Raw genomic sequence first — 56980 nt, 5'->3', positions numbered from 1 at the left:
ATGGACGAGTTCCACTTCTACTCGGACCCGCAGCGTGGCTGGGCGTGGCAGGTGCCGCTGCTTGAACTGCCCCAGGCGCAGTTCCTGCTGATGTCGGCGACACTCGGCGATGTCAGCCGGTTCGAGGACGGCCTCAGTGAACTGACCGGACGCACGACGACGACCGTCAGTTCCGCGGAACGCCCCATTCCGCTGCACTACTACTACGAACAGACCCCGGTCCACGAGACCCTCGAGGAGCTGCTCGCCACCAGGCAGGTCCCGGTGTACGTGGTCCACTTCAGCCAGGTCGAGGCGATCGACCGGGCCCAGAACCTGATGAGCATCAACGTCTGCACCCGCGAGGAAAAGGACAAGATTGCCGAGCTCATTGCCGGGTTCCGTTTCGCCGCAGGCTTCGGCAAGACCCTCAACCGGCTGGTCCGGCACGGGATCGGCGTCCACCACGCCGGCATGCTGCCGAAGTACCGCCGGCTGGTCGAACAGCTGGCCCAGGCCGGCCTGCTGAAGGTCATCTGCGGCACGGATACGCTCGGGGTAGGCATCAACGTGCCCATCCGCACCGTGCTGCTCACCGCCCTGAGCAAGTACGACGGCGTCCGCACCCGGCTGCTGAACTCCCGCGAGTTCCACCAGATCGCCGGGCGCGCCGGCCGCGCCGGCTATGACACGGCCGGAACCGTGGTGGTCCAGGCCCCGGAGCACGTGACGGAAAACGTGAAGGCGATGGCCAAGGCCACGGCCAAGTTCGGCGACGACCAGAAGAAGCTGCGCCAGGTGGTGAAGAAGAAGCCCCCGGAAGGCTTCGTGTCCTGGGGTGAACCGACGTACAAGCGGCTGGTCGAGTCTGTTCCGGATCCGCTGACGTCGAGTTTCACCGTGACGCACGCGATGCTGATGAACCTGATGGAACGCCCCGGCGACCCGTTCCAGGCGGCCCGCCGCCTGCTCACCGAAAACCACGAGACCCGTCCGGCCCAGCTGCGGCTCATGAAGAAGGCCCTGGGAATTTACCGCGAGCTGCTCGCTGCCGGCGTCGTGGAGCGGATCCCGGCCGGGGAGCAGGGTGCTGACGGCCGCACGGTCCGGCTCACGGTCCACCTGCAGGCAAACTTTGCCCTCAACCAGCCGCTGTCTCCGTTCGCGCTGGCCGCGTTGGAGCTGCTGGACCCGGAGTCGCCGTCGTACGCCCTGGACGTGGTGTCGGTGATCGAGGCCACCCTGGAGAAGCCGCGCCAGATCCTCTCGGCACAGCAGAAGAAGGCGCGCGGCGAGGCCATCGCGGCGATGAAGGCCGACGGCATCGAGTATGACCAGCGGATGGCAATGCTCGAAGAGGTCACCTACCCGCAGCCGCTCGCGGAGATCCTCGGCGAGGCCTTCGATGTCTACCGCAAGGCCGCGCCGTGGGTCGGCGACTTCGAGCTCGCGCCCAAGTCCGTGGTCCGGGACATGTACGAGCGCGCCATGAACTTCGGCGAGTTCGTCCAGTTCTACGGCCTCGCCCGCTCGGAAGGGATCGTGCTGCGCTACCTTGCCGACGGTTTCAAGGCGCTCCGCCAGACTGTCCCGCAGGATGCCCTCCGTGAGGACCTCGAGGACCTCATCGCCTGGCTGGGAGAACTGGTCCGTCAGGTGGACTCCAGCCTGCTGGACGAATGGGAAGAGCTCACATCCGGCGCCGCGCCCACACCGCACGACGCTCCCCCGGCCCCGCCGCCGTCGCTGACCTCCAACATCCGGGCTTTCCGGGTGATGGTGCGCAACGAGATGTTCCGCCGCGTGGAGCTGTTCGCCGATGAGGCCGCCACGGCCCTGGGCGAGCTCGACGCCGGCTCCGGCTGGGACGCGGAGCGCTGGGAAGATGCCCTCGATGACTACTTTGATGAGCACAACGACATCGGCACCGGCCCGGATGCCCGCGGTCCCGGGCTGCTGATCATCACCGAGGAGCCCGGGGTGTGGAAGGTGCGGCAGATCTTCGATGACCCCGCCGGCAACCACGACTGGGGCATCTCCGCCGAAGTGGATCTGGCGGCCTCGGACGAGTCCGGGACCGCCGTCGTCCGCGTCACCGACGTCAACCGGCTCTAAGCGGGACGGCACGGGGACGGGCGCAGGGCTGAAAGCACGGCGGGCTTGAACGCAGGGCCGGAGCTTTCGCGCCGCGGGTAAACTCGAACAATGAGTGTAATCCGGCCTGCCACAGCGCATGACGTCCCTGCCATCCTGCAGATGATTCACGACCTCGCCCTCTACGAGAAGGAACCGGACGCCGTCCGGAACACCCCCGAGATGCTCACCGAGGTCCTTTTCGGCGACAATCCCAGGGTCTTCGCCACGATGGCGGAGAACGCGGCGGGCGAGGTCCGCGGCTTTGCCCTCTGGTTCCTGAATTACTCCACGTGGGAGGGCGTCCACGGGATCTACCTGGAGGATCTCTACGTCAGGCCGGAGGCACGCGGCGAGGGCCACGGCAAGGCACTCCTGCAGCACCTGGCAGCGACCGCCGTCGAGCGCGGCTACGCGCGCGTCGAATGGAGTGTCCTGGACTGGAACGAGCCCTCCATCAACTTTTACAGGAAGCTCGGCGCCTTGCCGATGGAGGAATGGTCCACGTTCCGCCTCACCGGAGCGGCGCTGACGGCTTTCGGCGGCCGCCGCGCAGTTGCCGGCGCAGACTCCCCGGCCGGCTCCCGCTCCGGTTCCATCGAGGCGGCAACCCGTGGCTGATCTTCCAATGACGGGGCTCATGGGAGCCTCCCTTCTGGAGACTGCATCCAGCGTCCGGCGCAAAGTTCCGCACAGCGTCCGGGCACGCCACACCTACCGGGGCATGCGGACCGCGGAACACTACTTCAAGGTCCCCCTGGACCACTTCAGCGAGGCGGGGCGCCGCGGCGAAACCATCACCGTGTTCGCCCGCGAGTACGTGTCCACCGAACACAGCGAGGAAGCGGCCGCCGGGCTTCCCTGGCTGCTTTTCCTGCAGGGCGGTCCTGGCGGCCGCGGAAACCGGTTCCCGTCGCTGGGCGGCTGGAGCAAGGCCGCCGCGAAGGACTTCCGGATCCTCATGCTGGACCAGCGCGGCACCGGACTGTCCTCGCCCGTGGACCGCAACACGCTGCCGTTGCGCGGGACCGCCGCGGAGCAGGCTGACTACCTCGCGCACTTCCGCGCCGACTCGATCGTCGCCGACGCCGAGGCCATCAGGGCGGCCCTCGACTCCGCCCCCTGGACCATCTACGGCCAGAGCTACGGCGGATTCTGCGCGCTCAGCTACCTCTCGTTCGCCCCCGAGGGGCTGCGCGAGGCACTCGTGACGGGCGGGCTGGCCCCGCTGGGCGGCTCCGCGGACCGTGTGTACCGGGCCACGTTCCAGCGGGTCGCGGCACGGAACGCCGAATACTTTGACTGGTACCCCGAGGACCGGGCCGCCATCACCCGGATCGCCGCGCACCTGCGGGAAACAGAGGAGGTCCTGGCCGACGGCGGCCGGCTCACGGTGGAACGGTTCCAGATGGTGGGCTCGTTCCTGGGCGGCAATACCCGGGTGGACGCGCTGCACCACCTGCTCGAGGACGCCTTCGTGGCCACACCCGGCGGCGACCGCCTCTCGGACGCCTTCCTGGAACAGGTCCGTGGCCTCGTGTCCCGGGCCGCGAACCCGCTGTACGCGTTGATGCACGAGTCCATCTACGCCCAGGACGGTGCCACCAACTGGGCCGCCTGGCGCGTGCTGGAGGAATTCCCCGCGTTCCAACCCGACGCCGGCGAGCCGCTTCTGACCGGGGAAATGGTGTACCCCTGGTACTTCGAGCAGGACCCGGCCCTGCGCCCGCTGCAGGAGGTGGCCCGGCTCCTGGCCGAAAAAGACGACTGGGCGCCGCTCTACGATCCGGAGAGACTGGCACTGAACACCGTGCCCGTCGCCGCGGCCGTCTACACCGACGACATCTACGTGGACCGGGAGCTGTCCCTGGAGACAGCGGCCGCGGTCCGGGGCCTGCAGGTCTGGGAGTCCGGCGAGTTCCACCACGACGGCATCGCGGACGACGGCGAGGCGATCTTTGGGGGACCCGTGAAGGTCCAGCGCCGTACTGCTGTGCGCTGCTAGGCATGCGCTGCCGGGTGCCCCCGGCGGTGCGGAACTAGTCGACGTCGCTCAGGCTCTTGCGGGAGTCCTCTTCCAGCCGGGCGTCCAGCTTCGACTTGGACGCCTTGGAGCTCACCAGGCTGGCGACCACCGCGATAACGATGGTGCCGATGATCACCCCGAGCGAGACGTAGGTGGGGATCTCGGGGGCCCATTCGATGTGCTGGCCGCCGTTGATGAACGGCAGCTCGTTGACGTGCATGGCGTGCAGGACCAGCTTGACACCGATGAACGCCAGGATCACGGACAGGGCGTGCTTGAGGTAAATGAGCCGGTTCATGAGGCCGCCGAGCAGGAAGTACAGCTGGCGCAGCCCCATGAGGGCGAAGATGTTGGCGGTGAAGACGATGAAGGCGCTCTGGGTGAGGCCGAAGATGGCCGGAATGGAGTCGACCGCGAAGAGCAGGTCCGTCATGCCGATGGTCACGAAGACGATCAGCATCGGGGTGAACACCTTCTTGCCGTCGACCACGGTGCGGAGCTTGCCGCCGTCGAACTTCTCGGACATCGGCAGCACCCGGCGGATCCGGGCGATCAGCGGGTTTTCCTTGTCTTCCTCGTCCTCGCCCTCGTCCTGGGCCTGCTTCCAGGCGGTCCAGAGGAGGAAGGCGCCGAAGATGTAGAAGACCCAGCTGAACTGCTCGATCACGATCGCGCCGAGCATGATGAATATGCCTCGGAGGATCAGGGCGATGATGATGCCCACCATGAGCACTTCCTGCTGGTACTTTCTCGGTACCGAGAAGCGGGCCATGATGATGATGAAGACGAACAGGTTGTCGATGCTCAGGCTGTATTCGGTCACCCAGCCGGCGATGAACTGGCCGCCGAATTCCGGGCCGGTGAAGGCGAACATGGCGCCGGCGAAGACCAGGGCCAGGGCCACGTAGAACGCGACCCACAGTCCGGCTTCTTTCATGGAGGGCTCATGCGGGCGTTTGAGGACCATCAGGAGGTCGATGGCCAGAATGACGCCGAGGACGACAAACGAGCCGATCTCGAACCACAGGGGAAGCTCGGGCACGGGGGAAATACCTTTCGTAGGGTACAGCTCAGCGGTGTAAGTCTCTCCGACCGCCGGCGCATGACGCTGCCTGGCTGCCCGCTACGCCCGGCACGGCATCGTAGCCGTGCGTGTTGACGATCGTAGCGTTTCGGATACTCCCCTACGTTTGACCGAGTTTACCCTAGGCGTGCCCCGCGGATTGCATTTGCCGCAGTTCCTTCTTCAATTCGCCCACCTCATCGCGCAGCCGGGCGGCCAGTTCGAACTGCAGCTCCCCGGCTGCGGCGTGCATCTGTTCGGTCAGCTGTTCGATCAGGCCGACGAGATCCTCTGCCGGCGCGGCGGCGAGACCGTCCGCACGGATGAGCGAGGTGCCCTTGCCCTTGCCGCGGTTCTTCCCGGCCGCGGCCAGCAGCTCGCGGGTGTCCGCGTCTTCCTTGGCCAGCTGGTCGGTGATGTCTGCGATCTTTTTCCGGAGCGGCTGGGGATCGATCCCGTTCTCCGTGTTGTAGGCCACCTGGATGGCGCGGCGGCGGTTCGTCTCGTCGATGGCGTGGGCCATCGAGTCGGTGATTCGGTCCGCGTACATGTGCACTTGGCCGGAGACGTTTCGGGCGGCGCGCCCGATGGTCTGGATCAGGGACGTCGAGGAGCGCAGGAAGCCTTCCTTGTCGGCGTCCAGGATGCTGACCAGCGACACCTCCGGGAGGTCAAGGCCTTCACGGAGCAGGTTGATGCCGACGAGGACGTCGAAGACACCCATCCGCAGTTCGCGCAGGAGTTCCACGCGGCGCAGCGTGTCGACGTCGGAGTGCAGGTATTCCACCTTCACGCCATGGCCCAGCAGGTAGTCCGTCAGGTCTTCGGCCATCCGCTTGGTCAAGGTGGTGACCAGGACCCGCTCGTTCTTCGCGGTGCGGGTCCGGATTTCGCCCAGCAGGTCATCGATCTGCCCCTTCGTGGGCTTGACGACGACCTCGGGGTCGATCAGGCCGGTGGGGCGGATGATCTGCTGGACGAAGCCGTCGGACTTGCCGAGCTCGTACTTCCCCGGCGTGGCGGAGAGGTAGACGGTCTGGCCCACGCGGTCCTGGAACTCGTCCCATTTGAGCGGGCGGTTGTCCATCGCCGAGGGCAGCCTGAAGCCGTGGTCCACGAGGTTCCGCTTGCGGGACATGTCGCCCTCGTACATGGCGCCGATCTGCGGCACGGTGACGTGGGATTCATCGATCACCAGGAGGAAGTCGTCCGGGAAGTAGTCGATCAGGCAGTGCGGCGCGGTCCCGCGGGCACGGCCGTCGATGTGCGAGGAATAGTTCTCGATGCCGTTGCAGAACCCCATCTGCTGCATCATTTCCAGGTCATAGGTGGTGCGCATGCGGAGCCGTTGGGCCTCGACCAGCTTGTTCTGGCTTTCCAGCACGGTGAGGCGTTCGGCCAGTTCGTCTTCGATCCGCTTGATCGCCCGGCCCATCCGTTCCGGACCGGCAACGTAGTGCGAGGCGGGGAAGACGTACATTTCGTTCTCGTCCCGGAGCACTTCGCCGGTCAGCGGGTGGAGGGTCTGGATATTTTCGATCTCGTCGCCGAAAAACTCGATCCGGATCGCCAGTTCCTCGTACATCGGGATGATTTCCACGGTGTCCCCGCGCACCCGGAACGTGCCGCGGTGGAAGTCCATGTCGTTGCGGGTGTACTGCATGGAGACGAACTTCCGGAGCAGGTCGTCACGGTTCATTTCCGCCCCCTTGCGGAGCGTCACCATGCCGGCGATGTATTCTTCCGGGGTGCCGAGGCCGTAGATGCAGGAGACGGTGGCGACTACGATCACGTCGCGGCGGGTCAGCAGCGCGTTGGTGGCGGAGTGGCGGAGCCGTTCGACTTCCTCGTTGACGGAGGAATCCTTCTCGATGAAGGTGTCCGTCTGGGCGACGTAGGCTTCCGGCTGGTAGTAGTCGTAGTAGGACACGAAGTATTCCACCGCGTTGTTCGGCAGCAGTTCGCGGAATTCGTTGGCCAGCTGCGCGGCGAGGGTCTTGTTCTGCACCATCACCAGGGTGGGACGCTGGACCTGCTCGATCAGCCAGGCCGTGGTCGCGCTCTTACCGGTACCGGTGGCGCCAAGCAGCACGACGTCTTTTTCGCCGTTCTTGATGCGCTCGGTCAGCTCTGCGATGGCGGCCGGTTGGTCACCCGCCGGCTGGAACTCACTGATGACCTCGAAGGGCGCCACGACGCGGTTGATTTCCTGGGCAAGACTCATGTACCTAATCTACCGCCGGGCTGTGACAGGATGCCCTGATTCAGCTTTGGGCAGTACCGGGGCCGACGGCAGGTGCCGTTGCGGCGGCGCCGCCAACGGCAGTGTCTGTGGCAGGGCCGGCGGCAGGTGCCGTTGCGGCGCCGCCGCCGACGGCGCCTGTACCGGCGTCGTCCGCTCCGCAGTTGTCCGCTCCGGCGTTGTTCGCGTACGACGGCGGCTGCCATCCTGTACGCTGCACCCACGCTTCCATCCGGGGCCAGGCATAGTCGGTGAACCAGCCCTCCTTGTCGGCCGCGTAGCCGGCGGTGGACTTGTCGACGTCGTGCAGCCCGGCGACCCGTTGCTTTTCGGCGACATAATCCGCCCGGGCTTCGGGATCGGCGCGCAGCCAGTCGCGGAAGCACAGCGCATACCGCCAGCCCGGCGAGCCGGCCGCACGGAGGTGGAGATTCACCGGCCGGCCGGGGTCGGCGTTGCCGTGCAGCCTCTTGCCCCAGTCGGCAGGGTCGGGGTGCGAGGGCTTGGGGTTGTCGGTGATGATGCCGGGCCAGCGCGGGAATCCTGCGTCGGCCAACCGCGGCGCGATCCGGTCCGCGGCGTCCAGGTCCCGGACGCTGAGCTGGAGGTCGATCACATCTTTGGCGTCGAGGCCAGGGACGGCCGTGGACCCGATGTGGTCCACGGCCAGGACATCCTGCGGAACGGCGGCCCGCAGCCGGGCAATCAGCCGGGCGGCCTGCGCGGCCCAGGACGGATCGGCCGGGGCGAGGACCGGCCCCGACGTCCGCGGGGCGATCCTCTGCCCCTTGAGATTCAGTGCAAACGGCCTCAGCCGCTCCTCCCACAGCGCGTCGACCGCCTGCCGGAGGTCCTCCGGGGTGCCCGAGTTATCCAGCACGACGTCCGCCGCGGCCAGTCGGTCCTCGCGGCCCGCCTGGGCTGCCATCCGGGCGCGCGCCTCGTCGGCGGTCATATTGCGGTGTTCGGCCATGCGGTGGACCCGGACGTGGTCGGGGGCATCCACCACGACCACCAGATGGAAGTTCTTCCCTTGTCCGGTTTCGACCAGGAGCGGGATGTCCTGGACCACGACGGCGCCGGCCGGGGCGGCGGCGACCATCGCCGCGGCGCGCTCCCGTACCAAGGGGTGGACGATCCCGTTGAGCGCGGCCAGGCGCTCCCGATCACCGAAGACTAGGGCGCCGAGCCGGGGCCGGTCCAGCCGGCCTTCCGGGGTCAGGACGGCAGCACCGAAGGCCTCCACCAGACTGGCCAGCCCGGGCGTACCCGGTTCCACGACCTCCCGGGCCAGCGCGTCGGCGTCGACAAGCACTGCTCCGAGGTCGCGCAGGCGCGCGGCAACCATGGACTTCCCCGAGGCGATTCCGCCGGTCAACCCGATCTTCAACACCTCACCAGACTAAACTGAACCGGTGGCAGATGCGGCGGAATCCCCCGAGAGCAGGACGGCCGTTTACACCACCCTTGCCGCGGGGCCCGAGTTTCGCCACGAAATCGAGGTCAAGCGGTCCCGTTTCATCACCGTGCTGGCCCGCACGGCGGACGAGGACGCCGCCCGGGCCGTCCTGGGCCGGTTGCGCCGGGAATTCCATGACGCACGGCATCACTGCTTCGCCTTCGTGCTCGGTCCCGACCGGGACGTCCAGCGGTCCAACGACGACGGCGAGCCGTCCGGCACCGCGGGCGTCCCCATGCTTGAGGCGCTGCTGAAGCGGGAGACCGCACCCGGCGTCACCGACCTCAGCGATGTCGCCGTCGTCGTCGTGCGCTATTTCGGCGGCATTCTCCTGGGTGCCGGCGGCCTGGTGCGGGCCTATTCCGAATCGGTGTCCGGTGCGCTGGAGCTCGCTCCCCTCGTGCGGCGCCGCCGACTGCGCATTTGCTCGGTTCCGGTGCAGCACGCCGTGGCCGGGCGGCTCGAGAACGATCTGCGTGCCGTGGGGTATGTCATGGCCGAAACCCGTTATGAGGCGCAGACTACTGTCCTGAGGCTGGCGCTGCCGGATGATCCGGAAGAACTGGCCCGGGCCGCGGACCGCGTGGCCGCCATGTCGGCCGGCAGCGCGTCGCTGCTGCCCGGAGAAACGGAGTGGATCGATGTCCCCATCAGCTGAGCCTGTGCCCGCGGTCGAGCTGCTTGACGTCAGCGAGGAGGTACTCGAACAGCTCCTGGAACTTGCGCTCCGGGACGCCGACGCCGATGAGGTCACCCCGCCGTTGGGCACGGCCGCCGGCTGGAACACCGACCGGATCAGCTGGTTCCGCGAATTCCACCGCGCCGCCGCAGCCGGCCTGGACGGGCCCGCGGGGCAAAAGACGTGGGCCATCAGCTGCGACGGGCAGCTGGCAGGGTCCATCCGGCTCAAGCGGATGGACCCGGAGCCGGCAGAAGCGGGTGAGGGCGGGGCTGGTGGTGCCGGGGCTGGTGCCGGGGCACTGGTGGGGGCTGGCGGCTGGGCGCTGGAAACCGGGATCTGGCTCGCCCGGAGCTTCCGCGGACGGGGCGTGGGCCGCGAGGCGCTGCGCCTCGTAAAGGCTCGCGCCGCGTCGGCCGGGGCAGCCGTCCTGGTGGCCGAGACGACCGCCGGCAACGTGGGAGCCCTCGCGTTGCTGAAGTATGCGGGCGCCGAACTCGTGACTGGTGCTGCCTCGGAAACGGAGACGGTGCCGGTCAAAGGGAAGATCCCGCTGCGCTGAAGGCATGGCATCCGGGTCCGGGTCCGGGTCCGGGCTCCCTTCCACCACTGGACATGCCCCACGGTTGGCCAACCCCCGGGCACGGAACGACCACTGGACATGCCCCACCGTCGTCGCGAGATCTGCGCCCGCTCCCCCTATGTCCATCCCACGCACCCAACAATGGACATGCCCTCCCGAGGCCAACCCCCGCGCACGGAGCGACCACTGGACATGCCCCGCCCTCCCAGCGCGAAATGCGCCGACTCCCCCCATGCCCACGCCACGCGCCCAACAATGGACATGCCCTCCCGAGGCCAACCCCCGGGCACGGAGCGACCACTGGACATGCCCCGCGCCCAGGGCCAGGACTGGAGACAATCCACAAATGCCCACGGGCCAGCCCCAAGAATGGGCATGTCCCCCGGGGACGGGTTCCAAGAATGGGCATGTCCGGCGGACGTTGAATGGTGCGGGCACCCAACACTGGACATGTCCCGCGCCCAGGGCCAGGACTGGACACAATCCACAAATGCCCACGGGCCAGCCCCAAAAATGGGCATGTCCGCCGGGGCACCACGAAGTACAACCGGGGCACAAAGAAAGGTGGCCGCCCCCGAGGGGACGGCCACCTTTACTGTGCATCCAAACTACCGCATCGTGACGGTGCGGCTTCCAGCTACAAACTGCCTGGCCTCAGGGAGCGGACTCCGTGAGGAACACGGGCAATTAGTTGCCGGTCAGCTTCTCGCGCAGAGCGGCAAGAGCCTCGTCCGAAGCAAGCGTGCCTGCACCGGTCTCGGTCGCAGCCGGCTCGGAGGAGTAGCTGGTGGTGCCGGAATCGCTCTCGCCGGACGTTGCAGCTGCAGCGTCGTCGGCAGCGTGCTGGGCAACCTGCTTCTTGTGTGCTTCCCAGCGGGTCTGGGCGTCAGCGTACTGCTGCTCCCAGGCTGCGCGCTGGTTCTCGTAGCCCTCAAGCCACTCGTTGGACTCCGGGTCGAAGCCCTCCGGGTACTTGTAGTTGCCCTCTTCGTCGTACTCTGCGGCCATGCCGTAGAGAGCCGGATCGAATTCGGTGCTGTCGGCGTCGACGCCCTCGTTGGCCTGCTTGAGGGAGAGCGAGATGCGGCGGCGCTCGAGGTCGATGTCGATGACCTTGACGAACAGCTCGTCACCAACGGAGACAACCTGCTCGGCCAGCTCAACGTGGCGCACGGCGAGCTCGGAGATGTGGACCAGGCCTTCGATGCCGTCTTCAACGCGAACGAACGCGCCGAACGGAACCAGCTTGGTGACCTTACCCGGAACAACCTGCCCGAGGGCGTGGGTGCGGGCGAAGGTCTGCCACGGATCTTCCTGCGTAGCCTTGAGCGACAGGGAGACGCGCTCGCGGTCCAGGTCGACCTCGAGAACCTCGACGGTGACTTCCTGGCCAACTTCGACAACCTCGGACGGGTGGTCGATGTGCTTCCAGGACAGCTCGGAAACGTGAACCAGGCCGTCTACGCCGCCCAGGTCCACGAAGGCACCGAAGTTGACGATGGAGGAAACGACGCCGGGACGGACCTGGCCCTTTTCCAGCTTGTTGAGGAACGTGGAACGGACCTCGGACTGGGTCTGCTCGAGCCATGCACGGCGGGAAAGCACAACGTTATTGCGGTTCTTGTCCAGCTCGATGATCTTGGCTTCGATCTGCTGACCGATGTACGGAGCGAGGTCGCGCACACGGCGCATCTCGACGAGGGATGCGGGCAGGAAGCCGCGCAGACCGATGTCGAGGATAAGACCACCCTTGACAACCTCGATGACGGTACCGGTGACAACACCGTCTTCTTCCTTGACCTTCTCGATGTCGCCCCAGGCACGCTCGTACTGAGCACGCTTCTTGGAGAGGATCAGGCGGCCTTCTTTGTCTTCCTTGGTGAGCACCAGGGCTTCGACCTGATCGCCAACGGAGACGACGTCTCCGGGGTCAACGTCGTGCTTGATGGAAAGCTCGCGGGAGGGAATGACACCTTCGGTCTTGTAACCGATGTCGAGCAGAACTTCGTCGCGGTCGACCTTGACGACGGTACCTTCGACGAGGTCTCCGTCGTTGAAGTACTTGATGGTGGCGTCGACAGCTGCGAGGAAGTCCTCAGCGGTACCGATGTCGTTAATGGCGACTACGGGGGTACCGGGCTTCTCGGTGGAGGTGATGGTCATGTAGTAGGGGCTCCGTTGTGGATAGTGAGTCGGTCAGGCAAACCGCTTCGCCGGCATTATGGAATGCAGGCCAAGAGCACGGCATCACAGCTAGCGATCCGCCGGGTCATCCTGATTTTGTGGATTGTAGATGCGCACACGTAGTACGCGCCCGTTTAGTCTAGTCGTTTACTCGAACGCCGGTCAAAGCGCACGGGAGTGTTCGCGTCGCCGGTGGCGCCGAAAGCGGGCGGGAGGCCTAGAAGTGCGTGAGGCAGTGCGGTGAACGTTCGACGGCGAACATGAGCCTCGCTGTCAGCGCCGCCCCGGCGGTGTGCTCGGTGATCCGGCCGGCAGCTTTCAGGGTCACGGGACAGACGGCGCCCAGGTAGATGGAGCCGAGGTCCGCGACGTCAAGGGACAGGTCCGGTTCAGTCTCCGGAGCCGGCGTCACCGTGGCCTCTCCCCCGCTGACCGTGAGAGCGAACGTACCGTCCGCGAAGCCGAGACTGTCCCTGATCGCGAGAACGACCGTCCCGTCGGCCGAGAAGCGCCGGGATCCCAGCACCCGGGCCGGGTCCAGGACCCGCAGCCACAGCATGTCACGGTGGTCCGAGGCCTCGACGCACCGCGGATCCTCAAGCGCCCAGGCCAGCGGGTCGTCCACCGGCGCATCCTGCCAGCTGATCCGGTCCACAAGGTCGATGCTGCCCAGGAACTGCCACAGTTCCAGATAGGCGGCGTCATTCGCGGCCACGAGGTCCACGATCTCCATGGTGTACGGCTTGGCGTCCCACCCGGAGAACTTATAGGACACGTACCCGTCCACGGTGCCGGCGGCGTCGTAGTGCAGGGCGCAGCGGATTGCCTCGTCCTCGCCGCCGTCGCGGCCGAGCATGCCCGAGGACCGCAGCCGGTACGCCTCCTGCCGCGAGATTGACCCGGGCATGGAAGCGTGGAGCCGCCCAAAGACCTGGGGGGCCAGATCCAGCAGGACTTTGCGGTCCGCAATCTCCACGGAGCCGGCGGGCGCATGGCGCAACCGGAAGCGCGGCCCGGTGTCGACCTTGATGCTGCGCTCGAAGGTGGCCACGCCGTAACCGAACCGGCCGTAGATCGAGGCCTCCGAGGCGGTCAGTGCCGCCAGCGCGACGCCGTCCGCCTTCGCCGCGGCGAGGTCCTCGGTCATCATCCGCCGCAGCAGTCCCTGCCGGCGGTGGGTCCCGCGCACCGTGACGGCCGTGACCAGCTGGGCCTCGAGCTGACGGCCGTAGCCGATGTTCAGGTCCTTGCGCAGGGTGGCGAAGGTCGCCACCGGGACGTCGGCCGCCAGCGAGTGCGCCGCGACGCCGTCGGCCTGGTAAACGCCGGTCATTTCACGGTTGTCCACGAGATACATGGCCATGATCTTGTCCACGAAGTCGTCTTTGCGCGGCTCGTCGTAGAAGCCGATCCCGACCCCGCGCAGCCACGCCGTGCCTTGCGCGTAGTCCGCCGAGTCCTTCGCGACCGCGCGGAACCGCCTGAGCTCGTACTTATCTGCCACGTACTTCTCCCCCTGAGAATCCTGCAAATCCTGAAGTCCCGGCGGCGCCGGAACCGGTAAGCGTTAGTGCCCCGCCTCGTACCAGCTGGAGCCGAGGCCGATCTGGACGTCCAGCGGAACGCTGAGGTCCGCGGCCGAGCCCATTTGCTCGGTCACCAGCTTCTCCACGGCCTCGCGCTCACCCGCGGCGACTTCGAGGACAAGTTCATCATGGACCTGCAGGAGCATGCGCGATTTCAGGCCCTGTGCCGCCAGTTCCGCGTGGACGCCCAGCATGGCGCGCTTGATGATGTCCGCCGCCGATCCCTGGATGGGAGAGTTCAGCGCGATGCGCTCCGCATTCTCGCGCAGCTGGCGGTCGGTGCTGGTCAGGTCCGGCAGGTAGCGCCGGCGTCCCTCGATGGTGGCGGTGTAGCCGTCGATCCGGGCCTGGTCCACCACGCCGCGGAGATAGTCGCGGACGGCCCCGAACCGGTCGAAGTAGTCCTTCATGAGGGTCCGCGCCTCGTCAACGGAGATCTCCAGCTGCTTGGACAACCCGAACGAGGTCAGACCGTATGCGAGGCCATAGGACATCGCCTTGACCTTGGACCGCATGGCGCTGGTCACCTGGTCGGTGGGCACATGGAAGATGTTCGAGCCCACGAACCGGTGGAGGTCTTCGCCGTCCTTGTAGGCCTGGATCAGGCCGGCGTCGCCCGAGAGGTGCGCCATGATGCGCATTTCGATCTGCGAGTAGTCCGCGGAGAGCAGGCACTCGTAGCCCTCGCTGACCACAAAGATGCCGCGGACGCGACGGCCTTCCTCGCTGCGGATCGGGATGTTCTGCAGGTTGGGGTTGTTGGAGGAGATCCGGCCCGTGGCTGCCACGTTCTGCGCGTAGGTGGTGTGGATCCGGCCGTCTTCCGTGACGGACTTCTTCAGCGACTCCAGCATCTGGCGCAGCTTCGACGACTCCCGGTGCGCCATGAGCTGGACCAGGAATTCGTGCCCGGTTTTCTCCAGCAGGTTTTTGAGCGAGGCGGCGTCGGTGGTGTAGCCGGACTTGATTTTCTTGGTCTTCGGCAGCTGGAGTTCGTCGAACAGCACGGTCTGGAGCTGCTTCGGCGAACCAAGGTTGACCTCATGGCCGATCGCGGCGAACGCCAGCTCCTGGGCGTTGTCGATCACCTTGGCGAGGTCCGACAGCTGCTCGTCCATGCGGGGCATGTCGATGGCGATTCCCGCGAGTTCCATATCGGCGAGCACGCGGCTGACGGGCAGTTCCAGCGTAGTGAGCAGGTCCTGGGCTTTGCGTTCCTTCAGTTCTGATTCGAAGAAGCGGCTCAAGGCCTGGACGACGGCGGCCACGTGGACCAGCGCGCCGGCACTGGCGGCGTCGTCGCCGTCGAACGCCAGCTCCAGCTGGCCCGCCTTGGCCGCCTCGGTCGAAACCGAGATGTTCAGGTGATGTTGCGCCAGCTCGGCGAGTTCATAGCTGCGGCGGTCAGGCTGGATGAGGTAGCCGGAGATGGAGGTGTCATCTACCACGCCCTCCAGTTCCAATCCGCGGGCGCTGAGGGCCTTCAGGGCAGCCTTGAACCCGTGCACCACCTTCGGTGCCTTGGCGTCACGCAGCCACGCTGCCAGGACGTTTTCGGCGGCAGCATCCTGGCTGGCCAGGTCGATGTAGACGGCGGAGTCGTCGCGGACGATCGCCACCGCGGCGGCGTCCTCGCCGATCCGGCCCGGCACGAGGTCGACCGCCACCGCGGAGCGCTTGCCGGCACCGGCCGCGAGGAACGCGCCGAGCTCGGCTGCGTCCGACGGGACCACGAAGTCGGGCGTTTCGAGGCTTTCCCGGTCGGATTCGGCAACTTCACTGCCGTAGAGGGCAAAGAGCCGGGTGCGGATGGTTTTGAATTCCAGGGCGTCGAACAGCTCCTCGAGGGCGGCCTGGTCCGGCCGAGGGTCCGCGAGCTCGTCCAGTGTCACCGGCAGGTCCAGGTCGGTGTGAAGCCTGTTGAGGCGCCGGTTGCGCTTGACGTCGTCAACGTATTCGCGCAGGGAGTCCCCCACTTTCCCGCCGATCGCGTCGAGGTTCTCCAGGACCCCCTCCAGGCCGCCGTAAAGGTTGATCCATTTTGCTGCCGTCTTGGGCCCGACGCCGGGAACGCCGGGGAGGTTGTCCGCGGACTCCCCCACCAGGGCGGCAAGGTCCGAGTACTGGGCCGGGCTGACGAAATACTTCTCCTGGATGGCGTCCGCGTCCATGCGGGGAATATCGCTGACACCCTTCCTGGGGTACAGGACAAAAACGTTGTCGGTGATGAGCTGGAAGGCGTCGCGGTCGCCTGAGACCAGCAGCACCTCGTAACCGGCTTTTTCCCCCATTGCGGCGAGAGTGGCCAGGATGTCGTCAGCTTCCCAACCGGGCATTTTGATGGTCTTGATGCCCCAGGCGCCCATGACCTTGTCGATGAGGTCGATCTGGCCGCTCATTTCCCGCGGGGTCTCGTTGCGTCCGCCCTTGTACTCGCTGTACTCGGCCTTGCGGTGCGTCGTGTCATCGGAGACGTCGAACGCGACCGCCACGTGGGTGGGCTTTTGCTCCTTGATCAGGTTGATCAGCATGGAGGTGAAGCCGTGGACGGCGTTCGTGTGCTGGCCCGTGGCGGTGGAGAACTTGTCCGCGGGCAGGGCGAAGAACGCCCGGAACGCCATGGAGTGTCCGTCGAGCACCAGTAGCCGCGGCTGGTCCGTGATCGGGATCACGGGGGCCTCGGTGGCGGAAACCGACGCCCCGGCCCGGCTGGATTTTCCGGCGGGCTTGGCCGCAACCACTGGATCCGGCTCAGTTGCCGGGAGGAGGTCTGCAGAAAGGGGGGCAGCAGGAAGAGGGGCGGTGGCCGGTTTGGTAGTTTCACTCACAGGTGCCAGCCTAGTTCCCATGATGGACAATTTCACGCCCGGCCCGTACGCAGCCGAGCTCGCGGCGGCCGGGGTTCCCGAGGAGATGCACGATTGGCTGGGCCGCTACGGCGTCGGAGCCCTCGTGGTGAAGATGGGCATCCGCTTCCTCGAGATGAGCCCGGAGCGCACCGTGGCCACCATGCCGGTGGAGGGCAATACCCAGGTGGCCGGCATTTTGCACGGCGGGGCCCACGTCGTCCTGGCCGAAACCCTGGGTTCGTTCGCCGCGGGCCTGCACGCCGGTCCCAACCGGCAGGCGCTGGGGATCGAGGTCGGGGCGACGCACCACCGGGCTATCTCCGAAGGCATCGTCACCGGCACCTGCACAGCCATCCACCTCGGCCGGACCCTCGCCACCCACGAGATCGTGATGACCGACGAGCACGGCCGGCGGCTCTCCACCGCCCGGATCACAAACCTTATCCGCGATATCGCGCGCTAGGGGAACGCACCGCCTGCGGTACCGGATCTGGCCGGATCCGGCTACGTCCGGCCCGGGAAGCGGTACCGCAACTCCACGATGCCCCGGCCCAAGGTGCGGGAAGACGTCAGCTCGAGCGGCGGCGTCGGGCCCGCCATGGGCAGCAACGGCTTGCCGCTGCCCAGGACCACGGGAATGACCGAGACAATGAGTTCGTCCAGCAGCCCGGCGTCCGCGAACTGCGCCGCGAGCACGCCTCCACCCACAACCCAGACGTTCCGGCCGCCGGCTGCGTCTTTGAGGTCGTCCACGAACTCGCCCACGGCCCCGCGAACGAACGTCACATCTGCGCCCTCCGGGGCGGAGTGTTCGTGGCGGGTGAAAACCCAGGAGGGTGTGCCCGGATACGGCCACGTGTCCGGTTCATGCTCCCGAAGCCACGCGTAGGTCTCGCCGCCCATGACAATGCAGCCGACGTCGGCCATGAACGCGTCATAGCTGTCCTGTCCGCCCTCAAAGCCGTCGAACTGCAGCAGCCAGGCCAGATTGTCGTCGGCCGTGGCGATAAACCCGTCGAGTGACGAGGCCACGAAGTACTGGAAGCTCACCATGGCCCCAGCCTAGCGAATCCGGTAACCGGTTTCCCATCCCCTTGACGCACCGGCTGCACGGCCGCGCGGACGCCCTACTTGTGGAAGTAAGGAATGATCAGGTAAAGCCCGTAGAGGATCGCACAGCCGCACACGGCGAAGCAGCCGTACGCGAGCGGCCGGGTCCACGACGGCGGCGAGTTCCGGATGTCGCCCGCGATGGCCGTAAGCCGGACACCCAGGGCGTAGAGGACGACGACCGTCACTGCGGAGACAAGCGTGGCACCTGCCACACTGAACAGTTCCAACCATTTCATCGCTGGACACCACCGTTCCTGATCGCCTTCGCGGCGGACTTCTTCTTACGGAATTGCACGGCCTGGCCGACTTCCTCGATCTGGACCGCGTTGTGGTGGCCGACATGGGATTTGCGCGAATGCACGAACATGTAGGCCACGGCGGCGGTGCCGGCGACGGCCGCGATGACCACTCCAACGACCCCGGTCTGCACGAGCATCGCTGTCAGTGCGCCCACGATTCCGGCTGCGGGGAGCGTGAACAGCCAGCCGATGGCAATCCGGCCGGCGGTTCCCCACCGCACGGTGGTGCCGCGGCGTCCCATTCCGGAGCCGATGACTGAGCCGGAGGCCACTTGTGTGGTGGACAGGGCGAAGCCCAGGTGCGAGGAGGCAAGGATAGCGGCGGCGGTGCTGGTCTCCGCGGAGAATCCCTGGGCGGGCTTCACTTCGGTGAGGCCTGAGCCCATGGTGCGGATGATCCGCCAGCCGCCGGCATAGGTGCCGATCGCGATGGCCAGGGCGCAGGCCGTGATGACCCACCACTGGGGGTCGGAACCCGCGGGTTGGGTGCCGGCCGAGATCAGGACCAGCGTGATGATGCCCATGGTCTTCTGGGCGTCGTTGGTGCCGTGCGCCAGCGCCACAAGGCTGGACGTGAAGACCTGCCCGGTCCGGAATCCGCCGCGCCTCTGCGTGAGTTTGTCACCCGTTTCCGGGTCGTGGCGGGAAGTCAGGGCGTAGGCCAGCCGCGTGCACAAGTAGGCGACGCCGCCGGCGATGATCGGGGCGAACACTGCGGGAAGAATGACCTTCTGCAGGAGCGACTCGAAGTTGATCGAGTGGATGCCGATGCCGGCGATCGCGGCGCCGATCAGGCCGCCGAAGAGGGCGTGGGAGGAACTGGACGGCAGGCCCTTGAGCCAGGTGATCATGTTCCAGAGGATGGCGCCCATCAGCCCGGCGAAGATGATGTCCGGGGTGATCTGGACACCGTCCGAGCCTTCCTTGATGATGCCGCCCGAGACGGTCTTGGCGACTTCAGTGGAGAGGAACGCTCCCACGAGGTTCAGCACCGCCGCGAGGGCAACTGCTGTTTTCGGTTTGATGGCGCCGGTCGCGATGGGGGTAGCCATGGCGTTCGCGGTGTCATGAAATCCGTTGGTGAAGTCGAAGAACAGCGCCAGCGATATCACTAGCGCCACCATTACGGTGATTTCCACCTGTTGCCCAATCTGCAGTGTCCATGGTCAGCCAGTTTCACGTCCCCGGTGCCGCATGGCCACCAGGTTCATCCGGGGTCGGTCCGATGAACTCACGATGGTCGCTTATGCAGCTTGAAACCTTATCGATGGTACGTGGGAATGCGGGCGGGGCAAAACGTGCCAGAAGACCCTAAATTCGGTCCGCGCGGGCGGCAGGGGCATTCGCCGTGGCGGTGCGATGCCGGTCACAGGGGGCACCGTGGGGCTCCGCCGGATGCGGCGCACCTTAGACGGCCCGGCGGGCGTCCGGCGCCGGACCGGCGTCGAGCATCGAAGCGATCCTGTCCTCCAGCGCCGCGAGCGTCGCCTCGGGCAGCACGATGAGCCCGTCGAGTTCCCGGCGGGCGCGCCGGTAGGCCGTCTGCCGCTCGGCGGGAGTCGCGGCCGCGTCCGATGCGATCCGCAGAAGTTTCCGTGCCGTCTCCAGCCGCTGGCGTTCGGGACCGGTGAACTTGCTGTCCCTGATCCGCTTGGCTTCCCGTTCGGCGACGTCGAATGCGAGTTCAAAGCTGGTCACGGCCGCCCGGTACTCCGCAAGCCGTGCGGCGGTCCTGACTTCTGCCGGGGCGGCGGGCCGCAGCCCGTCGGCCTCGCGCTTGGCCCGCAGGAAAGCCACGGTTAGCGGCTCCCGGACGTCAGTCATGACCGGATAGTCGATCAGCTTGCCCACGTCGAGTTCGTAGTCCAGCCAGCGCTTGTTGACGGTATCGTGCGCCTTCATGAGGGCCAGCACGTCGGCCTGGCTGGCCTGCTCTGCCTGCGCCGCCTGGTTCTTGAGCGTGTAAAGCTCCACCCGGCGGCGGTGCCGGCGTTCGGCGGCCTTGGACCAGGACCGCGCCCACCCGCCGGCCAGTCCGCTCAGGGGGAAGACGAGCCACCAAAAGTGAGTGACGAAATTGAAGAAGGGGTCCACGGCATCATCCTCCCATCCGTGGGCGACGCCGGAAAGCCCCCTCCAAAAGGGGGCCTTCCGGCCCGTTCCGGGTCCTGCCGGGCAACGGGTTGCCTGCCTGGCGGTCAGTCCCCGTGCTTGACCTTGTGCACCCGCGTGACGATGGTGGGGCACGGCACGTTTAGGAGCACTGCGTGTGCCGTGGAGCCGAGCACTGTCCGGGAGAACCCGCCACGTCCGCGGCTTCCGATCACCAACTCTCTGGCGCCGGCGGCGATATCCACGAGGGCCTTGGCCGGTTCGGTGTTCGTTTCCAGGCGCTGGTGGACCACCAGGTCGGGATATTTGTCGCCGAGCCCGGCGACCGACTCGGCGAGGACAATCCGGTCCTCTTCGACGATGCTCTCGGCGAGACCGCTGGTCGGCAGCTGCTTCTCGACCCACCGGGCAGGGCTCTTGAACGCGAGGACCACGGTGAGCTCGTCTCCACCCCGGTCAGCTTCTGCGGCCGCGAAAGCGACGGCCTGCAGCGACTCCTCGGAGCCGTCCACGCCGACCACAACGCCCTTTGCCCCGTCGGCAGGTTTCGCCGGCACGACCGCTACCGGGCATTCCGAGGCCGAGACAACCTGCAGGGCCCGGTCCGTCATGGGGCCGCCGCCCATCCAATGTTTGTCATGCCCGCCGACCACGATCATGGCGGCCTCCTTGGACACGTCCCGGAGCACCGAGCCGCCGCTGCCATGACGGAGCTGGATGTCCACCGTGACCTCCGGGGCCTGCTGCCGGGCGGCCGCCTCCGCGTCCCGAAGCAGTTCCATCCCCGATTCCCGGATGATCTCGTGGTACTGGAAATCCGGCGACATCCAGCGGTCGTCCACCGCGTGAACGACCGTGACCGGGAGCTTGTCCCGGGCGGCCCGTTCAAGGGCCCAGGCCAGGGCGGCATTGCTGCCCGCCGAGCCGTTGATGCCGACAATGATTGCTTTGCTCATGCTGGTTCCTGCTTTCCTGGAATGCACACCGGCCTAGTATCCGGTGGGCTCGGTCTCGAACTCCGGTTCTTGGGGCGGGCCTTCATGGTGAACCGGCCGCAGCGGTGCCGTTTGTTCCAGCCAGATGAGGGCATCGTAGCGCTCCCCCATTCGGGTCGGAACGTAGTTTCCGGCGTCCCTCTCCGGGTGGTAGACGACGCCGATCGCCCGGTGCCCGAGCCATGTCGAAAGCCATGGCCCGGTCCTGTCGTCGCCGAACTCCAGCACTGCGGGCACCCCCAGGGCCTGGTGCAGGAAGTCTTCGTGGCTGCCCGGGCGTGCTTCCGGCACCGCCAGGATGCGTTCGGGGCGGCCCCACCCGTCGGAGGCGATCACGGAGCCGCGATGGGCTGCGAAGCCGACCAGCAGCACCCCTTCGCCCGCGTGGCGTTCGCGCAGCAGCTGCCCGACGTTGACCAGGCCGTCCTGCGCCATGTCGGTGGCCCGGGCGTCGCCGATGTGCGTGTTGTGTTCCCAGATCAGGCCCTTCGACGCCGGCCCCAGGTGCCTGCTGACCCGGTCGATGGTGTCGGCCATATGGTGGTCGCGGACGTTCCAGGACTGCCGGTCGCCGCGGACCATGATGCGGTAGTAGTGTTCGGCGTTGGCCGCGACTTCAGCGTTCTGGACGGCGTCGAAGGCGTCCTCCTCATGGTGGCCGGGGCTGAAGGCCCGGTTCCTGACCTCGGTCAGGAGGGCCACGACGTCGGGCTCGCAGGACTGCGGAACAAGCCGCGTGCTCCAGGCATACTGGTGCGGGTCTTCGTGGTGGGGCAGGAAGCACTGCCAGGCGCGCTCGGCCGCGGGCACGGCGTCGGGAACGTTCTCCTGCAGCCAGCCAATGATTTCGCGCAGCGAATCCCAGAGCGAGTAGACATCCAGTCCGTAGAACCCGACACGCTTGTCCGGCGGCCTGGCCAGGTTCCAGCTGCGCAGCCAGTCCAGGAACGCCGCGACTTCCTCGTTGGCCCACATCCAGGTCGGCCAGCGTTCAAAGCCGGCCAGCAGCGCGTGGACGCCCTGGTCCTTCCCGTCCTGGCCGCGGACCCAGCGGTTGATGCGCCAGCAGTCGGGCCAGTCCCCTTCCACCCCAATCCAGTTGTAGCCTTCCTCCGCGATGAGCCTCCTGCTGAGCGTGTCACGCCAGGTGTAGAACTCGTGGGTGCCGTGGGAGGCCTCGCCGATGGCGACAAAACGGCAGTCGGCCGCGCGGCGCACGAGGCCGCTGAGGTCCCGATCGGTTTTCAGCGGCCGGGCGAGGTCGTGGATCTCCTTGAGCACGGTGGTGCGGGTGACGGCCCCGGGGATCATCGCGGATCCTCGATTTCGATCGTTTCCAGGTATTCGGGCACCCTGGCCCGCCACCCGAGTTCGCGTTTGATCCTGATACGCAGGGCGTCCGACGCGTCCGGGTCACCGTGCGTGATATAGGTCATGCGGGGCTCTATTTCTGCCGCCCTCATCCACGCGATGATGGCGTCGCCGTCGGCGTGCGCGGACAGGCTTTCCATCTGGATAACCTCGGCCCGCACCTTGACGTCCTCCCCGTAGATGCGCAGCTCGCGTTCACCGGCAGCCAGGGTGGCCCCCCGCGTGCCGCTGGCTTGGTAACCGCTGAGGATGATGGCGTTCTTCGGGTCGGGGCCGTATGCCGCGACGTGGTGCAGGATCCGTCCGCCAGTCAGCATGCCGCTGGCCGAGATGATGATCATGGGCCCGCCGCGCAGGTTCAGCAACTTGGATTCGTCCACTGTGCGGGTGAGTTTGGCCAGCTTGTACATGTCCACGTATTCCTCCCGCTTGAGCCGGTGTTCTTCGGGGTGGCGCTGGTACATTTCGGAGGCGTCGATGGCCATGGGGCTGTTCAGGTAGACCGGGATGCGGGGAATCGCGCCCTTGCGCAAGAGCCGGGACAGGTACAGCATGAGCGTTTCGGCCCGGCCGACGGCGAACGCGGCAAACATGATGACCCCACCGCGTTTCGCGACGCGGTTGATGATTTCTCCCAGTAGCTGCTCCGGATCCTCGGTGGAGTGTTTCCTGTTGCCGTAGGTTGATTCCGTCACCAGGATGCCGGTCTCGCCGAGCGGACGGGGTGGATACATGAACGGGTCATCGGCGCGGCCCAGGTCCCCGGTGAAGTGCACCGACTGAGAGCCAAGCCGGACGTGCACCTGGGCGGCCCCCAGGATGTGCCCGGCCGGCACAAACGTCAGCTCCATGCCACCGCCCAGATCGCGGGGAACGTCAAATTCGAGGATTTTGAATCTGTTAAGGGACGCAACGGCGTCCGCAGCCGTGTAGAGCGGCAGGGCGGGATCATGCGCGGATGACCCCCGATGCAAGGCGTACCGGGCCTCTTCCTCCTGCAGGTGGCCGCTGTCCGGCAGGATGAGTTTGCACAGGTCCGTGGTGCCGGCCGTGGCATACACGGGGCCGACGAACCCGTCCCTGACCAGAGCAGGGACATAACCGGTGTGGTCCAGGTGCGCGTGGGTCAGCACCACGGCGTCGATGGACCGCGGCGGCACCGGAAAGGGCGCCCGATTTCGCTCGCGGCTGCGCTTGTAGCCCTGGAAGAGTCCGCAGTCCACCAGCACGCGCCCGCCGCCGGCGTCGATCAGGTAGCGTGAACCGGTCACGGTGTCGGTGGCACCAAGGAAGTTCAGGCTCGGCTGCTGGTGCTTCATGGCGCTCCCGTGGACCTTTTACGTTGCGCAAACCCGTGAACTGCGCGAACCTGTGACCTGCACGAACCTGTGAACTGCGCAAACCTCTGAACTGCGCGGCCCAGAGAAATGCGCGGACCTGCGGCTCGCTGTGTACGCCCCAGCTTCCGCCCGGGCCTGCCAAGCGCCAAGGGCCAAAAGTCACCTCCGGGCCAGTGCCGCCCGCCGGAGCCCCTCCCCGCTGCGCGCGTCCGCACGGGGCCGCCCCGGTAGGATTTCCTGACGGGCCCGGCCGGGCCCGCGGCCGGGAGCCCGGCACAGCCCCGCACAGCGCAGCCCAGTGGCAAGGACACACCATGAGCACCACATCCGCAGGGGCCCGACGTCCCGACCGCCCCTGGACCCGCCACTACAGCCCCGGCGTTCCCGCCAGCCTCAAGCTCCCGGAAGGCTCCCTGGTCGACCTGATGGACTCGTCCGTCCGGCGCTACGGGAAGAAGACCGCGCTCGAATTCTTCGGGGCGCGTACCAGCTACCGCGACCTCGGCACCGCCATCAACAGGGCGGCCGCGGGCCTGAAGAAGCTCGGCGTCCAGGCCGGTGACCGGGTGGCACTCGTCCTGCCGAACTGCCCGCAACACATCGTCGCGTTCCACGCGGCACTGCGCCTGGGCGCCGTCGTCGTCGAACACAACCCCTTATATACGGACCGCGAGCTGCGCCACCAGTTCGAGGACCACGGCGCCACCGTCGCCATTGTCTGGGACAAGGCCGTGGACAAGGTCCGCCAACTGCCCGCCGACGTCGGGCTGCGAAGCATCGTCTCCGTCGAACTGATACCGTCGATGCCGCTGCTGCAACGGATCGCGCTGCGGCTCCCCGTACCGGCGGCCCGCGCGGCGCGCGCCGCCTTGGCCGCCGGCAAGCACCCGCCCCGGCCCGCGGCACAGCCGGCACCCCGGACCGTGCTGGCGTGGAAGGACCTTCTTGGCGCCGGCAACCTGAAGAAAAGGCATCCGCGCCCGGCCGCCGCCGACCTGGCCGTCATCCAATACACCAGCGGCACCACGGGCCGGCCCAAAGGCGCCATGCTGACCCATGCCAATCTGCAGGCCAACGCCGCGCAGGGCCGCGCCTGGGTGCCCGGGCTCAAGGACGGCCGGGAAACCGTGTACGCGGTGCTGCCCATGTTCCACGCCTATGGGCTGACGCTGTGCATGACGTTTGCCCTGAGCATCGGCGCGAAGCTGGTGCTGTTCCCCAAGTTCGACGTCGACCTTGTGCTGAAGGCGCACAAGAAATCGCCTGCCACGTTCCTGCCGGCGGTGCCGCCGATCTACGACCGCATCGCCGCAGCGGCCGCCGAGCGCGGTATTGCGCTGGACAGCATCCGCTTTTCCATCTCGGGGGCGATGAACCTGCCGACGGCGACGGTGGATACGTGGGAGAAGGCGACCGGGGGCTACCTGATCGAGGGCTACGGGCTGACGGAAACCTCGCCCATCGCCCTGGGCAACCCCTTCGGGCCCACACGGAAACCGGGAACCGTGGGGGTCCCGTTCCCCCTGACGGACATTCGTGTGGTTGACCCGCGGAACGTTCTCCTGGACCGTCCCCCGGGCGCCGAGGGCGAGCTCCTGATCCGGGGCCCGCAGGTTTTTGCCGGCTACTGGAACCGGCCGAAGGAGACGGAGGAAGCGCTGCTGGAAGGCGGCTGGTTCCGCACCGGTGACATTGTCTCGGTGGATAAGGATGATTTTGTGACCGTCCGGGACCGGATCAAGGAACTGATCATCACGGGGGGCTTCAACGTCTCCCCCACGGAAGTGGAAGACGTCCTCTCCGGATACGCCGGTGTCCGCGACGTGTGCGTGGTGGGACTGCCCCGCCCGGGCGGCGGCGAAGACGTGGTTGCCGCCGTCGTCCCGTGCGCGGGCACCGGCCTGGACCAGGAGGCGCTGCTGGCGTTTGCCCGGGAGAACCTGGCCGCCTACAAGGTGCCGCGCCGCGTTGCCGTGATGGACGAGCTGCCGCGTTCGCTGATCGGCAAGGTCCTGCGCCGCGAGATCCGGGACACCCTCGTGGCCGGCCGGTAGCGTTCCCCTTGCCCCCGGCCGGCCACTGGTGTGGTCAGTCCCCGGACTCCTCAGTGTCCTGAATCATCGGTGCCTGTGTCGTGACTGCCTGTGTCGTGACTGGCCGTGTCCTCAGGGGCGGCGGCTTCGTTGTGCCCTGGGTGATCCGCGCTGTCCTCGGCCGAGGGCTCCGGGGCCGGTTCCGGTTCGCGGGACAGGTCGACGCCCTCCCCGGTGGTCGAGCGGGGAGCCAGCGCCACGGTAGCCGGTTCCACCCCTGCGCCGCGGGCGATGCCGTTCCGCACGGATTCCACCAGCGCGTCGCTGAGCAGCGGTCCCGTGTAGCTGACTGTCAGGGTTCTGCCCTTCAGGGAGGTCGCGTAGTTGCCCAGCGCGTCCGAGAGAATGCCTTCCTCGGCTATGGCATGGGCCGAGGCTGCCGGATCGGCCGACTGTACCGTGAACTGGAGATCGTGGACCAGGACCGAGGCGGCATGGATGTGCTCCACGCCGGGGTTGCTCCCCTCCGGGCCGAAGGCCAGTTCGGCCAGCTTCTGCGCATCATCGCTGGTGCTTCCGGGCGGAAGCGCCAGGATGAGGTCCGGAGAAAGGTGCTCAAGGACCCCTGGTTCGAGCACATCCGGGGAGATGCCGGACAGGACGGTGCCCCCGGCGGTCGCGGCCCGCTCGAGCCGGGCGCGCAACGCGCCGAGGTCGGCGTCCGGGGCCGGGTGGACGGCGATGACGGCGCGGCGCCGCACCATCAGCCCGTCGTGGCTCACGGCCGGACGGCCGTTGCCGACGTCGGTCCCCGTCTCGAGTGAGACGGGCGCGGCGCTCGGCGCTGCCGTCGGCGAGGGTTGGGCCGGGGCCGGCGGCCCGCCCGTGCAGGCGCTCAGCGCCAGCACCAGCAGGGCCGCCGCGCCCACTTTCTCCACGCGGCCCATCTCAGGTCCCTGCGGGCAGTCCGGGCCGGTACACCGGCGGGAACGCGTCCAGAGCAGTGGTGTCCAGGGTCGGCGGGTCGGAAGTGATGGGGTCGTTGGTGCGGAGGTCGCCCACGGAGAACTGCACCATCATGTCGTGGTCCTCATGGACCAGGTTGTGGCAGTGGATCATGTACCGCCCTCCCCCGCCGGTACCTGTGTCGAACTGCATGAGGGCCGTGATGGACTCGTTCTCGCCGGCGTAGAAGACATCCTTGGGGCCCTTCTCCCAGGCAAACGGCAGGCCGCCGTTGGTGTTCCTCGCGATGATCTTGGCGTCAATGAGGTGGATGTGCACCGGATGGAACCAGCCCCCGGACGCGTTGATGATGGTCCATTGCTCGACGTCGAAGGGCTGGGGGTTGCCGAACAGCTTGGTGAACCCGGATTTCTCCACGTCGGCCCACGTGACGCCGTTGACGGTCCACTCTCCGTGGTCCCGGAAGAATCTCAGTTCGCGCTTCGCCTTCGCCATCGCCGGGGTGAGGCTCATGGTGGGGATGCCGCCCCTGGACGCGTTGACGGAGCCGCCGTCGTCCAGGGTTGCCGGGATGCTGGAAATGGAGCCGGCCCCGGACCCGGAGTCGGCCACGACCTGGAAGCGCATGATCTTGTTGGTGTTGGCGAAGTCGATGTTGTTCTTGTTGCTGAGGTTCCGCAGCTCGATCAGCTGGCCGGTCCGGTATTTCCGGAAGTCGATCAGCACCTCATAGCGTTCCGCTGTGCCCTGCCGCCAGGATTTCACGGCCTGCACCTTGGGCGTCATGCCGGCGTCGGTGCCCACCACGTAGATGGGATCTCCGGTGGACAGGGTGGGCCGGTAGGACCGCGAAATCGAGGCGTCTAGCACCCGGAAGCGGTAGATCCGGGGCTTGACCTTCATGGTGGGCCACGGCACGCCGTTGACCATGATGATGTCGCCCCAGAGGCCCTTCTGGTCGTTGTCGTTGTAGGCGAGCGAGCCGTCGGCGTTGAACATCGCGTCCGAGATCATGAGCGGTACGTCGAATTCGCCCTGCGGCAGTTGGGCACGCTCAAACTTGTCGGACAGTGGATAGAAGGCCGCGAGCCCCGAATACACATTCTGGGCGGTGATGTGGTGCTTATGGTCGTGGTACCAGAGGGTCCGAGCCGTCTGAAAGTTGGGGTACCGGTAGTTCTTGACGTTTCCCGGGACGGTGATGTCGTTGGCATAGCCGTCGTACTGAGGCAGCGACGCTGAGCCGTGCAGGTGGGTGACGGTATCAAAGCGGGCGGGCTGAACCAGCCCGGCGGCGGGCAGCGCGTTGCGGATCCGCACCTCGGTCCGGGTGCCCTGGGTGGCCCGGATGGTGGGGCCGGGGACGATGCCGTTGTAGCCCGCGACCGTGGTGTTCAGTCCGGGCACGAACTGAACCTGGCCGAGCTTCTGGGTCAGGGCGTAGCGGGCGAACGGACGGGCCGGGTCGCCGCCGTCGAAACCCGTCTGAAAGGGGACGAGTTCAGGAGGGCGGCGGAAGACGCCCGCATAGGGAACAGGCATGTTCTCGGGTGCAAGCTGGCTGGCGGTGATGACCGGTGTGCTCGGCCCAGTGGCGGGGATGTCGTCATCGCCGCCACTGAGTCCGGCAAGGCCGAGGGCGCCGACAGCGCCCAGTTTGAAGACCGTAGCGGCCCCGCCMGCCGGCGTTCCCAGACTGCTGCTACACGCCCGTTCCCGTGGTGAACAACCAGACCCGGGTTGTCAGAGGATTACCGGCCAGGTCGCGGACGCCAGTGGTGCCACCGGTGATGGTGACCCGGTACTGGGTGTTCGCGAGGAGGCTGGTTCCGGGGTTGATCGTCAGCACGCTGGTTGTGGTGTTGAACGTGAGGGCCGAAGTGACCGCTGCTCCGGTGGAGACGCGTTCTATCCGGACATTGCCGCCAACTGCGAAGCCGGTAATGGCCTCACTGAACGTGGCGGTCACGTCGCTGTTGCGCAGCACACCTGTGGCTCCCGAGAGGGGAGTCGTGGCGGTGATGGTCGGGTTCGGGCCCGTGGTGAACGACCACGTGTTTGTCGCCATCGTGTTACCCGCAAGGTCACGGATCCCCGAAAGCGTGGCCGTATAGACTTCGTCCGCCGTCAGCGTGACGCTCGGGTTGAGAGTCGCAACCCGGGTGAGCACATTGTAGGCCACGGCGGCCGGGATCACCGTGGTGCCGAGCCGCAGCTGGAACGTGGTTCCGCTGACTCCCGTCACCGCCTCGCTGAACGTTGCCGTCAGGTTCGCCGTCTGGCTTGCGGAGAAGGCACCGGATGCCGGTGTCCGCGCGGTCACGGTGGGAGCCACGAATTCCGTCCGCGGTGTCACCGCTGCCGTGCGGGCCGAGAATCCGCCTCTACCCACTGCGTTGACGGCTGCGACGTCGAACGTGTACGCCGTCCCGTTGGTGAGGCCCGTCACGACGACGGTTCCGACGTTTCCGGTGACTGCCTGTGTCCGGACCCCCACGGTGCCGGCGAAGACCCGCACCGAGTATCCCGTGATGGCGGATCCGCCGTTGGATACCGGTGCGGTCCAGGTCAGGGTCACCGAGGCATTCCCTGCCGTGGTCGTCCCGATGGTGGGCGCTCCCGGTACGGTCGCCGTCGTCGGGCTCACTGTGTTGGAGAGTGCCGAGAACGGGCTGTCACCGAGGGCGTTGCTGGCCAGCACCTGGAACCGGTACTGGGATCCGTTCGTCAGGCCCGTCACCACCAGGCTGGTGGCGCCTGCCGGAGCGGTGCGCAGGGCACCGACCTGGACGCCGGCCGGGTCCGTCGTCACGTCGAGCACCTTCACGGAGAAGGAGTCGGCAATGCCGGTGGTCGGAGCTGTCCAGCGCACCGTTGCCTGCCCGGCGCCGGCGGTTGCCGTGCCGATGACCGGGGCGTTAGGCAGAACGGTATCGGAGAACTGCAGGAACTCGATGTTGCGGATCGTGTCCGTGCCGTCGATGCCGACGTTGTCCACCACCGTGGTGGTCGAGCCAGCCGAACCGATGGTGCCCGTGCCGCCTGTCGTGGTGATGGTGTAGTTGGCCCGCGGCCCGGTGAAGATCGCGACGTCCCGGTTGCCCGCTGTTTCGAGGGCGGTGGGGGTCACGATTTCGCGGACAGCCACCAGGTTCCCCGGGTCGACGACGCCGGCCGCTACTGCGGCCGCCAGGGTCTGCGGGTTACCCGTCTGGTACGGGCGCTCCATGAGGTCGGTGGTCCCGATCTCTGTGCCTGCGTTGTCCCGCACGCTGATGCGGATCTTCAGGGACCGGTCGCCGTCGAGCACGTCGTTGCCGCCGCGACCTTCGAGCTTGTCGCTGCCAAGGCCGCCGATGATGATGTTGCCATCACCCCAGACCGGACCGGTCAGCGGGCAGACGCCCATCGGTGAGAGTGCTTCCACGGGTGCAAGCGGGGTTGTCGGCGCCGGGAGGATGGCTGCCAGGCCGGCGATCCGGTTGATGCCCGTCTGGTCGAGGACGTCGCAGCCGCTGAAGCCGGCACCACCTACGGTGCTGGGCACTTCGTCGTCACCTCGGATCACGTCGTCAAACCTGGAGCCCGAGTTGGCCTCCACTTCCTGCCAGCGGTCGCGGTTGACCACGACCGGCAGCGGAACACCAACGAGGTTGTTGTTGATCTTCATGTCGTCGTCGGCAGGCACGGTGTCGTACTGGTGCGAGGCCCAGTCGAAACCTGCCGAGCCGGCATACCTGTCGATCGCCGCATTGCTCGTCATGATGTCGTCGCCACCTTCGGCGTCGTAGTCGTTCTCGCCAACCTGTCCGACGAAGATGTCGTTTCCGGGCTTCGTCTGGGCCGGGTCGTCGAAGAACGGTGCGCCGTGGTCGCCGATCAGCAGGTCCTGGCCGGAACCGCCTTGGATCCAGTCGTCGCCGCCGTCACCAAACGTCGCATCGGCACCGTCACCGGACTGCACGAAGTCATTTCCTTCGCCGGCAAAGGTTTCGTTGTCGTTGGCGCCGCCGTTGGTGAAGTCCTGGCCGTCGCCGCCCATGTTGATGTCGTCACCGATACCGGAGTTGAGGTAGTCGTTACCCGGACCGCCCTTGAGCACGTCGGCCCCCGAGAGATCGGTGATCCTGTCGTTGCCCGTGCCGCCGAGTGCGATGTCGTCGCCGCCCTGGCCTTCAATGACGTCGTTGCCCTCGTTGCCGAGGAAGGTGTCGTTGTCGTTGCCGCCGGTGACCCGGTCAGCGTTGGCGGTGCCGTTGTAGACCGACTGGCCGTTGATGCCGCTCGGATCGACCGTGTTCTTCTCCATGTACTGGATGGTGCCGTCCGGCTTGCGCAGCAGCAGCAGGTTCTCCTGGCACTCGCTGGCCGGGTCATCGGCGACGGTGGCCCCCGATGCCGTGTAGCCCGCCGGGGTGCCGGCCAGGTTGCCCAGCTGGAACTTGCAGTCGGCGGTGCCGAACGCATCGGCCTTGAGCGAGTGCGCGTTGGTGTTGCGCATGATCATCTCGGCAAAGGAGTTGCTCTCCAGCTGCGCCCGCAGGTTCATGCCCGGTGTGCGCAGCAGGTAGTAGAACCGGTCGCCGTTCTGCAGGTCGGTCAGCTGGTTCTCGAACACGTAGTTGAACGTGCTGCCCAGGAGGCCGCCGAAGAGGTTGGTCTTCTCAGCGAGGCCACCAACCCAGAGGTCGACCTTGTTCAGGCCGGTTTCCTGCGTCGCCCACGGACCGGCACTGTTCATGAAGTCCGTCATGTCAGCCGTGGGAGGGGTTGCCAGGGTGCCGGGATCAACGATTGCCTTGGCCGCTGCCCGCTTGCCTGCCAGCGTGGTTTCGCTGGTGATGCTCGGGTAGGTGCCGTAGGCGGCTACAAAGTTGATCAGCGATTCCGGGTGCTTGAGGTTCTGCCCGAAATCCGCCCAGCTCGTATACGGAGCCAGTTGGGCGTCGCCCGTTTCGTTGTTGATCTGGCGCCGCAGCTCGTTTAGCGGCGGAACGCCTTCGGAACGTGCACGCGTCATGTTGATCGTCGCCAGGTCCAGGGGAAGACCCAGCAGGTTGTTACGCAGGGTGCCTGTCACGAACTCGTCGAGTTCGTTGCCGACCTGGTCGCTCATGCCCATGACGATGCTCCCGGCGGCCTCTTCCGAGGTCAGGGACCCCGCCGATCCGCCGTTGGTGTACTCGGGCGGGTTCAGGAAGCCATTCAGCAGGGAAATGGAGTTGTCGGTGCCGTCCGCGTTGGTCCTTGCGATCGTCTCGGTGAGCATCGAGTGCCCGAACCGGTAGACCGCGTGGGCGAACTCTGCCCTCACGGCCGCGTTGATGTCCGTGTGGTAGACGTGGAACGGCTGGACCGCAGGCTGGACCTTACGGGCGAACTCCTCGAAGACCAGGTGCTGGTATTCCATTTCCGTGACGAACCGTGCGGCCTGGAACAGGCGTTCGCCGTTCCAGCCGTTGGCACCGGCGGCCAGCTTCCACTCCGCCAGCGCGGCGACGCCGGTGGCCGAAGTGTCGTTGGTCAGGGTGTTCTCGATGTCCGCGACGAGCCGGTCATGCTCGGAGTGGAACACCTGGTGGATCGTGGTCAGGCCGATGTTTTCGTTGACGCGGCCGTCACCGGCACAGAAGTGCGCGTTGAGCATTTCGTCGTCGTACGTCCCGGCGGGCTGGTTCGCAAAATCTGCGGAGGCCGTGTTGTCGGTGTCCGGGGTGGGCGCGACGGGCGGCGTGGCAGGGTTGTGGTCCGCGTCCTGCGGCGACGGGTCGGCGTTGTGCGCGATGTCGGTCAGGAACGGGGTGTCGAAGTGCCGCACGTTTGCCGGCACCGGGACAGGATTTGCCGTGTCGCCCTCAACGAGTCCGGTCAGCGTGACGTATTGCGGCAGGCCCCGGGCGGGGCCGGGAATGAACTTGCCGTACGGGTCAGCTGCGATCATCGGGATGTTGGTGACATCCCTGTCCTCAAGCTTGAGGCCAAGGAAAATTGCTGCCTGCGACTTGACGTCCGCCCACGTGGCCATGCCGCCGGCTGTGGGGCCGGCAGGACCGCCGAGGAGCTTGCCGGTTGAAACCGGCCTGCCGGCGGCGTTGTTGATGTATTCCCGCAGGAACACCTGGTGCGAGGGGTGGGATGTGTAGGTCTGGGACTGGTCCACGTAGGGCGAGTCCGTGTTGGCGGCTTCCTGGACGTCGTCCGCGGTACCGAGGATGCCGTCGTTGCCCGGCTGGTTCTGGGCCCGGGTGAGGACCATGAACGCGTTCGGGCTGTTGGGGTCCACTTCGTCTCCCGTATTGGCCCTGCCATCAGGGCCCACGGTGATCAGGGGGTCGTCGGCCTTGAGCGGCACGAAGACCGTTCCGCCGCCCTTGACCGTCTGATCCACACCGTGGTCGAAGAACTGACCAAACAGGGTGAACAGGGAGTTGTACGGCGGGGAGAGTCCGACGTCGGTGGTGACGTTGGGGATGAACAGCGTGTCACCCGTGGGGACGCAGCCGGCCGGCACAGCCTCGACCGGCGGAGACGCCAAGGGGTCAGGATCAGTGGTGCAGGGGAACAGCCCGGGGTTGCCCTGGGTCCGGACCGGGAACCCGGCAGCAGCCACGGCGGCTGGATTGGTGGATGTCTGGTCCACGACCAGATTGCTGATCTGGCGGGGCTGGGAGTCGAACACATTGCCCGACTTCTGTGCGTAGGAGGACGTGCCGGCAGGGCCGAACCCGGCGGGGACAGCGTCGGCGGTGCTAAACGACGGCGTCGCGTGGCGCGGGAAAAGCTGATCGGCGGCCCCAAACGTTTCGCGGCCCTTGATCAGGTTGTTGCAGGAGCCGTCAACCGTACGGAGGCCATAGGAGGTGAGGGCATCGGGAACTTGGTTGGGACCCGGCCCGACCAGCGCCCCGCAAGGGCCGGTGGCCGACGTCGTGTTGGCGACGTGCGCCTCGGCGATCTTGATCTGCTTGAGGATGTAGGCCAGGTCGGCCGCGGTGACGGTGAAGCCTGCGCCGACGGGTGCCGGCGCGGCGCTGGCGCCAAGCGCCGTTGTGGTGAGTCCCATGAAACTAATCAGGGTCATCGCTGTCCCTGCGGCTACTGCGCGGGTCGGCCGGCCAAAGGCACGTCTTTGGCCCTCGACCTTCCTGCATGCGAACAAATTCATTGCACACCTGCCTCTTCGAGTGAGTGATGGTGCAAGAGTGCTGGGTGATTCCTTGGAGAAAGCTGGGACTGGCCAGTAGCTTGCGATCCGGACCGCAGTCCGGGGATTTCCGGTGTTTCCGTCCACTTGGTTCACCCGCCGTAGGTACGCGCGCCGACGGGCTGGCCTACTCGCTCGGAGGTCGACGGAGACCAACCAGCCCGCGCGGGGAGTACTGCTCCGAAGGGGCGGCCGCGGATAACAGACAGGTAACGGCTACTTCTGCAGGACCTGACTTTTGGCGGCCGGCTACCTGAGGCCGGCGCACAGCAGATCCCCAGCTTGCGCCAAGGTGGTGCTGCTATGGGCGGCGCGCCCAGGTCCCGGACGGTGCACGGACGGGTGCGGGCCAATTGCTTGCGGCGCTCCGACCAAGCTGATAGGCCTGACGGTAAGGTGCAGAGTGGCAGATCAGCACGCCGTCCCGTCCGGGTGGTGGTTGCAGAAGGGAAAATCACGTGACACGCAAGACTCCTCACATCGAGGAACCGTCCGAGCAGGATCTCGTCGTCGGCGACGGGCCGAAGAGCTGGGCCGCCGGTGTCCCGGGCGTGTACCACTCCATGAAGCCGGCCATCGAACAGATGGGACTGAACCGGACCCGCAAGACCGTCATGGCGATGAACCAGAAGGACGGCTTCGACTGCCCGAGCTGCGCGTGGCCGGATCCGCACCACCGCAAGGCGTTCGAGTTCTGCGAAAACGGGGCCAAGGCGGTGACCTGGGAGGCGACCCCGGTGGTGGTTCCCGAAACTTTCTGGGCCGAGAATTCGGTCAGCGACCTGCGCAGCCAGACCGAGTACTGGCTTGGCATGCAGGGCCGGCTGACCGAACCGGTGTACAAAGCCGCCGGCGAGGACCACTACAAGGCGGTCAGCTGGGACGAGGCGCTCCGGCTCGTGGCCGACAAGCTCAAGGGCCTGGACTCCCCCGACCAGGCGGCGTTCTACACCAGCGGCCGGACCTCGAACGAGGCTGCCTTCCTCTACCAGCTGATGGTCCGCGGCTACGGCACCAACAACCTGCCGGACTGCTCCAATATGTGCCACGAATCCTCCGGCTGGGCCATGGGCCAGACCATCGGCATCGGCAAGGCGACCGTCAGCTTCGATGACTACGCCCGGGCCGACCTGATCATCATCATGGGCCAGAATCCCGGCACCAACCACCCCCGGATGATGACCGAACTCGAGGCGTGCAAGCGCAACGGCGGCGAGATCGTGGCCGTCAATCCCCTCCCCGAAGCCGGCCTGCGCCGGTACAAGAACCCGCAGCAGGTCAACGGCGTCATCGGTCACGGCGTCCAGATCGCGGACCAGTTCCTCCAGATCCGGATCGGCGGCGACATGGCGCTGCTGCAGGCCGTGTCCAAGCGCGTGCTCGACGCCGAGGCCAAGAACCCCGGGACAGTCCTGGACCACGCCTTCCTGGCCGAACACTGCGAGGGATTCGAGGAGCTCAAGGAGCACCTCGCCGGGCTGGATGAGCGCACGGTGCTCGAGGCCACGGGCCTGCGCAGCGAGGACATCGACGAGCTCGCCGCCCGCTACCTCAAGGCCGAGAAAGTCATCATCACCTGGGCCATGGGCATCACGCAGCAGAAGAAGGGTGTTGCCACCATCAAGGAGATCATCAACCTCCTGCTGCTGCGCGGCAACATCGGCAAGCCCGGCGCCGGAGCCTCCCCCATCCGCGGGCACAGCAACGTGCAGGGCGACCGGACCATGGGCATCTGGGAGCAGATGCCGCAGTCCTTCATGGAGGCCCTCGGCGAGGAGTTCGACTTCGAGCCGCCCCGCGAACACGGCGCGGACGCCGTCGAGACCATCAACATGATGCGTGCGGGCGAGATCAAGGTATTCGTCGCCCTGGGCGGCAACCTGGTGGGTGCCATCTCGGACACGAACGCCGCCGAGGCTGCCATGCAAAACACGGAGATGACGGTCCAGATCTCGACCAAGCTGAACCGCTCGCATACTGTGACGGGCCGCGAGGCCCTGATCCTCCCTACGATGGGCCGCACCGAGATCGACATCCAGGAATCCGGTCCGCAGTTCGTTTCGGTGGAGGACACCGTCTGCGCCGTGCACCCGTCCTGGGGCAGCGTCGAACCGGTGTCCCATCATCTGCTCTCGGAGCCGGCCATCGTGAGCCGGCTGGGCAAACTCCTGGTGGGCGACAAGATCAGGGCCGACTGGGACGGCTATGAGAAGAACTACGACCTCATCCGGGATCACATTTCGCACGTGGTGGGCGGCTGCAAGGACTATAACCAACGGATCCGGCAGGAAGGCGGGTTTGTCCTCGCCCACGGTCCCCGCGACTCCCGCACCTTCCCCACGCCAACCGGCAAGGCCGTGTTGACAGTCAATGACCTTGAACTTGTCGAACGGCCGGAGGGAACCCTGATCCTGCAGAGCATGCGCTCCCACGACCAGTTCAACACGACCATCTACTCGCACAACGACCGCTACCGGGGCATCAAGAAGGGCCGCCATGTGGTGTTCGTCAACCCTGACGACATCGTCGAACTCGGCCTTGCGGACGGTCAGTACGTGGACGTCCGCGGCGTGTACGACGACGGTGAGGAACGCGTGGTGCGCAAGTTCCGTGTGGTGTCCTATCCCACGGCACGCGGTTGCGCTGCTGCCTATTACCCCGAAGCCAACGTGCTGGTGCCGCTGAACCACACGGCCGAGGGCAGCAACACGCCAGTCTCGAAGGCAGTCATCGTCCGGCTCGAACCGAGCCTGGACCAGACGCCCGACGCCGCGGCAACAGCCCCTGCCCGGGTGGCCTCACCCTAGTCACCCGGCAGAGTCACCCGCCAGCCGGGGCCGGGCCGGTCCGAACCACCGGACATGCCCCGCCCCGGCTCCGGCGAGTGGACATAAAACCAACATGCCCATCTCCACGATGGGCGTCAGTACCAACCACAGCCCCAGCTCCGCGGCGTGCCGGGCCATTCTGGCGACGACGACGGCGCGGCAGCCAGTACGGCGCCCGTCTCCGCATGATCCGGCAACTTGAGCGTGAGAGCGGAACGCCTCATGCTGACGGAGCCGGACCCGCCCCGACCAGTGCAGGACCATCGTCAGGGTCTCGCCGGCGCGGAGCGTGATGGCTGCGGAGAGCCCGCGCCCGTCGGGGCGGCCACCCCCGAGTTGGCTCATTGATGCCGCGAATTTCACGAAAACGGCGGCCGGTCCTGAAGGGGACCGGCCGCCGCCGAATGGATATCAGGGTTGCATCAGGCCTTGGCCTTTCGCTTCACCCAGCCCCATACAGCCGTGGCCACCAGGAGCACCAGGCCGATGATGGCCAACCAGAGCAGGCCCTTCACGGCGAAGCCAAGGATCGAAAGAACAAGCCAAATGATAAGCAGTGTGATTATTAGTCCCATACCGAAAGCCTATGCCACCCGTGTGGCCGTGGTGGCGCAACGACGCTCCGGCCACCGGACACAAGCTCTGAACGCGGCCCGTCCTATGGGCCAGGTTTGAAAATACGACGGCTCCCGCTGCTTTGGGATGGGACCTTCTGCCTTGCCCGGAGTGCGGGCCGCTTAGGCGGGTTCTGGATACCGACGGCGGAAACTATGCCCCCGAGTATCAACAACACCGCCGTCACCGCCACCATCCGGTGAAATCCATCGAGCTCAAGTTCGCCGTCCACGACCAGGCCTACCAGCGCGATGCCGATCAGACCGGCTACCCTGCTGACGGCGTTATTCACTGCCGAGCCGATGCCGGCCTGTTGTTCCGAAACCGAACCGAGAATGGCGGCGGTCAGTGGTGCGACAGTCGCCGAGAGCCCGACGGCGAACAGGAGGATCCCAGGCATCAGCTGGGTCCAATAGTTGACCGGGATTTCAGTCGCGAGCATCAGGAGGTAGCCGCCGCCGGCGAGAGCAGGTCCGAAGGCCATGAACCACCTCGGTCCGAACCGCCCGGCCAGTGAACCAAACCATGACGCCAGGAGGATGTTGACGATGCTGACCGGAAGCAGTACCAGCGCGGCCATCGTCGCCGGAAACCCTGCGACCTGCTGCAGGAAAAGAACGATGATGAATCCCCCGATCGACAATGCGGCGTAGACAAATGCCGTAGCCACATTGCCGACGGCAAAGTTTCGGACGGAGAAGAGGCTGAGGGGCAAGAGCGGCTGATGCGCCATCCTTTCCCGCCAAATGAATCCGGCGAGGCACAGGATGCCGAGGGTGAGGGGCATCAGAATGAGCGGACTCCCCCAGCCATAGTTGCCTTGTTCGATCAACGCGTAGACCGGCCCCGCCAACCCCAGCACACAGAGCACCGCACCCAGGTAGTCGATCCGCACGCCCTTCTTGCGAACATCCTTGGCCCGCAGCACGGCTAGCAAGTACAAAGTCACGGCAATGGGCAGGACGTTGATTCCGAAGATCCAGCGCCAGCCCACCGAATCTACGAGCACTCCGCCGAGCAGGGGTCCGGCGATGAAAGCCACGGTTGTACCAGCTGTCCACTGGCCGATTGCCTTCGCCCGGGGCGCTTCGTCGAAGTTTGATGTGATCAGGGCCAGGGAACTGGGCACCAGCAAGGCGCCCGCGACGCCTTGAAGCGCCCTGGCCAGGACCAGCCAGTCCGCTGTGGGTGCCAGCGCACACATCACTGACGTCGCGCCGAACCCGATCAGGCCTGCGCGGAGAACGACAACCCGGCCCAGCAAATCAGAGAGCGAACCGGCGACCAGGATCAGTGACCCCAGGGTAATCAGGTAGGCATCGACAACCCATTGCTGCGTCGTCAGTCCGCCGCCCAGTTCACGGGAAATGGCCGGCAGCGCTACGTTGATGACGCTGCCGTCGAGAAACGACACAAAGGAGGCGAGAATCGCGATCCACAGCACGAGCCTCTGCGTACGCGCCGACGGTAAGGAACCCACCCCTCAAGCTAACACCCGCACCCCCTCCGACAGTCTCACCGGGAAGGATGGATAGCCCTCCTGGGCCACGCTGTGCGCTGAGCTGGGCCTAACGAGGTACTCTGCGACGATGCAGAACACCCTCAGCCCTTGCCGCTTGTTCATCACGGGCGCCAGCGGATCTGGAACGACAACCCTCGGCCGGGCAATCGCCAACCAGTGGGCGGTACCCCACGCCGACGCCGACGACTACTTCTGGCAGCCGACATCACCGCCGTACCGGGAAAAGCGGACGCCGCCGGAGCGCATATCGTTGATGCGCGAAGTCTTCCTGCCGCGGAGTGCCTGGGTTCTTTCGGGTTCCATCATGGGCTGGGGCGAGGACCTCGTGGAGAAGATTGATGCTGCAGTGCTCCTCACCCTCGATCCGGAGGCGCGCATGTCGCGGCTGCGGGCAAGGGAACGAATCAGGTTTCGCGAATTGGCCAAAACAGGCGGGATCGACCAGGCAGCCCATGACGAGTTCCTGTCCTGGGCGCGAGGATACGACGACCCCGATTTCGCGGGCCGGAACCTCCGCCGACACGAACAGTGGCTGTCTACTCTGCGCTGCCCCGTCCTTCGAATCGACAGCTCCCGGCCGGTGGACGACCTCGTGCACGCCATTACCCGATAGGCCAAGTTCGGTCCCGCGCTGCGGCCGGAGACCACCGCCATAGTCGACTGAAACTTCACGCGCCGGCCCTACCCTGTCGGGCCGGATGGTGCGGGCTGCGTCAATCTGAAGGACAGCTTCTGCCCGAACTCCCCGGGCCGCGGTTAGGCTTGCAGTCATGGCGATCATCCACCAGGCAGAACTGCAGCCGACGAAACTTGAACTTCTCGCAGAGTGGCTGCCCCGCCAGCCGTGGTTCACGGAACCCGACACGGCAGCGCTGCAGAAAGTAGGCGCATACCGTTTCGACGACCCCGCCGGCGAGGTCGGCATAGAAACCATCATCGTGTCTGTGGGCAGCTCCACTTTTCAAGTCCCACTCACGTACAGGGCCCAGCCCTTGGCCGGCGCGGAACCCTGGCTGGTCGGAACGATGCAACACTCGGTACTCGGCCAGAGATGGGTTTATGATGCCTGCGCAGATCCAATCTACGTGGCAGCACTGGCGGCGAGCATCATGTTGGGCCGCCCGCAGGCAGAGCAATACCTCCAAAAAGGGGAAAACCTGGAACTCCTGGCCCAGACCGTCTTCGTGCAAAGCACCGGACCGAAACTCGATGCAGATCCTGACGTCCCTTCGGCGGCACCGCGCGCCACCGACGCCGGCACCGCCATCGAGACTGCCGACCTCCACTTGCTCGTTATCCGGCGGCTGGACCTAGATGAGCACCCTGTAGGCCCGCTCGCGCTCACCGGCACCTGGGAAGGTCAGACGGACAACGTCAAACTCGCCGCCATCAGTAATGCCTAACAATTCCGCGGGTTAGGGGCGCTCCACTCCGTCGGTGTCCCGAGGATGGTTTTTGTCTTCCTGCAGTTCAGGCTGGTTCCCGTGCTGTTCCCGCAGCTCGCGCCCGCGGCGAATGTCTTCTTCTTCGCGGGCCTGGAGCTTGTCGCTCTGTTTCGTATCCCGTGGCGGCAATTGGATGGTCTCTTCGGCCTCAATGCCGGCCTGGAGTTGCCGTCCACGCTCCATCTCGGCGTCGAACTCGGCACCGAACAGCAATGACATGTTCAGGATCCAGAGCCACAGCAGCGAGATGATGACGCCACCGATCGCACCATAGGTCTTTTCGTAGCTGTTGAAGTTGGCCGCATAGAAAGCGAAGGCCAGGGACGCCAGCAGGAAGATTACCAGGGCGATAGCGGACCCCAGGCTCATCCAGCGGAACTTGGGCTGCTTTACGTTCGGCGTGGCGTAGTAGAGGATGGCGATCGCCAGAATCACGAGCAACAAAATCACCGGCCACTTGAGAATGTTCCACGCCGTCAGGACTGCCCCGCCCAGGCCGATCGCGTTGCCGACGGCCTCGGCCACCGGCCCGCTCAGCACCAGCATGGCCGAAAGCACGAGAACGATCAGCACGGTTGCAATGGTGACGGCGAGCATCGTGCCCCGAAGTTTGATGAACGGGCGGCCCTCGTCGATTTCGTAGATCCGGTTCATTGCCCGGCCAAAGGCTCCGACATAGCCGGAGGCGGACCAGAGGGCGGTGACGATGCCGATCACCAGAGTGAGTCCAGCCGCGGAGGAACTGCTGAGCTGCTCGACTGGTTGTTTGATTGCCTCCACAGTTTCAGCAGGCGCGAATCCCTGGACGATCTCCAGGAGTGCGGACGTGGTCTTCTCTGCCTGCCCGAAGATGCCCAGCAAAGACACGAGGGCCAACAGCGCCGGGAAGATTGAGAGGACCGAGTAATAGGTCAGGGCTGCGGCGAGATCCGGGCACTGGTCCTTCGTGAATTCACGCAAGGTCTTCTTGGCGATGTACTTCCACGAGGGCTTAGTGACGTCGGCCGGGCTGTCCGGTTTGCGGGAGTCGTCCGGGGCGGGTGCCGTGCGGGCCTTGGCGGTGCTGCTCTCGTCCGTTTCGGCGTCGGTCATGGATTCATTTTCAGCCCTGGTTGGGTTCTTGGCCATGGAGATTCCTTCGTGGTGTTAAGGGAAATGGCCGGCCGCCCAGCGCATCAGCGAGGGCGGCCGGCCGTATTCAGACGCGGCCTCAGGCCTGCTGAACGTTGTCCTTGGCTTCGGCGGTGCGATCCTTGACGTCCGCCACAGCGGTCTGCCCGTCTGCCTTGAGATGATCGGTGGCGTCCGCGGCAGTGGCCTTGACGTTCGCCATGGCTTCCTGGGCGGGCTCCTTCAGCCCTTCGGCCACGTGCTTGGCGGCGTCCGTCAGTTCCGTGGTGAGTGGCTCGGCTGCCGATTTGAGGGCATCAGCGGCTTCACGCTCCTTTTGGCTGGCCGGGATTAGGGAGGAAACGAGCAGGCCGGCTCCGAAGGCGATCAGCCCGGCAGCCAGCGGGTTCCCCTGGGTCCTGTTCTTCAACTGGCCCGGCGCGCCCGCAACTGCGGAGCCCGCGTCACTCACGTGCGCGCCGACGGTTCCGGTGGCGGAGTGGACGTGGTCGGCGGTGTGGTCTGCGGTTCCCATGACTTTATCCTTCACTCCGAAGACGGCGTCTTTGACGTTCTCTTTGACTCTGTCCGTCTGCCGCTGGACGATGTGCGACGGCGTGACTTTGTCAGCGACGGCGTCCACGTTTGTGCCCAGGCGGGCACGGGTTGCTTCAATATCTGCTCGGATGACATCCGGGTTTTCACTCATCGTGTTTCCTCGCTGAATCTAGGAGTTGGGTTTTAGGGTGGGCGGGATTTCCTGGAGGGTTTCGGCCGTTCTCGGCATGCCCTTGATCGCGTTCCGTTCCTTGCGGCCCATGGCTGCCAATACGGCGGCGACAACTGCCCAGATGACGGCGACAACGACGCCGGACCAGCCCAGTCCCATCACATTCCCCAGCGCCCACCAAAGCGCCAAAGAGAGGAACAGGAGCACGAAGTGGCCAGCGACGCCGGCGCCGGCGAGCATGCCGGCGCCCTTGCCTGCCCGGGTGGCGGACTGCTTGAGTTCGACCTTGGCCAGTTCCACCTCCTGCCGCATCAGGGTGGACATGTCCCGTGTGACCTCACCGAGAAGGTCACCCAGGGAGGTCGATTCAGCCTTTGCCTGCGCGGCTGTGGGAGGCATTTCGCTGTTCATCGACGGCCGCCGTCAAAGGGGTCATCGCGCAGCGGATCAGCCTGCTGCAAGGGCTCGCCGGCCACGGACTCTGAGGACCGGCGGCCCTGCCCGGCGTCGCGGAGCGGATCGTGGGTTCCCAAATTGGAGTCCAGCGGATTCGGCGGGTAGGTGTCCGCGAGGCCTGCCGTCGGGTAGGTGTCCGCGAGGCCTGCCGTCGTGGTTTGCGGAGCGGGCATCTGCACCGGCGGCGGCGGAACCGCTACCCCGGTATCGGGGATCCGGCCGGCAGTGGACGTGCCGGCAGCGGTGGCGCCCGTCGCCTCGGGGGCGCCGGCGCTCAGGCTGCGGCCGAGACGCCCGGCCAGTACACCGGCTCCGGCCGCGAGCAGGAGGAAGGTGCCCGGGCGCTGGCGGGCAAAGGACTTTACCTCGGTCAGCAGCGAACCCGGGTCCCGGCCATCGAGCCAGGACGCAACGGCGGAGGACCGCTCGGCGGCTTGGCGGACGAGGTCGGTGGCCACGCCGGGCTGGTCGGAGGCTGCCGCCATGGAATGCAGTTCGCCGGCGACGGATCGTAGACCTTCGGCGACCTTCTGCTGCTGGGTTCCTGCCTGCTCGGTGAGATCGGACTTGGCCTGGTGCAGCAGGTCCCGGGCGTTGGTCTTGACCTCGGAGGCAACGTTGACTGCCTCCGTCTTGGCCGTCTCGGCGACGTTCTGGGCGGCGTCTGCCGCGTGCCGCGTTACGTCTGCAGCTTCGTCCTTTGCCGCTTCCTGTTTGGAGTCAGCGCGTCCCGTGCCTTGCGGGGGCACAACTCCAACGCCGGCGTACCGGTCCGGGGAAACTTCGGGTGTTGTCTGGGCCCATGGATTCTGTGTCATCGTTGCTCTCTTTCAGGAATGGTCCGCTTGGGATCGTGACTAGCGCTACCGGATGAAATTAGTAAGCACGGTTACTAACTAGATAGTAAGCACACTTGCTATATGGAGCGCAAGCCCTCCGTCGAAAAACGGACGGCCCGGCTCACGCCCTCCCCACGACGCACCGTGCCCCTGCGGGCTGCGTGCGAAAAATAGTAAGCATACTTGCCAAAAGAGTGTCCGCCATGCATAGGGTGGAGGTTCAGCGCCGGCGCTTTTTGTCGCCGTCGCGGGCAGCGTGACTTTCGTTGCCACCCAATCAGGAAGGCCTTCTTCGTGATCCTCGCCCGTGAGCCCCACGCCCGGGACGGCTACCGGCTTCTGACCGCAGCGGCCCGGTTAGTCCAACGCCTCCACGACGATGCCCTGGCCCCGCTGGGATTGACGCGTGCCGCCGTCATCGCCTTGGAAGCCGTGGCACCCCGCCCCATGTACCAGGAACAGCTCGCCGCAAAAGTCCATGTCCAAGGCCAAACGCTCGGCCGCGTCCTTGCCCGGCTCGAGGACGAGGGGCTGGTTACGAGGACGCGAAACCCGGCGGATCGGCGCCAATTTCGGGTCGAGATTACCGACGCCGGCAACGCCGCACTGCAGGCGGCCTCGAGGGCCGAGCGTGCGGCCGTTCCTGCCGACTTCGACGGGTGGGAGGCCTTGTCTGAACAACTCGCCCGGTTCGTGGATTTCTTCCAGGCTCCACGACCGGGAACTCCAGGCTCCAGCGGCCCTCCGCCCACCCAAAGCCGGCCCCCAGCTTCAATGAACTAGCCCCCTCGGCCAGTTCCCCTCGGCCGGCCACGCCCGGCACGCACGGCCGGCCGCCGCTTCCATTGGAGGCGGGAACGGCGAGGGACGAGCGAGATCCAAGGCCGCTACGCCGGGTATTGCGCGTTACTACGCATGCTGATTAAATCGCCGTTACGGCCGCATTCCACGACCGGTCTACCGAAAGGAAGTACAAAGATGGGAATTCTTGCTTTTCTCATTCTCGGCCTTATCGCCGGAGCTATCGCCAAGGCGGTCCTTCCGGGCCGGCAGGGAGGCGGCTGGCTGATCACACTCGTTGTTGGCGTCGTGGGCGCAATCCTCGGAGGTTGGATCGGATCGTTGATCTTCGGCGGAGGCCTCGCTGACTTCTTCGATCTGCGGACCTGGCTCCTCTCCATCCTCGGGGCCGTTATTGTGCTCCTGATCTATGGCGCCCTTGCCGGTCGCAGGACCCGGGCGTAGCAGGCTCGGTCCCTCGGATACAGGGCTGCCCCTCACGGCGTCCTCCCACGTCTGTTAGACGGCTGCGGGCCGGTTCTGGAACACCCGGCAAAGAACACCCCGGTGTTTCTCGGCCCGCACCCGCCGAATCCAACCAAATGCCGGGCCCCCTGCCCCGCCACCCTTAGTTGAGCACAAGCTCTGAAAGTCCCCAAGAGCAGTTCCCGCTGCCCGCGCCGGCGTCGCCATCGTGAGTAGCCGTCGTAAGTAGTAGCCGCCAAAGCGGCCGATGTCACGGCTCCGCGCACCTCCGACCTCACGGGACCAGAGGTGCAAAACAGCAAGGAGATAGAGATGGACAACCTATTCCGCCGCACGGGCATCGACGTGCCCGAACCTGTCCGGCGCTTCCTGCAGGGCGAGTCCGACACCTGGCTCAGAGTCGAAGAATACCGGGACGGAAACACCTTGGTGGTCAGAACCGACATCCCCGGCATCGATCCCGACAAGGACATCGATATCACCGTCACCGACGGCAACTTGAATATCGTCGCCCGGCGCACGGAGCCTGCGCACAAGGATCAGCCGGGTTACCGTAGCGAAGTGCGGTACGGCGAATATTCACGCAGCGTCCCGCTCCCCCGCGGGGCGGACACTGACAACGTCGAGGCCAGCTATATCGACGGTGTCCTGGAAATCCGCGCCCAGATCCCGGAGCAGTCCGGAGCGTCCGCCACGAAAGTCCACGTCTCCCGCGGCGGAAGCCAGTCACCGGAAGCGCCTGAGAACTTTGTGACCTGACCGGCAATTCCGGCACTCGACTCGACCAGCACTTACCAGGGACCGCGGCGCCTTCTGGCATCCCCAACAGCAGCGAAGCCCCTGCTCGACTAACTGGACAAGGACCAGACCTGCTCGTGCACCTGGCTCTCAGCCGTCGCCTCGCTCAAGGACCCCACCTTCTAGGCCTGCTACGCCCGCCACTGTTGGCCTCACGGGGCTCCCTCCCCGGCGCCCCGTTCCGCCGTGCGGTCCAGGAACCTCCCTGCCCGCTGGAAGTCCCTGACCGTAAACATCGCCCCAATCACCAAGACAGCCACGCCAGCAGCCATGACCCACGAGGCGAACCCGGCGACTCGCAGGACTTGGGGAATGAATGTGAGCGGGAGCATGGTCATCCAGGTCAGCTGTATGGCGACATTCCTTCGTAATTGCACGGCGGCGGCCCGCGAAACGACCAGGTGGTCCGGATCAACGGGTGCCTTCCCGAGAATCTGGCGGCGAATGTCCTTTCGCTCTTCGTCGTCCAGCGAGAGCAGCACGTCGATCCTGCCCGGCTTCGATGCAGGCGCGATTTTCTTCGCGTTGTAAAGGAGTCCACCGATCGCGGAACCCAACACTGCAAGGAAAAATCCGACCGCCAAAAAGGTCGGCCAGTCCGACGGGGCGCCCCCGGCGACCATCATCGCGTCGATGGTGCCCGCCGCGACAAGAATGATCACGCCCACCTGGAAATACCGCATGTAGTAGGCCTTCAGGGCGCCGCTGAGGACCAGACATTCACAGAGCCCAAGGCCGTTTCGCCGACGCTGGGCTACCCGGCACACGGCACTTGGAACATACCGTCCTCCTGATCAGTGCGGCTCAGCCGCAACCCGTGGGGCCGCCCGTGCCTGCCGGCGGAACCGTCACCAAGACGGGGCCAGTGCAGCACGAGGAGGTTCGTATCGAGCGGGAACCAACGGGATACCTTGGCCCCGTACGGCTATGGCCTCTTGCCTGCGGCAGTGCCAGTATGTTGGGAATCAGGCTCAACCACGGAGCCCCGGCTCCGGGCGGAAAGGACTCGAGGTCATGACCTACATCAACAACTTCGGCGATGTGGGGCGAGGCCACGTTGCCGTGGCCGGCGGCAAGGGCGTCGGACTGGGCGGCCTCAGCCAGGCAGGACTGCCGGTACCTCCGGGGTTTGTGCTGAACACCGCAGCCTATGCGGATTATGTGGCTGCCAACCACCTCGGGCCCGGCATCCATGAACTGGCCACCCTGTCGCCGACGGCGGCGCCCCAGGACTATGAGGAAGCCTCGAAACGGATCCGCGCCCTGTTCACCGGGGGCACCATGCCGGACGGGATCGCCGCGGAACTCAGCGCCGCCTACGGGGGGCTCGGCAACGGGGACGCAGCCGTGGCGGTGCGCTCCTCCGCCACGGCCGAGGACCTCGCCTCAGCCAGCTTCGCCGGGCAACAGGAAACCTACCTCAACGTCCGCGGGGAAGAGGCTCTGGCCGCGGCCGTGACCGAGTGCTGGGCTTCCCTGTGGACGGCTCGTGCCATGGCCTACCGCGCCCGCGAAGGCATCGGACCGGACACGGTGCGCCTCGCCGTCGTGGTCCAGCAGATGGTCGACGCCGAGGCGGCCGGGGTGATGTTCACCGCCAATCCGGCCAACGGGCGCCGCGACCAGACGGTGATCAGTGCCGCATGGGGCCTGGGCGAGTCCGTCGTCAGCGGATCGGTCACCACGGATGACGTCGTCGTCGAAGTGGAGACGGGCCGTGTGCTGTCGCGCCGGACAGCTGATAAGGAGGTCATGACCGTCTACGCGGAGCGCGGCACCCTGGAGCAGCCGGTGCCGGCGGCGCGCCGCCGCCTGGCCGTACTGGACGACCGGGCGGCGGCCGAGCTTGCCGGCTACGGAACACGGATTACGGATCATTTCGGGGCGCCGCAGGACATCGAATGGGCACGCGCCGGTGGCGAGTTCTTCATCCTGCAATCCCGGCCCATCACCGCACTGCCCGAACCGGCAGCCGACGTCCCGGACACCTGGCCGGTGCCCTACCGGCACGGGCTGTACTTCCGGGCAAGCATCGTTGAACAGCTGCCCGACCCGCTCTCGCCGCTGTTCGCCGACCTCATTGACGGCTCGGTGTCCCGGTCGCTGAGGGCCCTGATGGCCGGCGCCGTCGGCAAGGAAGTCATCCGCGAGGACGACGTCGGGCTGCCCACTATCAACGGCTACGCCTATTACTACTACCGCAACTCGGGAATGTGGCGGGTGATGGGCAAGTCGCTGACCGCGATGCGCGCGCTGGCCCGCGGCAAGGCGCATATGGGAGTGGCCGGCTGGCGGGAATTTTCGCATCCCCGCTACGAGGAAGTGATCAAGGACTGGTCGGCGAAGCCCGTCGGAGAGCTCTCCGGCGAGGAACTGCTGGCGGGTGTGCAGACGCTGCTGGACGCCGGCACGGTGTACTACACGGCCGTGCAGTCCATCATTCCGATCGCCGCAACAAGCGAAATCTCCTTCCGGGCCTACTACGACAAGTTCGTTCGGCGCGACGGCGATCCCCCCGCCCAGACCTTCCTCCTCGGCTACGACAGCGAACCCATCCGGGCCGAGAAGTCGCTGTACGACCTCGCAGCCTGGGCCCGGGACGTCCCGGGGCTGGCCCCGGCGATCCTCAGCGCCCCCACCGCGGCACTGGCCGGGTCGCAGCGCACCGGGTTCCCGCCTGCCGGCGTGGACCCGGCACCCTGGCAGCACTGGCATGCCCGTTTCCAGGAGCACCTCGGCCGGTTCGGCCATGCGGTCTACAACCTGGACTTCGTCAGCCCGGTGCCGGCCGACGATCCCTCGCCGCTGCTGGAGACGGTGAAGTTTTACCTGCGGGGACAGGGCAATGACCCGTACGAGCGCCAGCGGCTCTCGGCCGCCCGCCGCGAGGAGGAAACGAGCCGAATCATCGCCCGGCTCGGGCCGAGGCGCCGGGCCGCCTTCCTCCGGTTGCTCCGGTGGGCGCAAAATGCAGCCCCGATCCGCGAGGATGCCTTGGCCGACGTCGGCCTGGCGTGGCCGCTGTTGCGGCAAATGCTGTTCGAGTTCGGACGACGGCTGGTCGGCTCCGGTGTTATCGCCGAGCCCGGCGACGTCTTCTGGCTGCGCCACCGGGAGTTGCGCAGCGCCGTCGAGTTCGGCCTTGCCGGGTCGGGCACACCGGCGGCCGTGGCAATTACCGGGGCAGACCGGCCCGTCCGCGCCGGTGCCGTCGAGGAGCGCAAGATGCTGTGGCGGGGCCAGGCCAAGGCCGCTGCCCCGCAACTGCTGCCGGAGAGCCGGTGGATGGAGCGGGCCTTCGGCTCCATGATGCCGGCGGGCCCGCAGGACCAGCTCGGCGACGTCATCAAGGGCGCCGGCGCCAGCTCCGGCCAGGTCACCGCCCCCGCCCGCGTCCTGAGCGGGCCCCAGGATTTCGGCCTGATGGAGCCCGGGGACGTCCTGGTGGCCCGCATCACCACCCCGGCCTGGACGTCGCTGTTCGCGATGGCCTCCGCCGTGGTCACCGACGTCGGCGGGCCGTTGAGCCACAGTTCAATCGTGGCCCGCGAGTATGGCATCCCGGCCGTGCTGGGCACCGGTGTGGCCACCCAGCGGCTCACCAGCGGCCAGCGAATCCGCGTGGACGGCGACGCCGGCACCGTCACGATCTCGGATCAGGCCGATGGGCAGGGGCCGTGACCGGAAGCCGTCAAAACGCTCCAGCCGCCCGCTAGTGCGCGATGATGCACAGCCTCCGCGGAACACTTATGCGCTCCGGCCCTTTGCCGTCATGCCTAGTGATTGTTCAACAAGTCACATTTATGCCGCGGGGTGGGCTACCCTCATCGGAAGACTAAGGGGAACTCATGGCGGAAATCGCGTTGACCTGCACAAACGCAAAGTTGGACCTGGATGCGGAGGGCACCTTCCACCTGACCTGGAAGCCCGGCTCCACGGTCTCGGCAGCCGATGCCGGCGCCGTCGTTGCGGCCGTGCAGGCGGTGAGTGGAACCAGTCGGCAGCCGATGATCGTGGAGGTTGTGGACGTGTGCATGAGTCCCGGGGCGAGAGAGACGCTGTTGGGGAAGCGCTTCGTCTCAGCAGTGGCACTGGTCGGGACTTCCGTCGTGGACCGCGTGGTGGCCGCGGCGCTGCTGCGGCAACAGGACTGCCCGCACGCATATTTCACGTCCGTCGACGTGGCCAGGCAGTGGCTGGGACAATTGGCTGCCCCCGCAGCAGAAGAAGGATCCGCGGCATAACCGTGAGGACCCTGGTGGGCTGACCGGCCCGGCATGAGTGGCTTCATCCCAAAAAGCGTCCGCCTGGACTCCATGGCCCGGCGAGGGGCATCGGCGATAGATTGTGGGCATGGGACAGACTTCCCCTGCCCGCCGGGATTTGCTCAGCGAGACGCGCCGCAGCCCCCTGCTTAAGCCGTGGTACAGGGTCCACGCCCTCGCACTCGCGGCCAGCGCAGTTGCCCTGGCAGCCATCCACGAGGCACGAACACTCCGGCTCCGAAACCTCGGATAACAGCCAGGCGCCACCGACCTGAAGGAGATCTTCATGGGCAAGCTGACAGTGACTGCTTTTTCTACTCTGGACAACGTTGCCGAGGAGCCCCAGCTCTGGTCGGGCCCGTTCTTCAGCGACGCCACCGTGGCCTTCAACGAACAAGTTCTGGCCGGGGCGGACTCGATGCTGCTCGGCCGGGTCACTTATGAAGGCTTCGCCGCCTCCTGGCCGTCACGGTCGGGCGACTTCACGGCCGACACATTCAACGCCATGCCAAAGTATGTCGTGTCCACCACCCTGGACCACGCCGACTGGAACAACAGCACGATTATCGCCGACGACATACCCGGCCAAGTCCGCGAGCTTCGCGAGCGGGAGAACGTGCTCGTGTGGGGAAGCCCGACGCTGACCAAGACGCTCATGGAGGAGAACCTCGTCGACGAGTACGTTCTGCTGGTCTCCCCCATCGTGCTCGGGCGTGGCAAGAAGATGCTGCCGGAGGACGGAACCCGGCACACGCTGCACATCGTCGAACTTGAGCTACTCGAAGGCGGGATGCTGGCCCTCCGGATGGCGCCGGCAGCGGCCTAAGGAGTGAGCCCGTCAGAGGATGCGCCTAGCTATCGCGTTTGGGTGCAGCCCGGACGTGGGCGCGCTGACCTTGTTTGCCGATGAGGCTGAGGAATTCGACCGGCCCGGCGCTGGTGGCGCCGAACCAGTGCGGGGTCCGGGTGTCGAACTCCACGGCTTCGCCGGGCCTGAGGATCAGGTCATGTTCACCGAGGACGAGGCGCAAGGTGCCGTTGAGGACGTAGGCCCAGTCGTAGCCTTCGTGGGTGCGCAGCTGAGGCTCCTGTCCATCCCGCCCCTTGGGGAGGATGAACTTGTAGGCCTGAATACCGCCTGGCCGGCGCGTGAGCGGCAAGATCGTCGACCCGTCTGCACCGGCGACGGGTCGCAGATTGAGCCGGGGGTCGCCGGTCGGCGGCGCATCGACGAGTTCGTCGAGGGTTACCCCGTGCACGCGGGCCAGTGGCAGGAGCTGCTCGAGGGTGGGCCGCCGCAGGCCTGCTTCGAGTCTGGAGAGTGTGCTGGCGGAGATGCCTGTCTGCTCGGCGAGGTCAGCGAGTGTGACGTCACGGCGGAGTCGCAGGCGCTTGAGGCGCGGCCCGACGGCGCTGAGTGTGTGGTCGAGATCGTCGCTCATGGGGCCATTTTGCCATTCGGCAATACCGCTTGCACGCCCACCTGATTGTTCAGGACCATGGAATCTCAAGCGTAATCAGATCGGAAGGGGTTCCAGATGGCCGAGACGGCAGAGACATCGTCAGGGGAAGAAGCTGGGGGACGCGACGGGGATGCGATGACGCACAGCTTCGACAAGGACTACTGGCAAGGGCACTGGGCATTGGCCCACGGTGCCGCGCAGGCAGATTCGGGAGGGAGTGCCCCGAACCCGCATCTCGTCCGCGAAACCAGCGGACTCGCCCCGGGTACAGCGCTGGATGCCGGGTGCGGGACAGGGGCCGAGGCGACCTGGCTGGCCGCGCGCGGCTGGCAGGTCACCGGCGCCGACATCTCCGGCGCTGCCCTCGCTCAGGCGGCCGAACGTGCCGAAGGGCAGTCCGCGTCCGGCAGGGTGACCTGGGTCGAGGCGGATCTGGCGTCGTGGGCGCCGGGAGGCCGGTTCGACCTTGTGACCACCCACTACGCGCACCCGGCGATGCCGCAGCTTGCCTTCTACGAACGCATCTCGCATTGGGTAGCCCCCGGCGGCACACTGTTGATCGTCGGGCACCTGCAGGGTCCCGCCACCCCGGGGCACGGGCACCGCCCTCCCCCGGAAGCGACTGTCACCCTCGCGGACATCACCAGGGGTCTCGACTCTGCCGTATGGAGCATCGCGAGTGCCGAGGAGATCACACGGACACTCCCCGGACCCGGTGACCGCGCTCTGCCGCTGCACGACGTCGTCGTGCGCGCCACCCGACACAGCTGACCTGACCGTTTCCCGCGCGTTATACCCCCGGTCCCGCTCAGTCCGGCAGGCTGGCATCGACCGGGAAGGTCATGAACGCCGGCGTCTCGTACGGATGAACGGACAGCGCGGCGTCGACGACGGCGTTACGACGGGAGTGGGGGAAGATTGCCTCGATCCGGGTTTCCGGCACCTCCTCGGGGGAATCGACGACGCCGACGGCCGGGTTCGCGCCGGGCAGCGGGGTAAAGCGCCCGGTGCCGTCGAGGCTGAACGAGCAGTGTGAGTAATTGCCCAGCCTGCCCGCCCCGGCGTCGCCGATGGCCTGCCGGACCGCGGACGCGGCGTCGGTGGGGACATAGATGACCAGACAATCCATGGGCTCCATGGCAGAAAGTCTGCCATGGAGCACGGAGGAGTACTGGGGCCAGACGCCGGAGCGGCTGCGTGCACCGGGGCGCACGGGCGACGCACCGGCCTATCATGGGGATCACGGAACGGAACCTAAGCGTGAGGCCGCTTAACATGACCAGCGAACGCGAACGCCCTGCGGCGCCAACGGGAAACTTTGCGCTCGTGACCGGTGCGAGCCGAGGCGTCGGCCGGGGCATCGCCCTTGGCCTCCTGGCCGCGGGGTTTCGAGTTTACGGCTCGGGCCGTTCGATCGAGCAGGCGGACCTGCCGCGCGAAATACGGCGACTGCGCTGCGACCATCTCAGGGACGACGAGACGGCGCGCGTTTTTGAAACAATCCGGTCCGAATGCGGCAGCCTCGATCTCCTCGTCAATTGCGCCTGGGGCGGCTACGAGAAGATGGCTGAAGGTGGCGTGTTCACGTGGCCAGCGCCGTTTTGGGATCAGCCGCCGCATCGCTGGACCGGAATGATGGACGCAGGCGTGCGCGCGGCGTTTATGGCCCGGACCGGCCAGGTGCTTGTCGCCGCCGCGGTTGCTAAGGAGATGGGTGTGCTGGACATCGACGGAAGTTCGCCGCCCGTGCTTACCCTGGCGGAACTAGGCTTGGAGGGGTGAGCCGTCCTGCTCCGGACACATACGGTGGTCATGAACAAACGGCAAGGCCATGCAACACTGGTCGGATGCCGGCGTTTAGCATCTTCACTTCCAGCGAGTTTTCCGATGCCGAGGTTCTCTCGTTGTACGAATCTGTGGGGTGGGCTGCCTACACCCAGGATCCCGAACTGCTCATCAGGGCAATCCGAAGTTCCTCGTTTGTCGTGACGGCCCGGAATACGGATGGTGAGCTGGTTGGCCTCGCGCGGGTTGTGTCCGACGATGCGACCATCTGCTATCTACAGGACATCCTCGTACGGCCATCCTTCCAAGGCGCGGGAGTAGGGCGGGCTCTGGTGGACCAAGTCACGGCAAGATTCGCGCATGTCCGGCAAACAGTGCTCATCACCGACAATGAACCACGGCAACGCGCCTTCTACGAAGCCATGGGTTTTACTGAGGGGTCGGACTTCGCTCCGGAACCCGTGCGTGTCTTCGCTCTATTTCGGTAGCGCGGGCGTTTCAGTGCGGAGGGGTGCCTGCATGAATGAGGAATGCCCCGCATAACTTTCCGATCAGACGGTTGACCGAAGACCCGGCCCACGTTCTCGACCGCCGTCGGCGGCCAGGTTTCCTGCGCCCACGTCGCCCAGCTCAAGACCAAGGGCTCGACCGGACCCCGGCCACCATCTTCGTAGGCGAAAATGGGTCGGGAAAGTCCACTCTCGTGGAAGCCATTGCACCTGGACTCACCTGGAAGATATCTGCGACACCTTTAAGGCCAGCCCGGTCAGGGTTGAACTTAGTGGCGTACCCGACCATGAAATGACTCGCCAGCGATAGTCAACGTTCATGTGTCGAGCTCTCCCGACTCCTTTTGGGCGAGGCGCTGGAGTTGCCATGCGTGAACGCCGCTCACCCAGTCCCAGCCGGGAGTGGCTGACGGGCCGACCCGCGGGTCGCTTGGATCATGGGCGTCACGCAAGGCGTGCACGTATGCCCGATCCTGGTCGATCCGTGCGTATACCTGATCAGCTCCGCCGATGGACCCGTGGCCGGGGACGAGGACATCGACGTCGCCCGCCACGCCCTCGAGCAGCCGCAGCGCGGTGAGGTAGTCCTCGATCGGGTCAGCGGTGTCGTTCAAGTCGAGCATCGGGATCAAAACATCAGAAAGCATGTCTCCGGCGACTAGAACCCCTCGTTCCCCAATCAACAGCGCCGCGTGGCCCGGGGCGTGTGCTCGATGCTCGAGAATGCGGACTTGTGGGCCATCCCAAGGAATCTGCGCCGTCTCGGCGGGCAGGCCGGTAATAAGACCGAGGAGGTCCAGCGGTACCTGCTCGGGGATGCCGGCAGCCTTTGCGACCGCATCCACCCCGCCCGACAGCCGATCCCGCGCAGTGGCCGCGCAGCGCGCGGTGCCATAACGGGGAACCGCACCGAGCCCGGTATGCCAGAGCAGGTGATCCCAATGAGGATGCGTCGAGAAGCCTGCCACAACGGTCTGGCCCGAATCGGACAGGTCGTTTGCGAGGCAGTCCATTTCATATCCGTGCACGCCCGGGTCGATGAGCAACACGCCAGCCCGGCCTTGCACGACAACGGCGTTGCTCTGGCAGAACTCGCTCTCGTGGATCAGCACACCCTCCGCGACCTGCCTCAGCACGAGCTGGCCTCTTTTACGTCGCGGTTGGCGTAGTTGCTCCCCGGAACTTGCTCGACCCGCAGTTCGACGGAGGCATTCATCCAGTAGTCGAAGCGGCCCATCATCTCCTCTTCCTAATAGTGCTGCGTTCTGCAACTCCTATAGTGAGGACGAATTACCTGTCAAGGAGGAATCGTCGAACCACGGTCCCCCATACGCCCTCGGCAACCGTGGCCTCGACTGGCGCACTGGCAGCGCCGAGGCACGGACCGGCAGCTCTGGTGGCCAAGAAGCACTGGGGCCGTGCCGTTGAGGCTGATGGCCGGTTCACGAGACGCAGTCATCCCGTTACAAGACGGTTGACCGCTTTGCTAGGATCGGACCAGGCTTTCGTCTCCTACCATTCAGTTGGCGGGGGTGGGTGAAGATCCTGCTTCCACGTCCCAGAGTTGAGGTTCATAGATGGCCCTTCAGGATCGCGCGAAGGCCACCCGCGGTGCCATTGTCGTCGGTGCCGCTGCCGTTTTTGAGGAGCACGGCTACGGCAGTGCCAGCTTGACCCAGGTCTCTGAGGCGGCCGGGGTGACCAAGGGCGCCCTCTATTTCCACTTTCAGTCCAAGGAAGATCTCGCCAGGGCGGTCATCGAGGAGCAGCATCGGATCGTCGTGGCCGAAAGCGAGAGCATCCTTGCCGGGGGTTGGCCAGGCCTGACGGCAATGATCCTGCTGTGCCGCGCTTTCGGGCTCCAGCTCGTGCACGAGCCAGTTGTCAGGGCCGGCATCCGATTAACGTTTGAGGCGACGGCTTTTGGTCCGCCCGTGCGCGGCCCTTACGAGGACTGGATCGCCGTAATGGAGCAGCTTACCGAACGGGCCAAGGCAGAATTGCAGGTCCGGCCTTCCGTCGACGCCGGGACATTTGCCCGATACCTTGTTGCTTCGTTCACCGGGGTTCAGATGGTCTCCGGAGTACTTACCGACCGCGCGGACGTCATGCAACGGATCGAAGAAATGTGGGAGATCGTGCTACCGGGGATCATGCATGACGATTTCAACGAGAACCCCCATGCCCTCTCCGGACTGGTTTCCACTGGAAGCCTCGGCCCGACGCGGATCCGCACCCCACCAGCACCGTAACCGCCTCGCACGGCCAGCGAGGGCTGCGACTCCCGAGCAGGAGGCGCCCTGCCTGCCCTCCTCGGGACTTTCTGCGAGTCCAACTTGCATAAACCGGATGACCGCCTTGTTTTAGCACTGGTGGTCAATTATTCTTGTCAAGGATCCATTGGGGACTCCGCTCGAAGAGGGGCTGTGTCGGCGCGCATTTTTTGGGGGGCGCCGGCACAGACCCCCGGACTGGACTGTCCGCCATGGCGATCTAAACCCGTTCGCGGCAACCGCCGCCGTCACGTTTGAACTTGAACAAGCCTCCGCTTATGGTTGTCGGAGGCGCCCCGATGCATCCCCCAATAGCATCGGGGCGCCCCCATGTGCCGAGGCTTGGAGCGGCACGAGTGAGGCCGCTGTATCGCCCAGCGAATCCAATGGTCCGCTTCAACGTTGCGCCGAGCGTGTCGGACGATTCATATCTCCGGCGCCGTTCGGGAGGCCTCCCCTAGGCCACTGACCGGCGCCAGCACAGCGCCGCTTACCATCGGGACTCAGACCTCAGAGAGAAAGTTTGAAGCCTATGTGCGACGCTTCGAAGCCAAGTCGCTCATAGAACCGGTGTGCTGCGACCCTGGACTGGTCAGACGTGAGCTGAACCAGCTGTGCGCCACGTCGGCGCCCTTCTGCGACCGCCCACGGGATCATCGCCCCTCCAAATCGGCGGCCGGGCAGTTCCAGTTCAGCGAGAGTCATGTCCTCAGTATTCCAGCCATCGAAAATCAGCCAGGCGCCGACCTCCGACACTACTCGAAACTACATGGTGAACTGTTGGACCGCAGCCGGCGCGGAGCCGGCGTGCCAGTCCTCAGTTGACAGTCCCCGACTGACGATTGGCGCAACGGCTTGCC

Annotated in this window: 48 protein-coding genes and 1 pseudogene (1 of these 49 only partly in view); 22 read left to right on the top strand and 27 right to left on the bottom strand. The window is 66.2% G+C overall.

The window, feature by feature from the left end; genetic code table 11:
- The 3 genes from AC1DXI_RS16115 to AC1DXI_RS16105 all read left to right on the top strand — a co-directional run.
- Positions 1-2094 carry the 3' portion of a DEAD/DEAH box helicase gene (locus tag AC1DXI_RS16115; protein ID WP_476939451.1) on the top strand. Its footprint begins 453 nt before the window's first position, so only the last 2094 of its 2547 coding nucleotides appear in the window; its start codon lies off the left edge, out of view; its stop codon occupies positions 2092-2094.
- 90 nt (positions 2095-2184) lie between these two features.
- On the top strand, positions 2185-2733 hold the full coding sequence (locus AC1DXI_RS16110) for an N-acetyltransferase family protein (RefSeq protein WP_476939450.1): 549 nt from the start codon (positions 2185-2187) through the stop codon (positions 2731-2733).
- Between the two features lie 19 nt (positions 2734-2752).
- Positions 2753-4117 carry an alpha/beta fold hydrolase gene (locus tag AC1DXI_RS16105; protein WP_476939510.1) on the top strand — a complete coding sequence of 455 codons (1365 nt, stop codon included), beginning with the start codon at positions 2753-2755 and terminating at the stop codon, positions 4115-4117.
- A 34-nt stretch (positions 4118-4151) separates the two neighbouring features.
- On the opposite strand, the gene AC1DXI_RS16100 is transcribed toward AC1DXI_RS16105, so the two are convergent.
- The 3 genes from AC1DXI_RS16100 to coaE all read right to left on the bottom strand — a co-directional run bounded on the left by AC1DXI_RS16100 (position 4152) and on the right by coaE (position 8836).
- Positions 4152-5180, bottom strand: coding sequence for a TerC family protein (locus AC1DXI_RS16100; RefSeq protein WP_476939449.1), 1029 nt, complete (start codon positions 5178-5180; stop codon positions 4152-4154).
- A gap of 163 nt (positions 5181-5343) precedes the next feature.
- Positions 5344-7425 carry an excinuclease ABC subunit UvrB gene (uvrB, locus tag AC1DXI_RS16095; protein ID WP_018773014.1) on the bottom strand — a complete coding sequence of 694 codons (2082 nt, stop codon included), beginning with the start codon at positions 7423-7425 and terminating at the stop codon, positions 5344-5346.
- A 40-nt stretch (positions 7426-7465) separates the two neighbouring features.
- Positions 7466-8836 carry a dephospho-CoA kinase gene (gene coaE, locus AC1DXI_RS16090; protein WP_476939448.1) on the bottom strand — a complete coding sequence of 457 codons (1371 nt, stop codon included), beginning with the start codon at positions 8834-8836 and terminating at the stop codon, positions 7466-7468.
- 22 nt (positions 8837-8858) lie between these two features.
- On the opposite strand from coaE, the gene AC1DXI_RS16085 reads away from it, so the two are divergent.
- Together AC1DXI_RS16085 and AC1DXI_RS16080 are read left to right on the top strand one after the other, a co-directional pair.
- On the top strand, positions 8859-9560 hold the full coding sequence (locus AC1DXI_RS16085) for an IMPACT family protein (protein WP_476939447.1): 702 nt from the start codon (positions 8859-8861) through the stop codon (positions 9558-9560).
- Entirely contained in the window at positions 9544-10143 is a 600-nt protein-coding gene (locus AC1DXI_RS16080; RefSeq protein ID WP_476939446.1) for a GNAT family N-acetyltransferase, read from the top strand. The genes AC1DXI_RS16085 and AC1DXI_RS16080 overlap by 17 nt, the downstream gene beginning before the upstream one ends.
- A gap of 708 nt (positions 10144-10851) precedes the next feature.
- Here the strand turns inward: AC1DXI_RS16080 and rpsA are convergent.
- From rpsA to polA, 3 genes are all read right to left on the bottom strand, one after another.
- Complete coding sequence (rpsA, locus tag AC1DXI_RS16075) at positions 10852-12327, bottom strand: 30S ribosomal protein S1 (protein ID WP_026537355.1); 1476 nt, start codon at positions 12325-12327, stop codon at positions 10852-10854.
- A 238-nt stretch (positions 12328-12565) separates the two neighbouring features.
- Entirely contained in the window at positions 12566-13852 is a 1287-nt protein-coding gene (locus tag AC1DXI_RS16070) for a GNAT family N-acetyltransferase (RefSeq protein WP_476939445.1), read from the bottom strand.
- Between the two features lie 63 nt (positions 13853-13915).
- Entirely contained in the window at positions 13916-16762 is a 2847-nt protein-coding gene (gene polA / locus AC1DXI_RS16065; RefSeq protein ID WP_476939444.1) for a DNA polymerase I, read from the bottom strand.
- Between the two features lie 19 nt (positions 16763-16781).
- On the opposite strand from polA, the gene AC1DXI_RS16060 reads away from it, so the two are divergent.
- Positions 16782-17246: a hotdog fold thioesterase gene (locus AC1DXI_RS16060; RefSeq protein ID WP_476939443.1), complete on the top strand. Its 465-nt coding sequence runs from the start codon at positions 16782-16784 to the stop codon at positions 17244-17246.
- A 41-nt stretch (positions 17247-17287) separates the two neighbouring features.
- Here AC1DXI_RS16060 and AC1DXI_RS16055 read toward each other — a convergent pair whose 3' ends face one another.
- The 7 genes from AC1DXI_RS16055 to AC1DXI_RS16025 all read right to left on the bottom strand — a co-directional run bounded on the left by AC1DXI_RS16055 (position 17288) and on the right by AC1DXI_RS16025 (position 23992).
- Entirely contained in the window at positions 17288-17836 is a 549-nt protein-coding gene (locus tag AC1DXI_RS16055; RefSeq protein WP_018773022.1) for a dihydrofolate reductase family protein, read from the bottom strand.
- 74 nt (positions 17837-17910) lie between these two features.
- Positions 17911-18132: a hypothetical protein gene (locus AC1DXI_RS16050; protein WP_018773023.1), complete on the bottom strand. Its 222-nt coding sequence runs from the start codon at positions 18130-18132 to the stop codon at positions 17911-17913.
- The gene (locus AC1DXI_RS16045; RefSeq protein WP_476939442.1) at positions 18129-19334 is read right to left on the bottom strand and encodes an inorganic phosphate transporter; all 1206 of its coding nucleotides are present in this window, start codon (positions 19332-19334) and stop codon (positions 18129-18131) included. The genes AC1DXI_RS16050 and AC1DXI_RS16045 overlap by 4 nt, the downstream gene beginning before the upstream one ends.
- A gap of 268 nt (positions 19335-19602) precedes the next feature.
- Positions 19603-20289: a hypothetical protein gene (locus AC1DXI_RS16040; RefSeq protein WP_476939441.1), complete on the bottom strand. Its 687-nt coding sequence runs from the start codon at positions 20287-20289 to the stop codon at positions 19603-19605.
- Positions 20290-20393: 104 nt separating this feature from the next.
- On the bottom strand, positions 20394-21263 hold the full coding sequence (locus AC1DXI_RS16035) for a universal stress protein (protein WP_476939440.1): 870 nt from the start codon (positions 21261-21263) through the stop codon (positions 20394-20396).
- A gap of 33 nt (positions 21264-21296) precedes the next feature.
- Positions 21297-22613, bottom strand: a complete 1317-nt coding sequence (locus tag AC1DXI_RS16030) for an erythromycin esterase family protein (protein ID WP_476939439.1) — start codon at positions 22611-22613, stop codon at positions 21297-21299.
- Positions 22610-23992, bottom strand: coding sequence for an MBL fold metallo-hydrolase (locus AC1DXI_RS16025; protein ID WP_476939438.1), 1383 nt, complete (start codon positions 23990-23992; stop codon positions 22610-22612). The genes AC1DXI_RS16030 and AC1DXI_RS16025 overlap by 4 nt, the downstream gene beginning before the upstream one ends.
- Positions 23993-24327: 335 nt before the next feature.
- Between AC1DXI_RS16025 and AC1DXI_RS16020 the strand changes: the two genes are divergently transcribed.
- Positions 24328-26067 carry a long-chain-fatty-acid--CoA ligase gene (locus AC1DXI_RS16020; protein WP_476939437.1) on the top strand — a complete coding sequence of 580 codons (1740 nt, stop codon included), beginning with the start codon at positions 24328-24330 and terminating at the stop codon, positions 26065-26067.
- 50 nt (positions 26068-26117) lie between these two features.
- Here AC1DXI_RS16020 and AC1DXI_RS16015 read toward each other — a convergent pair whose 3' ends face one another.
- From AC1DXI_RS16015 to AC1DXI_RS16005, 3 genes are all read right to left on the bottom strand, one after another.
- Positions 26118-26993 carry a hypothetical protein gene (locus AC1DXI_RS16015; RefSeq protein WP_476939436.1) on the bottom strand — a complete coding sequence of 292 codons (876 nt, stop codon included), beginning with the start codon at positions 26991-26993 and terminating at the stop codon, positions 26118-26120.
- A 1-nt stretch (position 26994) separates the two neighbouring features.
- Positions 26995-28554 (bottom strand): multicopper oxidase family protein, encoded by a 1560-nt coding sequence (locus AC1DXI_RS16010; RefSeq protein WP_476939435.1) that lies wholly within the window; start codon positions 28552-28554, stop codon positions 26995-26997.
- A 160-nt stretch (positions 28555-28714) separates the two neighbouring features.
- Positions 28715-34093, bottom strand: coding sequence for a peroxidase family protein (locus tag AC1DXI_RS16005; RefSeq protein ID WP_476939434.1), 5379 nt, complete (start codon positions 34091-34093; stop codon positions 28715-28717).
- Between the two features lie 581 nt (positions 34094-34674).
- On the opposite strand from AC1DXI_RS16005, the gene AC1DXI_RS16000 reads away from it, so the two are divergent.
- Positions 34675-37023 (top strand): FdhF/YdeP family oxidoreductase, encoded by a 2349-nt coding sequence (locus tag AC1DXI_RS16000; RefSeq protein WP_476939433.1) that lies wholly within the window; start codon positions 34675-34677, stop codon positions 37021-37023.
- 443 nt (positions 37024-37466) lie between these two features.
- Here the strand turns inward: AC1DXI_RS16000 and AC1DXI_RS15995 are convergent, their stop codons facing one another.
- A complete protein-coding gene (locus AC1DXI_RS15995; RefSeq protein WP_018773036.1) occupies positions 37467-37619 on the bottom strand; it encodes an LPXTG cell wall anchor domain-containing protein in 153 nt (50 codons plus the stop codon).
- A gap of 83 nt (positions 37620-37702) precedes the next feature.
- Positions 37703-39103, bottom strand: coding sequence for an MFS transporter (locus AC1DXI_RS15990; RefSeq protein WP_476939432.1), 1401 nt, complete (start codon positions 39101-39103; stop codon positions 37703-37705).
- Positions 39104-39248: 145 nt separating this feature from the next.
- Between AC1DXI_RS15990 and AC1DXI_RS15985 the strand changes: the two genes are divergently transcribed.
- Together AC1DXI_RS15985 and AC1DXI_RS15980 are read left to right on the top strand one after the other, a co-directional pair.
- Positions 39249-39794 (top strand): P-loop NTPase family protein, encoded by a 546-nt coding sequence (locus AC1DXI_RS15985; RefSeq protein WP_476939431.1) that lies wholly within the window; start codon positions 39249-39251, stop codon positions 39792-39794.
- Positions 39795-39951: 157 nt separating this feature from the next.
- Positions 39952-40584 (top strand): CG0192-related protein, encoded by a 633-nt coding sequence (locus AC1DXI_RS15980; RefSeq protein WP_476939430.1) that lies wholly within the window; start codon positions 39952-39954, stop codon positions 40582-40584.
- Between the two features lie 12 nt (positions 40585-40596).
- Here AC1DXI_RS15980 and AC1DXI_RS15975 read toward each other — a convergent pair whose 3' ends face one another.
- From AC1DXI_RS15975 to AC1DXI_RS15960, 4 genes are all read right to left on the bottom strand, one after another.
- Positions 40597-41754 (bottom strand): YihY/virulence factor BrkB family protein, encoded by a 1158-nt coding sequence (locus AC1DXI_RS15975; protein ID WP_476939429.1) that lies wholly within the window; start codon positions 41752-41754, stop codon positions 40597-40599.
- 82 nt (positions 41755-41836) lie between these two features.
- Positions 41837-42445: a DUF3618 domain-containing protein gene (locus tag AC1DXI_RS15970; RefSeq protein ID WP_476939428.1), complete on the bottom strand. Its 609-nt coding sequence runs from the start codon at positions 42443-42445 to the stop codon at positions 41837-41839.
- Positions 42446-42463: 18 nt separating this feature from the next.
- Positions 42464-42865, bottom strand: coding sequence for a phage holin family protein (locus AC1DXI_RS15965; RefSeq protein WP_476939427.1), 402 nt, complete (start codon positions 42863-42865; stop codon positions 42464-42466).
- Between the two features lie 8 nt (positions 42866-42873).
- Complete coding sequence (locus AC1DXI_RS15960; protein ID WP_476939426.1) at positions 42874-43740, bottom strand: hypothetical protein; 867 nt, start codon at positions 43738-43740, stop codon at positions 42874-42876.
- 315 nt (positions 43741-44055) lie between these two features.
- Here AC1DXI_RS15960 and AC1DXI_RS15955 point away from each other — a divergent pair, with 315 nt between their 5' ends.
- The 3 genes from AC1DXI_RS15955 (at position 44056) to AC1DXI_RS15945 (ending at position 45786) form a co-directional block, all read left to right on the top strand.
- Entirely contained in the window at positions 44056-44544 is a 489-nt protein-coding gene (locus tag AC1DXI_RS15955) for a MarR family winged helix-turn-helix transcriptional regulator (protein WP_476939425.1), read from the top strand.
- 195 nt (positions 44545-44739) lie between these two features.
- Complete coding sequence (locus AC1DXI_RS15950; protein ID WP_028276267.1) at positions 44740-45006, top strand: GlsB/YeaQ/YmgE family stress response membrane protein; 267 nt, start codon at positions 44740-44742, stop codon at positions 45004-45006.
- Positions 45007-45339: 333 nt separating this feature from the next.
- Positions 45340-45786: an Hsp20/alpha crystallin family protein gene (locus tag AC1DXI_RS15945; RefSeq protein ID WP_476939424.1), complete on the top strand. Its 447-nt coding sequence runs from the start codon at positions 45340-45342 to the stop codon at positions 45784-45786.
- A gap of 191 nt (positions 45787-45977) precedes the next feature.
- On the opposite strand, the gene AC1DXI_RS15940 is transcribed toward AC1DXI_RS15945, so the two are convergent.
- Positions 45978-46508 carry a hypothetical protein gene (locus AC1DXI_RS15940; RefSeq protein ID WP_476939423.1) on the bottom strand — a complete coding sequence of 177 codons (531 nt, stop codon included), beginning with the start codon at positions 46506-46508 and terminating at the stop codon, positions 45978-45980.
- A 331-nt stretch (positions 46509-46839) separates the two neighbouring features.
- Between AC1DXI_RS15940 and AC1DXI_RS15935 the strand changes: the two genes are divergently transcribed.
- The 4 genes from AC1DXI_RS15935 to AC1DXI_RS15920 all read left to right on the top strand — a co-directional run bounded on the left by AC1DXI_RS15935 (position 46840) and on the right by AC1DXI_RS15920 (position 50916).
- Positions 46840-49506 carry a PEP/pyruvate-binding domain-containing protein gene (locus AC1DXI_RS15935; RefSeq protein WP_476939422.1) on the top strand — a complete coding sequence of 889 codons (2667 nt, stop codon included), beginning with the start codon at positions 46840-46842 and terminating at the stop codon, positions 49504-49506.
- A gap of 167 nt (positions 49507-49673) precedes the next feature.
- Positions 49674-50069 carry a DUF7793 family protein gene (locus tag AC1DXI_RS15930; RefSeq protein ID WP_476939421.1) on the top strand — a complete coding sequence of 132 codons (396 nt, stop codon included), beginning with the start codon at positions 49674-49676 and terminating at the stop codon, positions 50067-50069.
- A 109-nt stretch (positions 50070-50178) separates the two neighbouring features.
- The gene (locus AC1DXI_RS15925) at positions 50179-50343 is read left to right on the top strand and encodes a hypothetical protein (protein ID WP_476939420.1); all 165 of its coding nucleotides are present in this window, start codon (positions 50179-50181) and stop codon (positions 50341-50343) included.
- 33 nt (positions 50344-50376) lie between these two features.
- Entirely contained in the window at positions 50377-50916 is a 540-nt protein-coding gene (locus AC1DXI_RS15920; protein ID WP_476939419.1) for a dihydrofolate reductase family protein, read from the top strand.
- Between the two features lie 25 nt (positions 50917-50941).
- On the opposite strand, the gene AC1DXI_RS15915 is transcribed toward AC1DXI_RS15920, so the two are convergent.
- Positions 50942-51532: a helix-turn-helix domain-containing protein gene (locus AC1DXI_RS15915; RefSeq protein WP_026537330.1), complete on the bottom strand. Its 591-nt coding sequence runs from the start codon at positions 51530-51532 to the stop codon at positions 50942-50944.
- 96 nt (positions 51533-51628) lie between these two features.
- On the opposite strand from AC1DXI_RS15915, the gene AC1DXI_RS15910 reads away from it, so the two are divergent.
- A complete protein-coding gene (locus AC1DXI_RS15910) occupies positions 51629-52324 on the top strand; it encodes a class I SAM-dependent methyltransferase (RefSeq protein ID WP_476939418.1) in 696 nt (231 codons plus the stop codon).
- Between the two features lie 37 nt (positions 52325-52361).
- Here AC1DXI_RS15910 and AC1DXI_RS15905 read toward each other — a convergent pair whose 3' ends face one another.
- Entirely contained in the window at positions 52362-52682 is a 321-nt protein-coding gene (locus tag AC1DXI_RS15905) for a hypothetical protein (RefSeq protein ID WP_476939509.1), read from the bottom strand.
- Between the two features lie 146 nt (positions 52683-52828).
- Between AC1DXI_RS15905 and AC1DXI_RS15900 the strand changes: the two genes are divergently transcribed.
- From AC1DXI_RS15900 to AC1DXI_RS15890, 3 genes are all read left to right on the top strand, one after another.
- On the top strand, positions 52829-53335 hold the full coding sequence (locus AC1DXI_RS15900; protein ID WP_476939417.1) for an SDR family NAD(P)-dependent oxidoreductase: 507 nt from the start codon (positions 52829-52831) through the stop codon (positions 53333-53335).
- A 65-nt stretch (positions 53336-53400) separates the two neighbouring features.
- The gene (locus tag AC1DXI_RS15895) at positions 53401-53826 is read left to right on the top strand and encodes a GNAT family N-acetyltransferase (protein WP_476939416.1); all 426 of its coding nucleotides are present in this window, start codon (positions 53401-53403) and stop codon (positions 53824-53826) included.
- A gap of 35 nt (positions 53827-53861) precedes the next feature.
- Complete coding sequence (locus tag AC1DXI_RS15890; RefSeq protein WP_476939415.1) at positions 53862-54143, top strand: AAA family ATPase; 282 nt, start codon at positions 53862-53864, stop codon at positions 54141-54143.
- Positions 54144-54164: 21 nt separating this feature from the next.
- Here the strand turns inward: AC1DXI_RS15890 and AC1DXI_RS15885 are convergent, their stop codons facing one another.
- Positions 54165-54983: an MBL fold metallo-hydrolase gene (locus tag AC1DXI_RS15885; protein WP_476939414.1), complete on the bottom strand. Its 819-nt coding sequence runs from the start codon at positions 54981-54983 to the stop codon at positions 54165-54167.
- Between the two features lie 441 nt (positions 54984-55424).
- Between AC1DXI_RS15885 and AC1DXI_RS15880 the strand changes: the two genes are divergently transcribed.
- Positions 55425-56099 (top strand): ScbR family autoregulator-binding transcription factor, encoded by a 675-nt coding sequence (locus AC1DXI_RS15880; protein ID WP_476939413.1) that lies wholly within the window; start codon positions 55425-55427, stop codon positions 56097-56099.
- A 531-nt stretch (positions 56100-56630) separates the two neighbouring features.
- Here the strand turns inward: AC1DXI_RS15880 and AC1DXI_RS15875 are convergent.
- Positions 56631-56786, bottom strand: a pseudogene (locus AC1DXI_RS15875) (GNAT family protein); the annotation flags it as partial.
- Between the last annotated feature and the right edge of the window lie 194 nt (positions 56787-56980).

This window comes from Arthrobacter sp. P1_H7 (assembly GCF_056405215.1).
This window is presented reverse-complemented; position numbering and strand designations above follow the sequence as displayed.

What these genes read in the sequence shown, in the direction of transcription:
- AC1DXI_RS16110 (WP_476939450.1), top strand. Translation starts at nt 2,185, where the DNA reads ATGAGTGTAATCCGGCCTGCCACAGCGCATGACGTCCCTGCCATCCTG.
- AC1DXI_RS16105 (WP_476939510.1), top strand. Translation starts at nt 2,753, where the DNA reads ATGGGAGCCTCCCTTCTGGAGACTGCATCCAGCGTCCGGCGCAAAGTT.
- uvrB (WP_018773014.1), bottom strand. Translation starts at nt 7,425, where the DNA reads ATGAGTCTTGCCCAGGAAATCAACCGCGTCGTGGCGCCCTTCGAGGTC.
- AC1DXI_RS16080 (WP_476939446.1), top strand. Translation starts at nt 9,544, where the DNA reads ATGTCCCCATCAGCTGAGCCTGTGCCCGCGGTCGAGCTGCTTGACGTC.
- rpsA (WP_026537355.1), bottom strand. Translation starts at nt 12,327, where the DNA reads ATGACCATCACCTCCACCGAGAAGCCCGGTACCCCCGTAGTCGCCATT.
- AC1DXI_RS16060 (WP_476939443.1), top strand. Translation starts at nt 16,782, where the DNA reads ATGATGGACAATTTCACGCCCGGCCCGTACGCAGCCGAGCTCGCGGCG.
- AC1DXI_RS16055 (WP_018773022.1), bottom strand. Translation starts at nt 17,836, where the DNA reads ATGGTGAGCTTCCAGTACTTCGTGGCCTCGTCACTCGACGGGTTTATC.
- AC1DXI_RS16050 (WP_018773023.1), bottom strand. Translation starts at nt 18,132, where the DNA reads ATGAAATGGTTGGAACTGTTCAGTGTGGCAGGTGCCACGCTTGTCTCC.
- AC1DXI_RS16035 (WP_476939440.1), bottom strand. Translation starts at nt 21,263, where the DNA reads ATGAGCAAAGCAATCATTGTCGGCATCAACGGCTCGGCGGGCAGCAAT.
- AC1DXI_RS16030 (WP_476939439.1), bottom strand. Translation starts at nt 22,613, where the DNA reads ATGATCCCCGGGGCCGTCACCCGCACCACCGTGCTCAAGGAGATCCAC.
- AC1DXI_RS16025 (WP_476939438.1), bottom strand. Translation starts at nt 23,992, where the DNA reads ATGAAGCACCAGCAGCCGAGCCTGAACTTCCTTGGTGCCACCGACACC.
- AC1DXI_RS16020 (WP_476939437.1), top strand. Translation starts at nt 24,328, where the DNA reads ATGAGCACCACATCCGCAGGGGCCCGACGTCCCGACCGCCCCTGGACC.
- AC1DXI_RS16015 (WP_476939436.1), bottom strand. Translation starts at nt 26,993, where the DNA reads ATGGGCCGCGTGGAGAAAGTGGGCGCGGCGGCCCTGCTGGTGCTGGCG.
- AC1DXI_RS16010 (WP_476939435.1), bottom strand. Translation starts at nt 28,554, where the DNA reads ATGCCTGTTCCCTATGCGGGCGTCTTCCGCCGCCCTCCTGAACTCGTC.
- AC1DXI_RS16005 (WP_476939434.1), bottom strand. Translation starts at nt 34,093, where the DNA reads ATGACCCTGATTAGTTTCATGGGACTCACCACAACGGCGCTTGGCGCC.
- AC1DXI_RS15995 (WP_018773036.1), bottom strand. Translation starts at nt 37,619, where the DNA reads ATGGGACTAATAATCACACTGCTTATCATTTGGCTTGTTCTTTCGATC.
- AC1DXI_RS15985 (WP_476939431.1), top strand. Translation starts at nt 39,249, where the DNA reads ATGCAGAACACCCTCAGCCCTTGCCGCTTGTTCATCACGGGCGCCAGC.
- AC1DXI_RS15980 (WP_476939430.1), top strand. Translation starts at nt 39,952, where the DNA reads ATGGCGATCATCCACCAGGCAGAACTGCAGCCGACGAAACTTGAACTT.
- AC1DXI_RS15975 (WP_476939429.1), bottom strand. Translation starts at nt 41,754, where the DNA reads ATGGCCAAGAACCCAACCAGGGCTGAAAATGAATCCATGACCGACGCC.
- AC1DXI_RS15970 (WP_476939428.1), bottom strand. Translation starts at nt 42,445, where the DNA reads ATGAGTGAAAACCCGGATGTCATCCGAGCAGATATTGAAGCAACCCGT.
- AC1DXI_RS15965 (WP_476939427.1), bottom strand. Translation starts at nt 42,865, where the DNA reads ATGCCTCCCACAGCCGCGCAGGCAAAGGCTGAATCGACCTCCCTGGGT.
- AC1DXI_RS15960 (WP_476939426.1), bottom strand. Translation starts at nt 43,740, where the DNA reads ATGACACAGAATCCATGGGCCCAGACAACACCCGAAGTTTCCCCGGAC.
- AC1DXI_RS15950 (WP_028276267.1), top strand. Translation starts at nt 44,740, where the DNA reads ATGGGAATTCTTGCTTTTCTCATTCTCGGCCTTATCGCCGGAGCTATC.
- AC1DXI_RS15945 (WP_476939424.1), top strand. Translation starts at nt 45,340, where the DNA reads ATGGACAACCTATTCCGCCGCACGGGCATCGACGTGCCCGAACCTGTC.
- AC1DXI_RS15940 (WP_476939423.1), bottom strand. Translation starts at nt 46,508, where the DNA reads ATGCGGTATTTCCAGGTGGGCGTGATCATTCTTGTCGCGGCGGGCACC.
- AC1DXI_RS15935 (WP_476939422.1), top strand. Translation starts at nt 46,840, where the DNA reads ATGACCTACATCAACAACTTCGGCGATGTGGGGCGAGGCCACGTTGCC.
- AC1DXI_RS15930 (WP_476939421.1), top strand. Translation starts at nt 49,674, where the DNA reads ATGGCGGAAATCGCGTTGACCTGCACAAACGCAAAGTTGGACCTGGAT.
- AC1DXI_RS15925 (WP_476939420.1), top strand. Translation starts at nt 50,179, where the DNA reads ATGGGACAGACTTCCCCTGCCCGCCGGGATTTGCTCAGCGAGACGCGC.
- AC1DXI_RS15920 (WP_476939419.1), top strand. Translation starts at nt 50,377, where the DNA reads ATGGGCAAGCTGACAGTGACTGCTTTTTCTACTCTGGACAACGTTGCC.
- AC1DXI_RS15915 (WP_026537330.1), bottom strand. Translation starts at nt 51,532, where the DNA reads ATGAGCGACGATCTCGACCACACACTCAGCGCCGTCGGGCCGCGCCTC.
- AC1DXI_RS15910 (WP_476939418.1), top strand. Translation starts at nt 51,629, where the DNA reads ATGGCCGAGACGGCAGAGACATCGTCAGGGGAAGAAGCTGGGGGACGC.
- AC1DXI_RS15905 (WP_476939509.1), bottom strand. Translation starts at nt 52,682, where the DNA reads ATGGATTGTCTGGTCATCTATGTCCCCACCGACGCCGCGTCCGCGGTC.
- AC1DXI_RS15900 (WP_476939417.1), top strand. Translation starts at nt 52,829, where the DNA reads ATGACCAGCGAACGCGAACGCCCTGCGGCGCCAACGGGAAACTTTGCG.
- AC1DXI_RS15895 (WP_476939416.1), top strand. Translation starts at nt 53,401, where the DNA reads ATGCCGGCGTTTAGCATCTTCACTTCCAGCGAGTTTTCCGATGCCGAG.
- AC1DXI_RS15890 (WP_476939415.1), top strand. Translation starts at nt 53,862, where the DNA reads ATGAGGAATGCCCCGCATAACTTTCCGATCAGACGGTTGACCGAAGAC.
- AC1DXI_RS15880 (WP_476939413.1), top strand. Translation starts at nt 55,425, where the DNA reads ATGGCCCTTCAGGATCGCGCGAAGGCCACCCGCGGTGCCATTGTCGTC.